56 protein-coding genes and 1 pseudogene (1 of these 57 cut by a window edge) are annotated in these 55475 nt (G+C 65.1%); 30 read left to right on the top strand and 27 right to left on the bottom strand.

What is annotated here, in order from left to right; all coding sequences use genetic code 11:
• Positions 1–239 precede the first annotated feature (239 nt).
• Positions 240–584, bottom strand: a complete 345-nt coding sequence (locus P2T57_RS18125; RefSeq protein ID WP_276302148.1) for a hypothetical protein — start codon at positions 582–584, stop codon at positions 240–242.
• Positions 585–896: 312 nt separating this feature from the next.
• On the opposite strand from P2T57_RS18125, the gene P2T57_RS18120 reads away from it, so the two are divergent.
• The gene (locus tag P2T57_RS18120) at positions 897–1505 is read left to right on the top strand and encodes a GNAT family N-acetyltransferase (protein ID WP_276302147.1); all 609 of its coding nucleotides are present in this window, start codon (positions 897–899) and stop codon (positions 1503–1505) included.
• Between the two features lie 82 nt (positions 1506–1587).
• Here P2T57_RS18120 and P2T57_RS18115 read toward each other — a convergent pair whose 3' ends face one another.
• Positions 1588–2286, bottom strand: coding sequence for a metal-dependent hydrolase (locus P2T57_RS18115; protein ID WP_276302146.1), 699 nt, complete (start codon positions 2284–2286; stop codon positions 1588–1590).
• A gap of 121 nt (positions 2287–2407) precedes the next feature.
• Between P2T57_RS18115 and P2T57_RS18110 the strand changes: the two genes are divergently transcribed.
• The gene (locus tag P2T57_RS18110; RefSeq protein WP_276302145.1) at positions 2408–3091 is read left to right on the top strand and encodes a cyclase family protein; all 684 of its coding nucleotides are present in this window, start codon (positions 2408–2410) and stop codon (positions 3089–3091) included.
• Positions 3092–3106: 15 nt separating this feature from the next.
• On the opposite strand, the gene P2T57_RS18105 is transcribed toward P2T57_RS18110, so the two are convergent.
• Both P2T57_RS18105 and P2T57_RS18100 read right to left on the bottom strand, forming a co-directional pair.
• Positions 3107–3337 (bottom strand): recombinase zinc ribbon domain-containing protein, encoded by a 231-nt coding sequence (locus tag P2T57_RS18105; RefSeq protein ID WP_276302144.1) that lies wholly within the window; start codon positions 3335–3337, stop codon positions 3107–3109.
• A 192-nt stretch (positions 3338–3529) separates the two neighbouring features.
• On the bottom strand, positions 3530–4447 hold the full coding sequence (locus tag P2T57_RS18100; RefSeq protein ID WP_276302143.1) for an ArsR/SmtB family transcription factor: 918 nt from the start codon (positions 4445–4447) through the stop codon (positions 3530–3532).
• A 122-nt stretch (positions 4448–4569) separates the two neighbouring features.
• On the opposite strand from P2T57_RS18100, the gene P2T57_RS18095 reads away from it, so the two are divergent.
• Positions 4570–4713, top strand: coding sequence for a hypothetical protein (locus P2T57_RS18095; RefSeq protein ID WP_276302142.1), 144 nt, complete (start codon positions 4570–4572; stop codon positions 4711–4713).
• A 52-nt stretch (positions 4714–4765) separates the two neighbouring features.
• On the opposite strand, the gene P2T57_RS18090 is transcribed toward P2T57_RS18095, so the two are convergent.
• Positions 4766–6016, bottom strand: a complete 1251-nt coding sequence (locus P2T57_RS18090; RefSeq protein ID WP_276302141.1) for a hypothetical protein — start codon at positions 6014–6016, stop codon at positions 4766–4768.
• A gap of 165 nt (positions 6017–6181) precedes the next feature.
• On the opposite strand from P2T57_RS18090, the gene P2T57_RS18085 reads away from it, so the two are divergent.
• Complete coding sequence (locus P2T57_RS18085; protein ID WP_276302140.1) at positions 6182–6577, top strand: CopG family ribbon-helix-helix protein; 396 nt, start codon at positions 6182–6184, stop codon at positions 6575–6577.
• Between the two features lie 13 nt (positions 6578–6590).
• On the opposite strand, the gene P2T57_RS18080 is transcribed toward P2T57_RS18085, so the two are convergent.
• From P2T57_RS18080 to P2T57_RS18060, 5 genes are read right to left on the bottom strand one after another with little or no spacing between them, the layout of a single operon-like run.
• Positions 6591–6899 (bottom strand): hypothetical protein, encoded by a 309-nt coding sequence (locus P2T57_RS18080; protein ID WP_276302139.1) that lies wholly within the window; start codon positions 6897–6899, stop codon positions 6591–6593.
• A gap of 60 nt (positions 6900–6959) precedes the next feature.
• Positions 6960–8444: a DUF7519 family protein gene (locus P2T57_RS18075; protein ID WP_276302138.1), complete on the bottom strand. Its 1485-nt coding sequence runs from the start codon at positions 8442–8444 to the stop codon at positions 6960–6962.
• Positions 8441–9973 carry a DUF58 domain-containing protein gene (locus tag P2T57_RS18070; RefSeq protein ID WP_276302524.1) on the bottom strand — a complete coding sequence of 511 codons (1533 nt, stop codon included), beginning with the start codon at positions 9971–9973 and terminating at the stop codon, positions 8441–8443. Before P2T57_RS18070 ends, P2T57_RS18075 begins: the two co-directional genes overlap by 4 nt.
• Complete coding sequence (locus P2T57_RS18065) at positions 9970–10764, bottom strand: DUF7269 family protein (protein WP_276302523.1); 795 nt, start codon at positions 10762–10764, stop codon at positions 9970–9972. Before P2T57_RS18065 ends, P2T57_RS18070 begins: the two co-directional genes overlap by 4 nt.
• A complete protein-coding gene (locus P2T57_RS18060; RefSeq protein WP_276302522.1) occupies positions 10761–11858 on the bottom strand; it encodes a DUF4129 domain-containing protein in 1098 nt (365 codons plus the stop codon). Before P2T57_RS18060 ends, P2T57_RS18065 begins: the two co-directional genes overlap by 4 nt.
• Positions 11859–11927: 69 nt before the next feature.
• Between P2T57_RS18060 and P2T57_RS18055 the strand changes: the two genes are divergently transcribed.
• Positions 11928–13031, top strand: coding sequence for a M48 family metallopeptidase (locus P2T57_RS18055; RefSeq protein WP_276302521.1), 1104 nt, complete (start codon positions 11928–11930; stop codon positions 13029–13031).
• Between the two features lie 662 nt (positions 13032–13693).
• Here the strand turns inward: P2T57_RS18055 and P2T57_RS18050 are convergent.
• Positions 13694–14242, bottom strand: a pseudogene (locus tag P2T57_RS18050) (halocyanin domain-containing protein); the annotation flags it as partial.
• Position 14243: 1 nt separating this feature from the next.
• A complete protein-coding gene (locus tag P2T57_RS18045; protein WP_276302520.1) occupies positions 14244–15383 on the bottom strand; it encodes a multicopper oxidase domain-containing protein in 1140 nt (379 codons plus the stop codon).
• A 196-nt stretch (positions 15384–15579) separates the two neighbouring features.
• Between P2T57_RS18045 and P2T57_RS18040 the strand changes: the two genes are divergently transcribed.
• From P2T57_RS18040 to P2T57_RS18020, 5 genes are all read left to right on the top strand, one after another.
• Positions 15580–15957, top strand: coding sequence for a transcriptional regulator (locus tag P2T57_RS18040; RefSeq protein WP_276302519.1), 378 nt, complete (start codon positions 15580–15582; stop codon positions 15955–15957).
• Positions 15958–15961: 4 nt separating this feature from the next.
• Entirely contained in the window at positions 15962–16249 is a 288-nt protein-coding gene (locus tag P2T57_RS18035) for a DUF7521 family protein (RefSeq protein WP_276302518.1), read from the top strand.
• A 224-nt stretch (positions 16250–16473) separates the two neighbouring features.
• The gene (locus tag P2T57_RS18030; RefSeq protein WP_276302517.1) at positions 16474–18249 is read left to right on the top strand and encodes an ABC transporter substrate-binding protein; all 1776 of its coding nucleotides are present in this window, start codon (positions 16474–16476) and stop codon (positions 18247–18249) included.
• A gap of 301 nt (positions 18250–18550) precedes the next feature.
• On the top strand, positions 18551–19336 hold the full coding sequence (locus P2T57_RS18025) for a helix-turn-helix transcriptional regulator (protein WP_276302516.1): 786 nt from the start codon (positions 18551–18553) through the stop codon (positions 19334–19336).
• Positions 19333–19827, top strand: a complete 495-nt coding sequence (locus P2T57_RS18020) for an immunoglobulin-like domain-containing protein (RefSeq protein WP_276302515.1) — start codon at positions 19333–19335, stop codon at positions 19825–19827. Before P2T57_RS18025 ends, P2T57_RS18020 begins: the two co-directional genes overlap by 4 nt.
• An 85-nt stretch (positions 19828–19912) precedes the next feature.
• Here P2T57_RS18020 and P2T57_RS18015 read toward each other — a convergent pair whose 3' ends face one another.
• The gene (locus P2T57_RS18015) at positions 19913–20665 is read right to left on the bottom strand and encodes a DUF7504 family protein (RefSeq protein ID WP_276302514.1); all 753 of its coding nucleotides are present in this window, start codon (positions 20663–20665) and stop codon (positions 19913–19915) included.
• A 440-nt stretch (positions 20666–21105) separates the two neighbouring features.
• Between P2T57_RS18015 and P2T57_RS18010 the strand changes: the two genes are divergently transcribed.
• Positions 21106–21243, top strand: a complete 138-nt coding sequence (locus tag P2T57_RS18010; RefSeq protein WP_276302513.1) for a DUF7503 family protein — start codon at positions 21106–21108, stop codon at positions 21241–21243.
• Here P2T57_RS18010 and P2T57_RS18005 read toward each other — a convergent pair.
• Positions 21240–23477 (bottom strand): CHAT domain-containing protein, encoded by a 2238-nt coding sequence (locus tag P2T57_RS18005; RefSeq protein WP_276302512.1) that lies wholly within the window; start codon positions 23475–23477, stop codon positions 21240–21242. The two genes, P2T57_RS18010 and P2T57_RS18005, sit on opposite strands and share 4 nt — an antisense overlap.
• Positions 23478–23598: 121 nt before the next feature.
• Entirely contained in the window at positions 23599–25380 is a 1782-nt protein-coding gene (locus P2T57_RS18000) for an alkaline phosphatase D family protein (protein WP_276302511.1), read from the bottom strand.
• Positions 25381–25620: 240 nt separating this feature from the next.
• Here P2T57_RS18000 and P2T57_RS17995 point away from each other — a divergent pair, with 240 nt between their 5' ends.
• The 3 genes from P2T57_RS17995 (at position 25621) to P2T57_RS17985 (ending at position 27610) form a co-directional block, all read left to right on the top strand.
• Positions 25621–26067 (top strand): universal stress protein, encoded by a 447-nt coding sequence (locus P2T57_RS17995; protein ID WP_276302510.1) that lies wholly within the window; start codon positions 25621–25623, stop codon positions 26065–26067.
• A gap of 84 nt (positions 26068–26151) precedes the next feature.
• On the top strand, positions 26152–26520 hold the full coding sequence (locus P2T57_RS17990) for a hypothetical protein (protein WP_276302509.1): 369 nt from the start codon (positions 26152–26154) through the stop codon (positions 26518–26520).
• A gap of 55 nt (positions 26521–26575) precedes the next feature.
• Positions 26576–27610, top strand: coding sequence for an enolase-like domain-containing protein (locus P2T57_RS17985; protein ID WP_276302508.1), 1035 nt, complete (start codon positions 26576–26578; stop codon positions 27608–27610).
• Here the strand turns inward: P2T57_RS17985 and P2T57_RS17980 are convergent, their stop codons facing one another.
• The gene (locus P2T57_RS17980; RefSeq protein WP_276302507.1) at positions 27611–29119 is read right to left on the bottom strand and encodes a PAS domain S-box protein; all 1509 of its coding nucleotides are present in this window, start codon (positions 29117–29119) and stop codon (positions 27611–27613) included.
• Between the two features lie 620 nt (positions 29120–29739).
• Positions 29740–29925, bottom strand: coding sequence for a hypothetical protein (locus P2T57_RS17970; protein WP_276302535.1), 186 nt, complete (start codon positions 29923–29925; stop codon positions 29740–29742).
• Between the two features lie 536 nt (positions 29926–30461).
• On the opposite strand from P2T57_RS17970, the gene P2T57_RS17965 reads away from it, so the two are divergent.
• On the top strand, positions 30462–31940 hold the full coding sequence (locus P2T57_RS17965) for an AMP phosphorylase (protein ID WP_276302530.1): 1479 nt from the start codon (positions 30462–30464) through the stop codon (positions 31938–31940).
• Here the strand turns inward: P2T57_RS17965 and P2T57_RS17960 are convergent, their stop codons facing one another.
• Complete coding sequence (locus P2T57_RS17960) at positions 31941–32111, bottom strand: hypothetical protein (protein ID WP_276302506.1); 171 nt, start codon at positions 32109–32111, stop codon at positions 31941–31943.
• A 99-nt stretch (positions 32112–32210) separates the two neighbouring features.
• On the opposite strand from P2T57_RS17960, the gene P2T57_RS17955 reads away from it, so the two are divergent.
• The 5 genes from P2T57_RS17955 to P2T57_RS17935 all read left to right on the top strand — a co-directional run bounded on the left by P2T57_RS17955 (position 32211) and on the right by P2T57_RS17935 (position 35225).
• Positions 32211–32795: a DUF1684 domain-containing protein gene (locus tag P2T57_RS17955; protein ID WP_276302505.1), complete on the top strand. Its 585-nt coding sequence runs from the start codon at positions 32211–32213 to the stop codon at positions 32793–32795.
• 38 nt (positions 32796–32833) lie between these two features.
• Entirely contained in the window at positions 32834–33346 is a 513-nt protein-coding gene (locus tag P2T57_RS17950) for a gamma carbonic anhydrase family protein (RefSeq protein WP_276302504.1), read from the top strand.
• A gap of 72 nt (positions 33347–33418) precedes the next feature.
• Positions 33419–33745 (top strand): HalOD1 output domain-containing protein, encoded by a 327-nt coding sequence (locus tag P2T57_RS17945; RefSeq protein ID WP_276302503.1) that lies wholly within the window; start codon positions 33419–33421, stop codon positions 33743–33745.
• 118 nt (positions 33746–33863) lie between these two features.
• Positions 33864–34388 carry a D-lyxose/D-mannose family sugar isomerase gene (locus P2T57_RS17940; protein WP_276302529.1) on the top strand — a complete coding sequence of 175 codons (525 nt, stop codon included), beginning with the start codon at positions 33864–33866 and terminating at the stop codon, positions 34386–34388.
• A gap of 45 nt (positions 34389–34433) precedes the next feature.
• Complete coding sequence (locus P2T57_RS17935) at positions 34434–35225, top strand: NAD(P)/FAD-dependent oxidoreductase (RefSeq protein ID WP_276302502.1); 792 nt, start codon at positions 34434–34436, stop codon at positions 35223–35225.
• A gap of 23 nt (positions 35226–35248) precedes the next feature.
• Here P2T57_RS17935 and P2T57_RS17930 read toward each other — a convergent pair whose 3' ends face one another.
• Entirely contained in the window at positions 35249–35950 is a 702-nt protein-coding gene (locus P2T57_RS17930; RefSeq protein WP_276302501.1) for a hypothetical protein, read from the bottom strand.
• Between the two features lie 200 nt (positions 35951–36150).
• Between P2T57_RS17930 and P2T57_RS17925 the strand changes: the two genes are divergently transcribed.
• The 4 genes from P2T57_RS17925 (at position 36151) to P2T57_RS17910 (ending at position 39615) form a co-directional block, all read left to right on the top strand.
• Complete coding sequence (locus P2T57_RS17925; RefSeq protein WP_276302500.1) at positions 36151–36282, top strand: hypothetical protein; 132 nt, start codon at positions 36151–36153, stop codon at positions 36280–36282.
• Between the two features lie 76 nt (positions 36283–36358).
• Positions 36359–36916, top strand: a complete 558-nt coding sequence (locus P2T57_RS17920) for a metal-dependent hydrolase (protein WP_276302499.1) — start codon at positions 36359–36361, stop codon at positions 36914–36916.
• A gap of 177 nt (positions 36917–37093) precedes the next feature.
• Entirely contained in the window at positions 37094–39022 is a 1929-nt protein-coding gene (locus P2T57_RS17915; protein ID WP_276302498.1) for a DUF7282 domain-containing protein, read from the top strand.
• Between the two features lie 107 nt (positions 39023–39129).
• Positions 39130–39615 (top strand): hypothetical protein, encoded by a 486-nt coding sequence (locus P2T57_RS17910; RefSeq protein WP_276302497.1) that lies wholly within the window; start codon positions 39130–39132, stop codon positions 39613–39615.
• A gap of 269 nt (positions 39616–39884) precedes the next feature.
• On the opposite strand, the gene P2T57_RS17905 is transcribed toward P2T57_RS17910, so the two are convergent.
• From P2T57_RS17905 to P2T57_RS17895, 3 genes are all read right to left on the bottom strand, one after another.
• Positions 39885–41099 (bottom strand): ABC transporter permease, encoded by a 1215-nt coding sequence (locus P2T57_RS17905; RefSeq protein WP_276302496.1) that lies wholly within the window; start codon positions 41097–41099, stop codon positions 39885–39887.
• A gap of 64 nt (positions 41100–41163) precedes the next feature.
• A complete protein-coding gene (locus tag P2T57_RS17900) occupies positions 41164–42402 on the bottom strand; it encodes an ABC transporter permease (RefSeq protein WP_276302495.1) in 1239 nt (412 codons plus the stop codon).
• Between the two features lie 58 nt (positions 42403–42460).
• Entirely contained in the window at positions 42461–43219 is a 759-nt protein-coding gene (locus tag P2T57_RS17895; protein WP_276302494.1) for an ABC transporter ATP-binding protein, read from the bottom strand.
• A gap of 334 nt (positions 43220–43553) precedes the next feature.
• Between P2T57_RS17895 and P2T57_RS17890 the strand changes: the two genes are divergently transcribed.
• Positions 43554–43769, top strand: a complete 216-nt coding sequence (locus tag P2T57_RS17890; protein ID WP_276302493.1) for a hypothetical protein — start codon at positions 43554–43556, stop codon at positions 43767–43769.
• 91 nt (positions 43770–43860) lie between these two features.
• Here the strand turns inward: P2T57_RS17890 and P2T57_RS17885 are convergent, their stop codons facing one another.
• Complete coding sequence (locus P2T57_RS17885) at positions 43861–44172, bottom strand: HalOD1 output domain-containing protein (protein ID WP_276302492.1); 312 nt, start codon at positions 44170–44172, stop codon at positions 43861–43863.
• 326 nt (positions 44173–44498) lie between these two features.
• Between P2T57_RS17885 and P2T57_RS17880 the strand changes: the two genes are divergently transcribed.
• The gene (locus P2T57_RS17880) at positions 44499–46181 is read left to right on the top strand and encodes an alpha-amylase family protein (RefSeq protein WP_276302491.1); all 1683 of its coding nucleotides are present in this window, start codon (positions 44499–44501) and stop codon (positions 46179–46181) included.
• Positions 46182–46193: 12 nt separating this feature from the next.
• On the opposite strand, the gene P2T57_RS17875 is transcribed toward P2T57_RS17880, so the two are convergent.
• From P2T57_RS17875 to P2T57_RS17865, 3 genes are all read right to left on the bottom strand, one after another.
• Positions 46194–47861 carry an outer membrane protein assembly factor BamB family protein gene (locus P2T57_RS17875; protein WP_276302490.1) on the bottom strand — a complete coding sequence of 556 codons (1668 nt, stop codon included), beginning with the start codon at positions 47859–47861 and terminating at the stop codon, positions 46194–46196.
• Between the two features lie 245 nt (positions 47862–48106).
• Complete coding sequence (locus P2T57_RS17870) at positions 48107–48496, bottom strand: DUF4112 domain-containing protein (protein WP_276302489.1); 390 nt, start codon at positions 48494–48496, stop codon at positions 48107–48109.
• A 52-nt stretch (positions 48497–48548) separates the two neighbouring features.
• Positions 48549–49946, bottom strand: a complete 1398-nt coding sequence (locus tag P2T57_RS17865; protein WP_276302488.1) for a hypothetical protein — start codon at positions 49944–49946, stop codon at positions 48549–48551.
• Between the two features lie 370 nt (positions 49947–50316).
• Between P2T57_RS17865 and P2T57_RS17860 the strand changes: the two genes are divergently transcribed.
• Positions 50317–51459, top strand: coding sequence for a glycosyltransferase family 4 protein (locus P2T57_RS17860; protein ID WP_276302487.1), 1143 nt, complete (start codon positions 50317–50319; stop codon positions 51457–51459).
• 49 nt (positions 51460–51508) lie between these two features.
• Here the strand turns inward: P2T57_RS17860 and P2T57_RS17855 are convergent, their stop codons facing one another.
• Positions 51509–52861, bottom strand: a complete 1353-nt coding sequence (locus P2T57_RS17855; protein WP_276302486.1) for a hypothetical protein — start codon at positions 52859–52861, stop codon at positions 51509–51511.
• 388 nt (positions 52862–53249) lie between these two features.
• Between P2T57_RS17855 and P2T57_RS17850 the strand changes: the two genes are divergently transcribed.
• The 3 genes in view from P2T57_RS17850 to P2T57_RS17840 are tightly spaced (at most 1 nt apart) and all read left to right on the top strand, a layout consistent with a single transcriptional unit that may run on beyond the window.
• Complete coding sequence (locus P2T57_RS17850; protein ID WP_276302485.1) at positions 53250–54287, top strand: Gfo/Idh/MocA family protein; 1038 nt, start codon at positions 53250–53252, stop codon at positions 54285–54287.
• A gap of 1 nt (position 54288) precedes the next feature.
• The gene (locus P2T57_RS17845) at positions 54289–55206 is read left to right on the top strand and encodes an NAD-dependent epimerase/dehydratase family protein (protein WP_276302484.1); all 918 of its coding nucleotides are present in this window, start codon (positions 54289–54291) and stop codon (positions 55204–55206) included.
• A protein-coding gene (locus P2T57_RS17840; RefSeq protein ID WP_276302483.1) for an oligosaccharide flippase family protein crosses the window boundary here: on the top strand, positions 55203–55475 show its beginning. 1143 nt of this gene lie beyond the right edge of the window; only the first 273 of its 1416 coding nucleotides appear in the window; the start codon lies at positions 55203–55205; its stop codon lies beyond the right edge, outside the window. Before P2T57_RS17845 ends, P2T57_RS17840 begins: the two co-directional genes overlap by 4 nt.

Below are 55475 nucleotides of genomic sequence, written 5' to 3'. Positions count from 1 at the left end.
TGTTCTATTGGCCGAGAGAATTGTAAATGTTTGTCTGGAGGAGTGCGGACCGCTCGCAGGGCCTCACTCTACCCGGATGTCCATGTCACACACCGGACAGGAGTGGCTTCCGCCGCTGGCGTCGAGGTCCGATTTTTGGCCGGTCCACCTGCAATCGGGGCAGAGGACGGTCTCGTCGCTCATGTCCGGGTGTCGTCAGGTCAGCCACAAAAGAGTGGGGGAGACGCGCCGACCGCCGCTCAGTTCCCGCCGTCGAGTTCGTCGCGGTAGTCCGGGTGGACCCACGAGTACTCGACTTCGTGAAGGCCCTCGCGCACGTCCTCGTTGCGGGCCAGCGTCTCGGCCTCGTCGCGTCGGACGCCCTCCTCGTCGAAGGGCATCGCCGAGACGAAGACGCCTTCGTAGTGGTAGACCACGCGCTCGCCGCCCGTTTCGAGTCCCACCAGCCCGTAGGCCCCGTTCGACCGGCGCACGACGTGAGCGGCCTTCATGTACACCGCGTGGCCGCCCTGCTGGCGGGCGATGGCCTCGCAGAGTTGGTCGAAGACCGCGGTATTCCCGTTCGGCGCGACTGAACTGGCCATGTCCGACGAGACGCGGGCGACTACTAAAGGGGTGAGCCAACCGGAGTGAAAGTGAAAGTGGTCCGCCATGCGCGTCGAAAGCCGATTTTCCGACATCTCCGGAACGGAGTTGCTCGAACCCCTAGATTGATATGTATCGAGTAGTAGGTAGGTACGCGGGGCTGACCCACCGTCAGTATCTGCGGGCTGGTACCCCGAAACCACTACCCCAAACTGGATTTCTCCTCCGAATCGGACCGCACCGAGGCCACGCCCGCAGGCGATTCTGTCGCAGGCCGAAGCACACATGCTTCCCGAGGACGTAGTTCGTTCGTGTTCCCCAGCGAAGTCGAGACCGAACGACTCCGCTTCGTCCGCCTCTGCCGGGAGACGGTCCCGACGATGCGCCTCTACCGGTACATGCGCGCCGGGGCACCCCACATGAGCGAGGTCAGCGAGTACGTCATGTGGGACCCCCACGAGACGCCCAAGGAGACCCACGACTACCTCGCCGACGTAGAGGAGCAATGGGACGACTGCGGGCAGGCCACCTACGCGATTCTCCCCCGAGAGGAGTCCGGCGAAGACGACGAAGACGCCGAACTCGCGGGCACGACCAACCTCCATCTCGACTGGGAGCGCCGGTCGGCCGAACTGGGAATCTGGCTCCGCAAGCCCTTCTGGGGCCGTGGCTACTCCGGCGAGCGCGCAGAGGCCATGCTCGAACTCGCCTTCGACCGCCTCGACCTCGAACTCGTCGGGGCCTCTCATCAGGTCGGCAACCAGCGTTCCCGGCGGGCCATCGAGAAGTACGTCGAGCGATTCGGCGGGCAACACGACGGCGTTCTCCGCAATTTCGTCCCGAAAGGCGACGAGGTTCGGGACCTCCACCGCTACACCATCTCCCGCGAGCAGTACCGCGAGGCCACCGACGACGGATAGCCCGCCTGCTAGCGACCCCGACAGACTCTCCTGCGACCGAACCGCCCCAAGCCCCGTGGGTCGCCGGTGCGCTGATACTGGCTCAGTCCCCGCGCTCGGCCCGCGGCGCGGGGATGCTTGTCTCGCCACTCGCCTCGCTGTTCGCGTCAGCGTCCTCCTCGCATCTCACCTCACGGCTTCCCTCCCGGAACCGCTCGGGGAGGTGCGAGCGAATCCCGGCGGGGACGTGCGGAACGATGCGTTCCACCAGTCCAGCGAGGGGCTTGCGCAGGAGGGCGTACCCCGCCGACACCGCCAGCACGCCGGCGACGAAGGTCTGGGTCGGCCCGGTCCAGACCACGAACGCCGGGGCACCGAAGGCCGTGGCGACCAGCAGGTCCTCGGGCGCGCCGTCGTAGCGAACCCAGCGTTTCGGGGCGACCCACCGACCGCGGTAGTGGTCGTAGACCGCGCGGTCCGATTGGGCCTCCCACGGCCGGAGTTCGAGGCCCCCGCCGAACACGTCCATCAGCGAGTGGGCCGCCGCGCCGGCGAGGAACACCGCGAATCCGACTGTCTCGGCGAGTGGCACTGCGACCGCGAGGCCGACCGCCAAGACCGCCGCAACCGCGTAGTAAACTGGGTAGTGGAGCGTCCGGCGGTGGCCCGCGTAGAGGTCTAAGTCGGGGAACACGCTCCCGGCGACCCCCGCTACGAGCGCGACGGGGGCGAACTCCGGCGCGACCCCCATCGTCGCGGTAGCGAGGACAACACCGAACAGGGCGTGGGTTGTCGCCATCATGGAGTGGGGCGTAAGTCTCGGGGCGATAAATGCGTATCGTGTTGCTTCGTGTCACACAGAAAGCTCGGAAAGTTGACCGGCGGACGAAAGACCCTCGGCGGCCTGCCCCGAAGGCCGACCCATGCCAACCCGCGACCTCTCCCAATCGCTCGACGCCGACGCGACGGTGTATCCCGGCGACCCGGAAGTTGAGTTCTCCCCCTCGGCGACCCACGACGACGACGGCTATCGCGTGACCCGACTTCGACTCGGAACCCACGCCGGGACCCACATCGACGCGCCGAGTCACACCGAACCCGACGGGAAGAATCTGGACGAGTTCCGAATCGAGGAGTTCACCTTCGACACCCGAATCGTGGACTGCTCGGCGCTCGGGGCGCGAGAACCCATCGGCATCGGGGCGGTTCCGACCCGCGACGAGATTGGCGACGCGGAACTGCTGATTTTTCGAACCGACTGGGACGCCCACTGGGGCACCGACCGGTACTTCGACCACCCGTATCTGACCGCGGACGCCGCGAAGGAGTGCGCCGAGCGCGGACTGCACGTCGGCCTCGACGCGCTGAGTCCCGACCCGTCGCCGAGCGAGGCCGGGAGCGAGAACGAGAACAAAGAGAGCGAGACCGAAATGGAACAAGAGCCTGCTGGCGTGCCCGCCCACCGCGAACTCCTCGGCCGCGGGCGATTCGTCGTCGAAAACCTGACCGGACTGGCCGACCTGCCCGAGCGGTTCGAACTCCGAGCGTATCCACTCCCACTGGCCGGGGCCGATGGGTCGCCCGTCAGGGCAGTCGCGGTCTGGTAAGTCCCAGTCCGGTCGTCAGTGCGTCGATGGAAGCACGTCTTTCACCGGATAGAGGTCCTCGTGTATCCCCTCGGCGTCGCAGTCCTCGTTCGGACATCGATAGTACCACCCGTCGTCGGTGGCCTCGGAGGCCTGAAATCGCTCCCCGCATCGCCCACAGAACAGGAGCGAGTCGAAGTCGTCTGCGCCGCGCGAAAGGTCTACGTCGTTAGCGTCGGTCTCCCGACTCTCAAGCAGTTGTTCCATACAGTATTATTCCGTGGCATAATATAAAAGACCCACCGTTTTTCTACGTGTTCGGGAAAGGTCTCGGAAAATTTAGCCCGTGAGGGTTGGAATCGAAAGACGGCGCGGGGGAATCGACCGACGGAAGCGCGACAGGGGCAAAAAGGTACGGGAGGGAGACGACCGGGAACGGAGACAGAACAACGCGAGGACTCACCGATTGTGCAGGTACCTCACGACACCGAACCCGAGGAGAACCACCAGACCCCCGGCGAAGAACAGAACGCCCGGCGGTAGGCCACCGGCCAGTGCGTCCCCGGCCGCCGAACTGCCGGACTCGACTACGGTAGTGGTGGCCTCGGCGGCCCTGTCCCCGGCGCTCTGGGTCGTCTCGGCGAGCGTCCCGGCCGACTCCGTGACCGTGGTTCGGGCCTCCTCGGCGGTCGTGGCAGACTCGGTGGTCCGGGCGGCGTCGGCGGTCGTTTCGGCGCTCGCCGCGGTTTCGGTAGTCGTTTCTGCGGTGGGCGTCGAACCGCCCGCGCCGTTCGGGCCGGGCGCGCTGAGGTTTTGGTTCTGGGATTCGGTCGTCGCAACGTCCGCGCCGCTACCGCCGCCAGCGCCGCCACCGCTGTCAGCGCCGCTACCGCCGCCCTGAAACTCCACGTCGGTCGCCGGTCCGCCGACAGCGTTCGGACCGCCGAACAGGCGCTGGACGACGAGACTCGACAGGCCCAAGATGCCGAGCGCGCCCAGCAGTTTCGAGAGGGCAGATTCCAGACCCGGCGCGTCGTCGTCGCCGCCGGCAAACACGACCAGCGGTTTCGCCGAGGGGGCGTAGACTTTCATCTCGCGGCCCTTCTCGGAGTAGACCGTATCGGCGACTTCCACGAGGTCGGCGTCGGCGAGGCGTTCGAGGTGATACCGGACGTTCTGGATGGAGGTGTCGGCCTCCTCGGCGAGGACGGAGGGCGTCGCGGGGTCGTCGTAGAGTACTGCGAGCAGGTCGCGGGCGGTCTCGGACTGGAGGGCGGAGAGGAGGTCGTCGGCGTCGTCGCTATCGACGCCGATGACGCGGGGTTCGCCTCCGTCGCCCGCCGAGGGGTCGGGACTGGAGGGCAGGAGGTCGGCCATATCGGCTTGTTGCGGTCAACCGGGTTATAATTTTGTCCCTGTCGAGTCGGTCGGATTAGCGGGAGCGTCCGCGGAAAGCGACCGCCCCAAACTACAAGCCGAAAGTTGTGGTAAATCGTGGCATGGCAAAGTGTCCGCACTGCGAGTCCGACGTGACCGACTGGGCCGAGCGACTGGAGCAAGCAGACCGCGCGAGTACCCCGAAAGTCTGGACCTGCCCCGAGTGCGATTCGGTGCTGGGCATCTCCGACTGGGGGTCCCAGTAGCGTTTACGTTTCCGTTTTCGTTTGCGTTTACGTTTTGCTGGTGTCGGTCTCCTTACTCCTCTTTGATGTTCCATCCGCGCCACCGCGAGATGGCTCCCTGCCGGTCGATGGCGTACGCGCCGAAGGGGAGGCCGGGGTCGATGTCGTAGGTGATACTGGCGGTGTCGTAGTCGCCGCCGACTTGCGAGACGCCGTGGACCGAATCGCCCTGCGCTATCCACCAGACGATGCGGTCGAGTCGGCTGTCGGGGTCGGTCGCTGACACCTCGAACTCGACTCTCTCGGTGGTCTGGCGGGAGGTTCGGAGGATGTTGGCCCTCGGATTCCGGCGCTCGACTATCGGCGCGCGATTTCCGCCGGGGCCGACCTCGACGGTCCATTCGACCACGCCGAGCGGGTCGTCGCCCTCTCTGGACGACTCGTTCTCGCGGTAGACCTCCGAGCGGACCCGGTAGGTGCCCGTCGAGTCGAACCGGTGGGTGAACGTCGTGCGACTGGCCGAGTTGAGACCGCCGTAGAACAGGTCCGGGCCGGGTCGCCACTCGCCGTCCACGTACCACTCCGACCGGATGTACTCGCCGGGGTAGTCGCTGGTCTCGGTCTCGAACAGGACCGTGGTGTCCGGTTGGGCCGTGACGTTCGCCTTCGGACTCCCGCGCGAGACGGTCTGGGAGGGTCGGGACTGGGTGACTTGGCTCCCGTTCAGCGAGACGATTGCGGGGCCGGCGAGCGCGAACGCGGTGACGCTCCCCTCGAAGGCGAACTCGTCGGCTCCTCGGTCCGGGCCGACGTGGCCGACTGCCCGGTCGTTTCCCACCGTATCGCCGCTGTCGAGTTGCCGGAGGTTGCTCTCCACCGCGAATTCGTAGGCCGCGACACCGCCGCCCTCGCTCCGGATTGCGAGTCTGTTCGCGCCGGAGTTGGCGTCGAAGTCGCCGGCGGTGAGCGACCCTGCGGGGCGCGGGAAGGACGACGACGAGACTGTCGTTCCGTTCCGGTAGAGCGTCGCCGGACCCGCGAGGACGAGGCCGGTGATTTCCCCGGAGTAGTCGAACGTGTCGGTGCCGCGCTCCGGGCCGACGTTGCCAACGGCGTGCGGGCCGCTGACGGTATCGCCGCTATCTCGCTGTTTCAGGTCGCCGCTGACCGTGAACTCGTAGACGCCGAACCCGCCGCCGTCGCTCTCGATTCGGAGGGTGTTCGAGCGGTCGGTCTCTGCGGTGGCTGAGTGGCCGGCGAGCGGTGCGACGCCGCCGGCGACGCTCCATTGTAGGAACCGCCGTCGTGAGTTCTCTCGCTCCATGCCGTGGTCTACGGGAAGCGAAAGCAAAGTTATAGCCCGCGTATCGTCAGTATCTGGGGCTTAACGTCGGGTCGGACGGCGATTCGACGGTGGCCCGGTCTCGGGACGACTGCCTCGGGCCTCGAACCCGAAATATCCATCCCCGGTCGGGACCAACCCGAAGCCATGCGAACCAGCCTCAACGTTCCCGAGGAGGTCCTCTCGGCGTTCGACGAGACGTGGCAGGCCGAGGGCCTCGACTCTCGTTCGCGGGCCATCAGGGAGGCCATGCGCGAGTACGTCGAGTCCCACGCCGAACTCGAATCGGCCGAAGGCGAGGTGATGGCCGTGCTGGCCTACGACTACGAACACGACCCGGTGATTCGGGACCTCCACTCGGTCCAACACGAGTTCGGCGACGTGATTACCGCGACCAATCACGTCCACAAGGGCGAGTGGTGCATGGAAACCGCCTTCTGCGAGGGACCGGCCGAAGAGGTCCGGGGTCTGGTCTACCGCCTCCGGGACTTCGACGCGGTGGCGCGGGTGAAGGTGATGGTCCTCGGGGCGGACAGAGAATAACGGCGTCGCGGTCTCACTCCTTGCTCTCGGCGGTCAACCGAAAGCCGTAGTACATGACGAACAGCGCGGCCACCGCGGCGACTCCTCGGAGGAGGTACACCACCGACTGGGGGTAGGTGACGCCGAACTGGGGTTGAAGCGCCTTCACGACGCTTCCGGTGACCACGACGAGAATGGCGAGTGCCAACCGACGACCGACGTTCGTCATCTGGATACACCAGTATCGGAGGGTGTACGCCAACTTGAAACCCGCGACTCCGAGACCGCCGAAATCTTCAATTACCTCGCTTCGCGCGACGACGCCCAGTCGCTTGCCCGTCACGCCAATCCATCTAATTGTCTACCATCCCTCTCTAATCGGAAACAAAACGAGAATACGTCTCTACTCATCACGCTCGAACAGGACCGCGAAGCACAGCACCGCGACCAGCAGGAGCGCGACGGCGAGTCTCGCCCGCCACGCTGGGACCGAGAACTCGACCCGACCCATGACGAACGCCGTCGCGCCCGCCAGCGCGACCCCGCCAGCGCCGACCAGCAGACTCCCGACGGCGTGGGCAGACTCGCCGGTCCGGGTCTCGGCCTCGCGCCCGATTTGAACCCCGAGGCCCACCGCGTTGGTCCCGAGGTCGTGGACCACGAGCGCGCCCGCAACGCCCGCCAGCGCGGCGAGCGCGGACCCGCCGGCCTCGGCGACGACGAGCGAAGCCACGAACAGCGCCACGCCGGCGATAGCGAACCCGGTGGCCGACTCCGTGGCGACCCACGGCGCGACCACCGTGGCCAGCGCGCGCCGGACGGCGGCGACGGTGAACAGCGCTGTGGCCACCGCACCGGCGACCACACCGGCCAGTCCCACGTTGCCGACCGTGTTGGCGACTCCGGACCCCGCCGAGGACACCACGGTTTCGGACCCGGCCCAGACGCCGAGGACGAGGGCGACCCCGAGCGTCACGAGACCACCGGCCGAGAGCGCCACCGCCCGCGGCGGGTCGCTCCCGGCCCAACTCACGAACAGGGCTTGCAGGCCCCGAGCGAGCAGGACGCCGAGCAGTCCCAGAATGCCGACCGAAAGCGGGACGTGCAGGACGCCGGTGGTCAACAGGAGTTCGACCGTTCTCCCCAGCACCGACAGCAGGTCGAGGAACACGGCGAACCACCGCGGTCCCCACGAACTCAGCGCCAGCGCGACCTGCGCCGCGAACGCGGCCCAGTAGGCCCGCGGGGCGTCCTCGAATCGGAAGTCGAACCGGGCCAGCGTCGCCCCGCGAACGTCCCGATTTTCGGGGAGCCACCGGTCGAGTATCGGCACCGCGAGGCGCATCAACTCGGCGAGGACGAAGATTTCGACCTGCAGGACCACCAGCAGGGCGAGCGCACTGGCCGACAGCAGGCCCGAGACGCCGGCACCCGCCAGTCGCCCCATCGCGCCGACCATCCCGAGGTGGACGGCGACTGCGACGACCGCCCCGACCGTGAGGAGGGTCGCCGACCGCCAGACGGCTTCAACCGCCGGTTGCTCGACTCGCGCGTCGAACGAGACGATGGCGTTGATTCCTGCCCCCGCCGCTGAGATTCCGACCAACAGCGCGACCGCTTCGCCCCCGACCACCGCCACGCCGGCGAATATCGACGCGCCGACGACGACGCCGACGCTTCCGACCGCCCGCCGGGCGTTGGCCTCGGACTGCATTGCCCTGACGCCGAGCGCAGAAATCACCGCTCCCGCGAGTCCGCCGAGCGTGGGCCAGAGGGCACCCTCGGCGACCCCGAGCGCGATGCCGACCAGCGCGGTCACGACGAGCGCGACGGTTCCGCCGAAACTGGTCGCTCCTCGTTCGGGACCACCGGAGTCGCGTCCGTTCATCCCGACCACCTCGCGGTCGCCTTCGAGATGGCGACCCGTATCGGGTCGTCGGGCGACCAGTCGGCCACCCGAATCTCACCGGTCCGGACCTCGGCGAGTCGCCGGGCGCGCTCGATTCGCTCGACGCCGCCGCCGGGCGTGTCGGTCCCCGTCACGTCTGGACTCACGACCGTCACGGCGTGGCCGTAGGCCCGGAATCGCTTTGCGACCTCGACGGCGTAGTCGTCGGCCATCGGCGAGAGGAACACGACTTGGGCCGAGTCAGGCATCCGCTTGCGGAGGGTGTCGAAGCGGGATTCGTTCGCCCGATTTTGCCGACTGTCGTCGAAGATGCCCGCGGTCGGCGTTCGCTCGCGGGCGCTGGCGTCGAGTTCGGCCCGGAATCGGGCGACCTGCTCGTCGCCGCCGCCGGGCGCGAGGTAGGTCTCTGCCGGGCCGAAGACGGCCAGTCCCACCCTGTCGTTGCGCCGGACGAAGGCCTCGGCGAGTCGCTCGGCGGCGTACTCGCTCAACTCCACCGCGTCGGGTTCGCCCGCCCGCTGGGCGACTCTGGCGGGGGTTCGGGCGTCCACGACCACCATCACGGTCGCCGACCGGTTCTCGCGGAACTCCACGGTGGTCAACTCGCCGACCTTGGCGTATCGCTTCCAGTCGATTCGACTCATCGGGTCGGCCGACTGGTACTCGCGGGTGGCGTAGAACTCGACGCCCTCGCCGCCCGAGTCGGTCGTGATGTGGCCGGGGTGCGACGAGGTGTCTGCCGGGAGGGGCACGTCGTCGGCTCTGGTCTCGCAGGTGATTCGACCCTCGGCCTCGCGCTCGAACCGGCGTTCGGCGCTCCCGCTGACGTTCCGGGCCACCAGACTGGTCGGTCCGAACTCGTGGGTCCCGCGCTGTGCCCGGACCGAGTAGGAGAAGGCGGCCTCCTCGCCCGCCCGGAGACTGGTGCAATGGCGGGGTGAGCCTTCCACGACGCCGAGTCGCTCCGGCACGCCGTCAACGACTCTGAGGTCCGCGATTGGCTCCTCGCCGTCGTTTCGGACGATGACGGTCACTTCGACTTCCCTGCTCGGCAGGGGCGACCGCTCGGAAATCTCGCGCTCGACCGACACCGAGAACGCGGGCGGCCGGGTGCCGTACTGGTAGGCCGCGTAGGCGAATCCGACGACGCCCGCGAGGAATATCGTCGTGTTCTTGGTCAGGATGCCGCCAGCGCCCGCCAGCAGGGCGACGGTCGTGCCGGGGTTCCACCGCGGGCCGGTCCTGATTACGGCCGGTTCGTCGTCCGCGTTCGATTCCCCATCGTCGTCCGCGTCCGCCTCGTCGTCGTCCGAATCCGGGTCGTCGGATTCGGCTCTCTCGCCGTCACTCGACCCGGCCCTGCCGCGGTCCAGCATCTTCCGGACGGTACTCTGCCCGTCGCTTCGACTCCGAGTGTCTCTCCTCGCGCTGGTCACGCGGAAGGCCCCGAAGTAGACGACGCCGAGGACGCCGACCATCAGCGCGATGGCGACGACTCGCTCGTTCATCGCTGAGACACCTCTGGATTGCTTTTAGAATTAAAATTATATGTATCGGAACTGTCCACGTCTACCTCGCCCCGCTCGCGGATTTCCTCGCGTTCGGGAGGTTCGCCACGCTCGCGGGCCTCGATTGCGTCGAGCGCGTGGGTCGCCCACCGCTCGAACCGCTCGCCGCTGGCCCAGTCGCGGATGCGGGTCCGGAGCGGCGCGAGGTGTCGCCCGCCGAGGAGCGCCGCCGCCCGCGGGTCGTCGGTCCACGTCCCGTCCGAGATTCGCCGAGCGGCGGTCTCCTCGCTCACGTTCTCGTCGGCAGAGACGACCGCGATTGCGACCTCGCGGATTCGCTTGCGGGCTTTCCGTCGCCGGGCCGGGAGGTCGGCGGACTCGCCGGGGTCCAACTCGAACACCGAGTCGATTTCCTCGCCGGTCGTCCGGTACTCGTCGTAGTAGGCCTTCTCCGGGGGTCGGGCGGGCGTCCATCGGTCGGACGCCGACCGGCCTCGTCGGTCCTGCGCTCGTCCTCGCTCGCGCCGGTTCTTCTCGACCGCCGCGTCGGTCGCGGTCTGGCGCAGGGCCTGCGCGCCCAGCAGGCCCGCGACGACGCCGAACAGCACGATAGCAATCGGCGAGGCGACGATTCTCGAAATCGGCCGGAAGACGCCGGCCGGGAACAGCCACGGCAGGAGGGCCACGCCGAGCGCGAGCGCCAGTGACGCCCCGCCGATACCCCAGAGGCTCCGTGGCTGGCGAAGTTTGGCGGTGGCGCGGCCGGCGAGTCTCGCGGTCCGGCGAATCATTTCTCGTCCCTCCAGAAGTCCCGGAGTCGGTCGAGCGCCGACCGGGCCGAGTCGGTCCGGTCGTCACGGGGCAGGTCGCCGTATCTGACCTCCCGGAAGGCGTCGGTGAGTCGCCGGACGGCCTCGTCGGGGTAGCCCTTCTTGGCCGCCGTTCGGGCGACTTCGCCGGGCGTCCGGGCGTCCCGGTTCCTGACCGGCACCCGGTCGCGCATCGTCTCCCACGCCTCCTCGACAGAGGGCGGACCGGTCTCGTCGGGTTCGGCGGTGTCTCCGCTCGGGCCGCTTCGCCCGGAATCGTTCTCGTTTCCTCCTCGGCCGAGACTCGGCACGCTGACACTGCCGAGACTGGAGAGAATGCCTGCTCCGGCACCCAGTCCGGCCAGCGCGCGGGGAATCGCGGCGAACGTGACTGCCAACCCCTGCGCGCCGACCCGGAGGGCTTGGCCGGTTCCGCGGGCGAGGCCGACGACGAGCGTCCCGGCGCTTCGGCCGACCTCACCCGTCAGGGCGGCGGCGTCATCCAGCAGTCGGGGAATCGACGCCGAGAGACCGACGACGAAGGCCATCGTCCGGGTCGGAATCGCGCCGACGAGTTCGCCGATGGGGGTCCCGCCGACGACGAGCGTGAACGGGAGCGCCCCGGCTGTGGCGCTACTCACCGCGAGCGCGCCGGTCCCGAATCCGACGAGGACGACCAGACCAACGAGACCGAGCGCGGTGAGTACGATAGGGGCGAACAGTCCTCGGAGAACGTCACCGACGCTCGAGGCGGCCTCGGTCGTGGTCTCGCGCGCTGTCGTCGTCGTCGCCTCGTCCGTCGCGGTCGTTTCGGTCGGGGCGGAGTCTTCGTCACTCCCCGAAGCCGTCGCGCTCATCGAACTCTCGTTGGTCGAGGTCTGGGGGTTCTGTTTGGAGGTGCTACCGGAGTCGTCGGGGCCGGTGTCGCCACTCACGGGGGCGTCCGGGCCGTCGCCACTGACGCCGACGCCAGCGGGTTGGCTCCCGAAACCGCTGGCGGGCAGGAGGGTTGCGGCGAAGGCGACGGCGAAGACGCAGAGGGCGGCGAGGGCGGCGCGGCGGCGTTCGTGTGCCACGAACGAGACGAAAACTTTCAGTCAAATATATCTTCCCTCTCCTGCATAGCACTACCCACTTCGCCCTCCATGCCACCCACTCGCTCCTCGGACGACCGCCGGCCCGACGACTCGGAACTCACCCGCCGAATCGCCGCGGTCCTCGCGCTGGTCCTCGTTGCCGACGCGGCGTTCGTCGCGGTCCTCGCGTATCTGTTCAGACCGTGGGTCGTCGCACTGGTCGGCGGGGCCGGCGATTCGGCCGGCGTCGCGGGCGCAGTCGGGTGGTTGGCGCTCGTCGCGCTCTCCACGCTCGCGCTCGCGTGGGTACAACTTAAATATACGCGCCGAGAGCTTCTGGGGGCGGCGGACGCCCGGTCGGTCTCCGAGACCGAGTACCCGGACCTCCACCGTCGCCTGCGCAGACTCGCCCAGACCGCCGAGATGACGCCGCCGGACCTCGCCGTCGCCGAGACCGAGACGGCCAACTGCTTCACGGTCGGCGACCTGCGCAGGGGGACCGTGGTGGTCTCGACCGGCCTCCTCGACGCGCTCTCGGCGTCGGAACTCGACGCCGTGCTTGCCCACGAACTCGCGCACCTCCGGAACCGGGACGCCGTGGTCATGACGCTGGCGACCTTCCTCCCGGCGCTGGCGAACGACGACTACTCGCTGGTCCGGGACTCGTCCGGTCCTGCTCGGACGCTCGCGCTCGGTCTCGCGGCGGTCGTTGGCTACGCCGCCAGCACCGCGCTGGTTGCTGTGCCGGCGTTCAGCGCCGCGTCGTTCGTGGCCTTCGGCGGGTTCGCCGCGTTCACGGTCCTGTTCGGCGGGGTCGCACTCGGCCTGCTGGCGCTCCCGGTCGTGGTCCTGAGCGGGGTCCTCTCGCGCTCTCGGGAGTTCTCTGCGGACCGCGCCGGGGCACTGCTGGCCGGGGACCCGTCTGCGATGGCGAGCGCCTTGGAGAAACTGGACGCCGAGGCCGCCGGAAGACCGACCGAGGACGTGCGAGCGAGCGGGATTCGGGAACTCTGCTTCCTGCCCCACGGCCTCGTTCGCGCCGACGCCGAGGAGGACGCAGGCGACGACCCCCTCGCCGGTCTCCCCCTCGACGTGGCGACCCACCCGCCGACCGAGGAGCGAATCGCCCGACTGCGCGACTTGGCGGCCGAGGGGCGAGACGGGTATCGGTAGGCCGAAACCGCCGAAATCGGTCGATTTCAGGAGGTTGGTTCTAGTTGATTTGCCACCCCGGCGTGCGCTGGCAGACCCTCGTGGTCTGCCATATCGCGCGAGGGATGAGTAGCGCAGGCCGGAGTCCTTGTGAGCGAAGCGAACGAGGGCACGGAAGACGTGATTTGTCTTCCGGCGGCCGAGGCTTGCGAGACGCTCGCGTCTCGCTGATCTGCGAACGTCGTTCGCAGACAACGCAATCGGTTGGGGAGGCTGTGGCCCGCGGTAGCGGGGCGGTGCGGTGCTGTGTGGTTGCGTGAGACGGCTATGCTCAAGCCTGAAGCTAGCTTCTCGCCGCCTTCGAGTCCGTTCTGCACTGTCACTTAACTTCCAACGCAGAATCCCCCAGCATCCGACACAGCATCGCCACTCACCCTCCGACGGAGAAAATACCACCACGACCCAGACGCAGGAACCAACTCAACAATTCTTAGACAAACAATAACAATTCCTTCCCACAACTACTCAGTCTCAAAACGATAGAAAACGACCGAGAAAGACCCTACCCGTGCAAATCCAACCCGAACTTACCGACTCGGGCCGTCGGGGTCGCGCTTGAACAGCACCCACGCGAACGCGATGGGCGAGAGGAGACCCAGCAGGATGCTCCCGCCGATAGCGTACTCGCTGGCTCCGAGGTCGTACCCCGAGGAGCCGACCTCTGTGTCGCCGACCACGACTGCGCCCTTCATGCCCATCGCCTTGTGGGGCGAGCAGGCGTACTTGTGGACGCCCTTCTCCTCGAAGGTCTGGGAGAAGGTGTGGCCCTCGTCGCTGACCATCTCTGACTCGAAGTCGCCGCTCTCGCTCACGACGTTGTGACTGCCGCCCTTGCCGGTCCACTTCCAGACCACCTTCGTACCGGGGTCCACCCGGACCGCGGCCGGACCGAAGGCGAACGCGCCGTTGTTGCCCTGCGCGCCGACTTCGATTGTGACCTCGGACTCGCCGGTCTTGTCCGCTACGCCGTCGTAGTTCGAGACGCCCTCGAACCAACTGCTGAGGTCGCTCCCGCCCTCGGAGGCCGTCGCCGACCCGGACAGTCCGGCCACAGCGGCGGTCGCTGTCCCGCCAGCTTTCAGTACGTCGCGTCGGGTGGCCGCTCGGTCCGTCGTCTCTCGCCCCGTCGCCTCGCCGTGCGTGCGTCCCGTCGTCGTATCGTCGTTCGTCATATTAGCCTTCGTATCCAGCGTATTTCATCAGTTTCTTGAAGATGTCGGTATCCATCGCCTCCTCGTAGACGACGCCGCCGAGCATCCCGCCGGGATAGCTCCGGCCGTTCATGACGTGGTTGACCTTGTGGCAGTGCATCAGGTAGATGCCGGGGTCGGCGTCGGCCTCGAACTCGAGCGTGTGGCGCTCGGCGGGCGCGAGGTTGGTCACGTCCTCGTCGTGGCGGGCGGCCTCCGGGATGACCCCACCGTCCTTCTCGACCTTCTGGAAGCGGTGGTTGTGGATGTGCATCGGGTGGGACATGTAGCCCGCGTTGACCATGTGAAGCCGGACCGTCTCGCCCTGCTTGACGATGATGGGCGACCCGTCCTCGGGGTGGAGGGTCCGGGGCGCGGATTTGCCGTTGATGGTGAACACGTCGGCGTTGCGCTTTCGGGGGTTGTAGCTCGCGCTCTGGCCCGCCATCATCTTGGGGAGCGACGAGTCCCAGTCCTTCAGCGTCATGAAGTACTCGCGGTCGGCGGGTTCGTACCCCTTCGGGTCAACTCGGAAGATGCCGAACATGCCCATCTCCATGTGCCGGGGCGTCTGGTAGTGGCAGTGATAGATGTGGGTGCCGGGGACGTTGGCGGGAATCTGGTAGGTGTGCTTCTCACCGGGTTGGACCGTGATGCCCGTGGTCGTCGGCACGCCGTCGTTCTCCCACGTCTTGCTGACGCCGTGGAAGTGGAGCGTGTGGGGGTGCTTGCTGTCGGTGTTGTCCAGCGTGACCTCCATGTCCTCGCCCTCCGTCGTCCGGAGGATGGGACCGGGGACGCTCGGGTCGCGGTCGTCGGCTTGGAAGGCCCAGACCTGCGGGAGTTCGACGGGACCGCCCATCGTGTCGAGCGGGTGGACCTCGTGGCGAGCGGGCGTGGACTTGAGCGTGACTTTTCCACCCTGTTCGTTGACGTTCACGATTTCCGGCGGACTGGTCGTCGGGAGAGAGTTTTGGGACTGCATAGCTTGTTGCTGGGTTGCGCGTCGGTCGTTATTGCTCGGGGCAGTACAGCCAGCGGCGGCGGCCAGACCGCCGGCACCGGTCGCTTTCAGGAAGTCGCGTCGAGAGGGTCCATCTCCGGGGGCTCCAATCTGGCTCATTGTTACACTTCCAACTTAGCAGGGCTACTTAAAGAGCGCAGACGGTGATTCCCACTAGATGGGACGCCCTCGAACGTGTTCGGTGTGGTAGAGGTACCCAAACTCGGTGTCGGCAAGTCGAACGCCCGACCGACTTCGGGCACGCCCGACCCCGGAGTCGAACGAGTTATGTATCGCCTTTCGAAACGTCCGGTAGATGGTTCGAGACCCGGTGAGTGTCGAGGACGACCCCGACTTGCAGGTGCTTCTCGATGCGCTGGACGACCCCGACTGCCGGGCCATCGTCACGAACTTAGACGAACCCATGACCGCGAGCGAAATCTCGGACGCGACCGACATCCCGCTCTCGACGGTCTACCGGAAACTCGACGCGCTGACCGACGCCTCGCTCCTCTCGGAACTCACCGAGGTCCGGAGCGACGGCCACCACACCACGCGCTACGACCTCGATTTCGACGAGGTGTCGCTATCGCTGACCGACGAGCAGGAATTCGACGTGGCCGTCTCGCGGCCCGCTCGCTCGGCCGAGGAGCGCCTCGCGGACATGTGGTCGGAAGTGCGAAAGGAGACATAACGCTATGAACGCAGATTTGGCCACCATCACGTCGCTCGTCGTCGCGCTCAAAACAGTCACGCTCCTGCTGGGCGGCCTCATCACCTTCTTCGCCTACAAGGCCTACCGCCGGACCGAATCGCCCGCGCTGGGGTCGCTCGCGCTTGGCTTCGGCGTCGTCACTCTCGGGGCGTTTCTGGCTGGCATCGCCGACCAGATACTCGCTATCGACCGCACGACGGTCCTCGTCATCGAGAGCCTCCTCACGGTTACGGGGTTCGGCGTCATCACCTACTCGCTGTACGTGGAGTGACGAGCGCGCGGGGATTCCCCGTTCCGCCGAGTGAGTGCCGAAATCGCTGGAATCTGGTCTGACAGTTCGTTCGTCGGAGTCTCGGGATTCGGTTCGTCCTCGAAGCGATTTCCATTTTGATATATCTGGGAAAACTCGCGCCAGTGCGCTCGGTTTTTCCAACTTCATCTTCGTGCATTAATAATAATTAACTACATATGGCATAGCGTGGTCCTTCTATTTGCATGTCCGAGAAATCCAACATGTCTCGACGGTCGTTCCTCAAGGCGACCGGCGGGACGGCATCGGCTGTTGCGCTCACGGGTACTGCTGTCGGTCAGGAGACCACTACTCAGGAAGACGGAGGTGGCGGCGGCACGTTCAATCTCATCAACGCCACGATGAGTACGCTCGACCCCATCAAGGCGACCGACACCGCCTCGGGGACCGTGATTCAGCAGATGTTCGACGCGCTGATGAACTATCCGGACGGGGAAATCGAGGTCCAGACCCAACTCGCGCAAGGCTTCGAGACCTCCGACGACTTCACGACCTACACGTTCAATCTCAAGCAGGGCGCGCAGTACCACGGCGACTTTGGCGAAGTCACGGCCCAAGACTTCGTGTACGCTTGGGAACGGCTCGCCGCGTCGGACGAGTCTCGTCGTGCGTACTTCATCCTCTCGTCCATCGGCGTCCAGCACGAGACCGACAGCGAGGGCAACTATCAGCCCGGAACGCTCGCTGTCGAGGCCGTAGACGATTACACGCTGGAGATGACGCTCGAAGAACCCTTCCACGCCACGCTCCCGATGCTGGCGTACACGGCGTTCGCGGCGCTTCCGGAGGGCATCGTCGGTGACATCGAGGGGTACGAGGGCGAGATTCCCTACTCGCAGTTTGCGACCTCGAACCCCATCGGTGCCGGACCGTTCCAGTTCGAGACGTGGCAGTCCAACGACGTTGCCGAGGTTTCCCGGTTCGATAACTACCACGGACAGACCGCGCAGGTCGATAGGGTCAACTGGCGCATCATCGAGGACGACAACGCCCGGTACACCTACGCGATGAATCGGAACGCGGACTACTTCCCGATTCCGACACCATTCTACGACCCCAACAAGGTCAGCGTCGAGGAGACCGACGACCTCGGTCGGCAGTTCGGGACCTACGGGCCGGTCCGGAACGGCGCGACGCTGAACTACCTCGCGGTGGCGACCATCAACGCCTTCTACCTCGGGTTTAACACGAATCGGGTCGAGAAACCCGCCCGGCAGGCCGCCGCCTACGCGATGAACCAGAATCAGGTCATCGAGCAAATCTTCAAGGGTCGCGGACAGGCCGCCTATCACTTCACGCCGCCGAACATCTACCCCGACGGCCCGGACGCCTACGACCAGCACGCCGAGCAGAACTACCCTTACGGGTACAACCAGACCCAGATTCAGCAGGCCCGGCAGGTGATGGAGGAGGCCGGATACGACCAGAACAACCGGTACGAGTTCACCCTGACCATCTACTCGGGGTCGGACACGTGGCAACAGACCGCACAACTCCTGCGCGACCAGTTGGCGAGCGCCCACATCGACATGACCATTGAGTCCGCGCCGTTCTCGACTCTCCTCCAGCGCGGTCGGGAAGGGAACCTACAGGCGTACTCGCTCGGGTGGATTATGGACTGGCCCGCGCCGGACAACTTCCTGCAACTGCTCAACCCGCCACAGACCGACACCTCGCAGGACGCCCCCATCTCCTACGTCAACTGGCTCGACACCGAGGCGTCCCAGCAAGCCCAGAGCGCGTGGGAGCAGATTCAGGACAACCCGGCACCGACGGACGAGGCCGAGGCGGCACGTAACGAGTCGTACATCCAAATCGAGGAGGCCAACTGGGAGGACGTGGTGTTCCTGCCGGTCTACCACCGGACCGACGAGCGGTTCTGGTACCAGAACGTCGATGTCGAGCGCTTCGGCGGTGCAGGAACCAGTCGCCAGATGTACAACACGACCGACTTAGAGTAGCGTCGTCGCTCGCCGACGAGGAGGTCTCTGTCGGTCGATTTTTTGGTTGAGCGGGGACGGGGAAGGCAGAGCGAGCAAACGGGGAGGGTGTCTCCCCGTGGTAACGACAATGGATTATGGCCGGTGTCAGAGGCACACAGCGGCTGGTCCACGGAACCAGCACGGCGAATTTCACAGTCGGCTCCCTTTATCTCACCTACTGACTAACTCTTTCAACTGCTGAATAAAAATATAAAAAAGTTTCTCTTATTTATCATCGAAGATGTGTAGTTTCTTATGAAGACGGTGATTATGCAGGGGTATGCGCCCCGGTCCCGCCGACCTCCAAAAATGCCTCCGCAATCGAAGCCACTTCCTGAGACACTTGCAGACGCCCGGCCAGAAGTGCGAGTTGGTGCGCGAACTGGACGAATCGCGCTCGACCATCGACCGCGCGCTCCGCGAACTCGAACACGCCGGGTTCGTCGCGCGCGACGACGAGGGCTACCGGACGACCCTCGCGGGCAAACTTGCGCTGGCCGAACACGAACGCCACGCCGCCCGCCTCGACGGCCTCGCGTCTGTCGGGGGGCACCTCACCGCGCTGGCCGCCGACGAACCGCTCGACGCCGCGCTGTTCGAGGCCGCCGACGTGTCGCTCCCGACCCGGCAGTCGCCCCACGAACCGGTCGAATCGCTCGAAGCGGCGCTGGCCGACGCCGACCACGCCCGAGTGTTCGGGACCACCGTCATCCCCTCCTACGTCGATATGTACCACGAGAAAATCGCCGACGAGGGGATGACCGCCGACCTCGTTCTCTCCGAGCGAGTCGTCGAGTGGTTGCTCTCCCGGCGCGAGGACGCTCTCCAAGACGTGGCTTCGACCGAGGGCGTCACTGTCGCTCAGACCGACGTGACCCACTCGTTCAGCCTCGCCGTCCTCGAATCCGACGCCGAACCGTCGCCCGACCAGTCGGTCGCCGTGATGGTCTACGACGAGGGCACGCTCGCCGGGTTCGTCGGCAACGACACCCGCGAGGCCGTCGCGTGGGGCGAGGCGCTCCTCGACCGAATCGCGGCCGACGCGACGAGGTTGCACGTCGCATGAACCGACGCACGTATCTCTGTTCGGTCGTCGCGGGGGCCGGCGCGCTCGGCGGCACCATCGCTGTGGCCGACCGCCGGGAGGACCCCGCGCTCGCCTATCGGGAGAACGCGCGTGTCGTCACCGAGCGCGAAGACCTTCGACTCCGCCTCCGGCAGGACACCGTGCGCCTCGGCGATACGGTCGCCTTCGAGGTGACGAACACCGGCGACTCGACGGTCGTCCTCGGGTGCCGGAACCCGTGGGCGCTCCAGCGCCGCGCCGACGGGCAGTGGCGACACGTCGCGTGGACCGAAGACCGCTACTACCAACTGTGCGCGACGGAACTCCCGCCGGGCGAGTCCAGCGTGACAGCAGTCGAGTTGTCCGAGACCGGCCTCGAAACGCAGGCGGGCGAGGTTCGCGGTGACCTCCGACCCGGACGCTATCAGTTCCTGCTGGTCGGGACCTCGCCCTCGCTGGCGACCGAGTTCCGGGTCCTCGACGCCGGGTAGCGGCCGCTTTTCGACGCGAACGTCGAGGAGAGAAGCAGACCAATCCGCGGTCGGGGAACCGCGGAGGCGATTGGGATTCGACCGACTACAGCGGGGTCCACTCGGTCACGAGTTCCCGGTCGGGGACGTGCCACCGCTGTTGGGCGTCGTGGTCGTGTTCCACGGGGTCCACCGCCCGGAGTTCGATGACGGCGTCCACGTCCGGGAGGAAGGACTCGACGACTTCGCTGTCGTACTCCTCGGCGAGGACGTAGTGGGCCATCCCGTTGTAGTGGCGGACGTGCCCGCCGACTCTCCGGAGGCACCGACGCACGGCGTCCTCGCCGTAGTGGTCCACCAGCGGGCCGAGCGAATCCACGCCGACGCGAAGGTCGGCGGGTCGCAGGTCGCTGGCCTCGGTCGCTACGTCGCCGATGGCGTCCACGAGGCCCGCCTGAAGCCCCTGTAACTCGGGGTCGGCGATGCGGGTCTCCCGAATCCCGCCGAGGTCGCCGGATACGTCGGTGGCCTCGGCCGCCACCGACCGAGGAGCGCCCGCGTGGTTGAGAATCCGCGCGGTCTCGCTCAGCGGGCGGGGCGTCTCGTCGGGGTTGGGCAGGCGCTCGGCGATGCTGTCGGACGTGGCGTCGGTGGCGGCCACGACCCGGTGGCGAATCGACTCGGCGTCGCCCAACAGGTTACTGCTCGCGCGCGTGAACAGCTCGCGCGGCGCGTCCCCGACGACCAGCAGACTGCACCCGGTCGCCTTCAACTCGTTCAGGAGACTGAGGAAGGCTGTGAAGTCGTCTGGCGGTACGTCGTCGTCTGGTCCCCGAACGACGGATTGGTCTGTCGTCATAGCGTGTTCCTACCACACATGTTCCATCCTTTTGCTTATAAATTTTCCCTATCAGGCGGTTACTTTCAGATAATCTGATTATGAATTGTGGACTACTACTCCGGTTTCGTCGCCGTACCGCCGTTTGAGAAGGTGTCTAGCCGGTATTCCCAAGTAGAAAGCTCACTCGACACACGGTAAACAATCAAAAATAATTCCTAAACAAACGTAATTATTTACTTTCTCGAAACAATCGGTGGAACTATCTCTGTGGAGGTGATTCTCAAACTCGGATGCCCCTTTGCTATTCTGCGTTCCATACCCATGCCCGACAAGAATAAGTTTCTACAAATTATTACTCAAAATACATCTCAGTTCCTTTCTCGGACTTTCTCTCTGCTTTTTTCTCTAGGTAATATTTAGAAAATTAGATAGTAACTGATATATTATACATGTATGTGATGGCACACACGGAAAACGTCACGGAATGGCTTTCGGAACACCCGCGGATGATGGGCGCGCTCTGGATGGTAATGCTTCTGCTGGCAGAATCGGGGAGTGCAGTTGCCGGAACCGGCGGAATGAAGATGGGTCCCTAAATACTGGACCACGTATTTGTCCAAGCTAGTTCTCCATCAACAATTAGCGGTTCGGAAACGCTGTTAAAGTGGTTCTGAATATTTTCGACCGTCATTTTTGTCTTTGCACCTTTACCCACAGCTATGTGTTTTCCTTCAAGCTCTGGAACGTAGCTTTGAAAAATAGAACCGATACCGTATCCCCAAATTGGGTACACTACTGATTCTACACATATTTCATCGTTATCTAAATCCTCACTCTCTTGGGTTATATGGTACATACTCGGCAGTCCCGTCTCACACTGCGTGAGCGTCACGCCGGGGTCGCCGACCACGACGTACTCCCGGCCGAGCGAGGTGTGTTCCCGAACGATGGTCATCGCGTGGCCGATGGTGAACCCGTGGAAAAAGAGACGGGCCAGCGTCTCGCCGACTTCGACCGCTCCGGCGTTCCACAAATCCGCGAGACTCACGACTGCGGCCTTCGCCCCCGACTTCACCAGTTCGATGCCTTGGTCGTGGGACCGACACCCGTTGAGGAGAATCGTCTCCGCGCCGGTGGCCTCGATTTGCTCGGCGTCAACGATGCCGTCCGAACACTTGAATCCGTGGCCGTCGATGTGACCGATGAAGTGGAACATGTCGCTGTCCTCGGCCAGCAGGTCCCGGAGTTCGTCGGTCGAAACGTCGAACTCGCAGGTGACGCTGGCCCGCAGGTCCTCGCGGTCGGCGTAGATTTCGGCCGCCGCGTCCCACTCCTCGCGCATCTCCTCGTCGTTGCAGACCACCGTGATTTCGACCGCGCCGTCCTCCGACGCGGCGGTGTCGTGTTCGAAGGCCTCCTTCAGGAGCTTGGTCCCCTCGACCGGCGTGCGGTCGCCTATCCACGCCCGTTCCAGCGCGTCGGACTCCGGCAGGGGCATGTAGCCGCCTTCGCCGGGGACGCCGCGGGCCGACTCCGGGTCCGGACTCGCGGGGTCCTCGTCGCCGTCGCGTTCCGATGTGGGGTGACTGACTTCGCCGCTCCGGCGAGGCGAGCGCATTCCCGCCGACCGGAGAAAGTCACCCGACTCGCCGGTCGCGGGCGTCGCGTCGCTGGTCGCCTTCCCGTCGTCGGGCGAGCGTCCCGCCGGACTCCGAACGAACTCCGCCAGCGCCTCGCTGGTCTGCTGTTGGGCCTCGGTCGGCGACCACTCGTCGTCGCAGGCGGTCTTGACCCTGACCAGCGAGAGGTCGTTGACGACGTAGGGCAGGAGTTCGGCCGCGTCGGGACCCGGATTCGCCTCGACGTGGGTGACTCGGTGCCACGGCGACTCGATGGCTTCGACGGCCTCGTCTGGCACCGCGAGGTAGTCTGCGAGTCGGTCGGCGATGGACGAGTCGTACAGCGCCGCGAAATCGAGGTCGGTGCGGGCCTCCAGCACCTCGCGCTCGTGGAGGTCGTCGGGGTACAGCCCTTCGGTTCTGGTCACGCAGTCCAGCAGGAAGACGCGCTTGAGGACCTCCTCGACCGACTCGCCGACCTCGCTCACGTCGCTTCCCAGATACTCCGAGACGCCGGATTCGGCGGTCAAGGTGGCCGTCCCGCTCGGAACGACCTCGGCACCCAGATAGTACGCCAGCGGCGCGACGGTGTAGACGTACCCGTACTCCGGCGGGACGGCGATTCGAATCCCGGTGTCGGGCGTCTCCAACCCCTCGGGAATGTCCAACTCGTCGCCGTGGTCGATTCGCGGCGGATGGCCCCGGAGCGTGGGCCACGCCCGCTCCGGCGATGTCGTCTTCAGTGCCGAGGAGAACGCCGACACCGCCTGCATCACCTTCGCGGGGTCGTCGGGGACCGTAATCGTCGCCGCGGGGGAACTGTGGTACGACCGCGCGCCGACCGTGACCTCGGCCTCGCGGCCGAACTCGATTTCGGCGGTTTCGCCGGTCGCGTCGATGGACAACTCTCCCGAAACCGAGAGATAGACCTTGATGGGCGAGTGGAGTTCGAGCAGATACTCGCCTTCTCCGAACTCCCGAGTGGTCGGCGGGTCGATGGACGCTTGGTGGTCGCCCTCGGCGGTCCGCACGTCTATCGGAATCACGTGCGGTAGCACCACCCGGTCCGTCCGAATCCGACAGGCCGTGGCCACCGGAAAGGTGAACTCCTCGGGGTCGGCCGCGGTCGGACTCACCGACGAGTCCGTCGCCAGCGCGAAGTGCCGGGTCTCGATGGGGTCTACGATGTCGAGGCCCGACTCGTCGGACAACGGACGGAACTTCGGATGTGTGGACATAATTTGCCATCTCCCGGACGTGTACTGAAGGGACTCAGGCGGAACGTAAAAATCCTCGGCACGTTTCACGTCGCTCCGGGTCCGTTCGACCGGTTCACTCCTCGCGCTGGTCCGACCGCTCCAACTCCGCCGACCCCGCCGGGACCCGATACCGCCGCAGGAGTCGTTTGGGTGGGTCCTCGGCGTCGGTGGTCCGGTCCACGGCGTAGGCCGAGTAGACGACCTCCTCGCGGTTCATCTCGACGGTGGCGTAGCCCCAGTGACTGCTGTCGAACCACTCGACGTGCGGGTTCTCGGCCTGCAGAGCCGCAGAGACAGTCTCTCTCGCGGAGTCCGGGATTTCGTTCATCGTCATGAGGTTGTCGCTACTGACCGCGGGAGCCATGAACTCGACGCCCGCTCGGGTGTCGGACCGGTCGGTCGCTCGTCCCGACTCGCCGTCCTCGCCCGCGGTCAACTCGTACTCGGTCAGGAGGTAGCCCGCGAGATAACTGTGCATGTCACCGGTCAGCGCGACGAGGTTCTCGACGCCCGCCTCCGAGAGGTCTGACAGGACGCGCTGTCGCTCGGCCCGGTAGCCGTCCCACGCGTCGGAGTTGATTTGCATCTCTCCGCCCTCCACGAACCGGAAGGCGGCCGCCAGCACCTCGTTGCCCCAGAGCTTCCACCGGGCGTCGGAGTCCGTCATTCCGCCCACGAGCCATTCGCGCTGGGTCTCCCCGAGCATCGTCCGACCCGGATTCTCGGCGGCGAACTCGGCCGACACCGCGGTCCCGCTCTCGGTGCCTCGCGGCGGGGGCGACCGATAGAGGCGCTCGTCGGTCACGAACAGGTCTGCGAGGTCACCGAACGCGAACGACCGGTAGAGCCTGAAATTCTCCTGAATGGCGTCGGGCGCGAGACCCCGGTTCTCACTCGCTGGCTCGTACTTCGCCCGGACCGGGACGTACTCGGTGTAGGCCCGGATGCCATCGACGTACAACTGGCGCATGAATTCGGGGTCGCTCCCGCGAGGGTGGTACTCGGTTTCGGGGGCGTCGGTCTCGTAGTTCCACCACCTGTCGCTGACGATTTCGTGGTCGTCCCACGTGTGAATCAGGGTGTGGGTCCGGAGCGCGCGCCGGAGGTTCTCGTCCGAGCGATAGGTCCGGTAGAGGTGCCGAAAGTCGTCCAGTCCCCACGCTTTCTGCTTGCCGCTCGGCAGGTCGATGGACCGGTCCCCGATGCCGTCGCCGGCGTACTCGTAGATGAAATCGCCGAGGTGGAGGAGAAAGTCGGCCTCGTCGTCGGCGATATGGCCGAACGCGCCGAAGTAGCCGTGGAGGTAGTTGTTGCACGACGCCACCGCCAGACGGAGCGAGTCGGGACTCGCGCCGGGTTTCGGCAGGGTGCGACACCGCCCGAGGGCGCTTTTGCTCCCGTCGTAGCGAAACCGGTAGTAGTACCGACTATCGGGGTCGAGTTCGCCGTCCACGTCCACGGTCACGGTGAAGTCCCGGTCCGGGCCGAATGCTTCGGCGGGAACGGTGCCCTGAAACGCGACGTTCTCGAACTCCTCGTCCTTGGCCACTTCGACCCCCAGCGGCGTCTCGCCGTCGTAAGCGTCGGGGGCGACACGGGTCCAGAGGAGGACGCCCTCGGGAGTGGGACCCCCGCTAGCGACCGACTGGGGGAACGCCGACGCGGACTGTCCTCGGTCGGCTTCGAAGACGGCGGGGTCGCCGGGTGCGTCGGGCGCGAGTCGCTCGGCGGCGGCCTCCTCGGCGGAGAGCGCCGACAGCGCGCCGCCCAGCGTGGCCGCGCCGGTGGCCTCGATTACGTCGCGGCGAGTCGGATGTCGTTCTGGCACGAGTTCGGCCACGCTGTGAACGTCCATAAATCAGCGGGGCGAACGACGCCCGATGTCGCCCGGTTCAACACGCTCTCGTTCGCTCTCGAATACATATGTATTCTGTAAGCAATCGCCTACATTTCTTAGAAAAATATATTTGTTTCTTTGTAGCTCGGGGACTCGACGAGTCCGCGTGGCAGAATCGGACGTTCGGGCGGCGCGGCGGTTGCTAATACCTGATGAACAACCGGTTTATTTATCACCGTCACTCGTTATTAGCGAGACATGGAACGCGCACTTGCAGTCGTGGACGCCGAGGAGTCCACCAAGTCGCTCGTCCGCGAAGCGGGCGAACTCTCTGCGGCGGTCGACGCCGAATTGGTCCTCCTCCACGTCACGACTAACGACGAGTACGAGGACACCCGACAGACCATGGAGGACATCCCGAGCAGTGCGGTCGGGTACTCCGCTGAGAAGGCCCGCGAAGGTGCCGAGAACTTCTCTGCCGACATCGGGCGCGAGGTGCTGGAGGGCATCGACGTGAACTACGAGGCGGTCGGTGCGCTCGGCGACGAGCAGACCGAAATCTTGGACACCGCCGAGGAGTACGACTGTGACCACCTGTTCATCGCTGGCGAGAAGCGTTCGCCCACCGGCAAGGCGCTGTTCGGCGACCTCACGCAGTCGATTATTCTGAACTTCGACGGTCCCGTGACCGTCGTGACCGAGTAGACGGGCTTTTTGCGGTTTTTGGGTCGGCCTCGGTGTTCTCGGAGGTATTCTGCCAGCAGTTCTCGCGACTCGACGTGATTTTTGGTGAGGGGAGAACGCCAGCGACTCCTCGACCTGAACAGCGACAGACTCTACGACCTGAACGGCGACAGACTCTACGACCTGAACGGCGACAGCAACACTACTATTGCCGAAGCCCATGAGAACCGCCCCGCACCGCTACCGCGAACCTCGTCCCTCCCCAACCTCCTGCGGTCTCTGCGAACCACGTTCGCAGATCAGCGAGACGCGGCGCGTCTCGCCAGCCTCGGGGTTCGCGTTCGCTCACACCCTGCGGTCCTCGTCCTTCGCGCGCGTTGCTCGCGCGCGCCGGAAACCATTATAATATACGTCGCTACCACGATAATATACGTCGCTACCACGATGTGGTACTGCTCGCCGAAGACTCCCTGAAGATAGCGATTTCCCGAGGCCAACAACTTTCCCGCCAGCGGCCGTCTCTGCGCGCATGAGTCTCTACCAGCGAGTTGCGGAGTTGTCGCTGACCGTCGAATCCGTCGCGTTCGAGCGCCGAGAGCGCGAGACGAGCAAATTCACCCGCGCGACCACCGTGGTCTCGCTGTCCGGCGCGGGCGAAACCGGGCGGGGCGAGGACGTGACCTACGACGCCGAACACCACCCCATCCCCGACGAGTTCGACCTCTCGGGCGAGTACACCCTCGACGCCTTCGCCGACGAACTCGCGGGCCTCGACCTGTTCCCGGACGCGGAGGCGGCCGACGACGTAGACCCCCACTTTCGCCACTATCGCCGGTGGGCGTTCGAGAGCGCCGCGCTGGACCTCGCGCTCCGGCAGGCCGACACTCACCTCGGCGCAGAACTCGGCCGGGAGTACGACCCCGTGCGATTCGTCGCCAGTCCCGTCCTCGGCGACCCGCCGAGCGCCGACCCCATCCGGGAGTGGCACGACCGGAATCCCGACCTCGAATTCAAACTCGACGCCGACGAGGACTGGTCTTCTGACCTCCTCGCGGACCTCGCCGATTCGGGCGTGCGAGTGGTCGATTTCAAGGCCCACTACGAGGACGCCGAAGTCGCCGGGAGCGCCGACCCGGACCTCTACCGCGAAGTGGCCGAGGCCTTCCCGGAGGCAATCTTGGAGGACCCGGCGTGGACCGACGACACCGCCGACGCGCTCGATTCCGCCCGGAGTCGCGTCTCGTGGGACTACCCGATAACCGGCGTCGAGAGCGTGCGAGACCTGCCTTTCGAACCGGACTGGCTGAACATCAAGCCCTCCCGATTCGGGTCACTCGAAGCCCTGCTCGACACCATCGACTACTGCGAGGAGAACCGAATTTCGATGTATGGCGGCGGCCAGTTCGAACTCGACGTGGGGCGCAGGCACCTCCATCTGGTCGCCTCGCTGTTCTACCCCGACTCGCCCAACGACGTGGCTCCCAGCGACTACAACGACCCCGAACCGCCCGAAAATCTCCCGACCAGTCCGCTCGAAATCGGCGACGTTCGGGGCTTCAGATAGTCACGTCGTGGAAATCTCGAAGCGCGCGCCGCCCGACTCGCTCTCGGTCGCCGTCACCGTCCACCCGTGGGCGTCCACGATGCTACTCACGATGGAGAGGCCGAGTCCCGACCCGTCGTCGGCAGTCGTGTGGCCGTGTTCGAAAATCTTGTCGCGCTCGTCTTCGGGGATGCCCGGCCCGTCGTCCTCGACGTAGAACCCGTCCCGGTTGGCCCGGTGGGAGGCCGGCGCGTCGTCGTCGGCGTCACCGAGGGTGCCGACTCGGACCGTCACGCCCTCGCCGGCGTGTTCCACCGCGTTGCGGAATAGATTCTCGAACAGTTCCTGCAGTCGGCCGTCGTCGGCCTTGACTTCGCCGAGGTCGTCGCCGACTTCGAGGCCGGCGTTCCCCGTCGAAACGGTGGACCACGCTCGCTTGACGACCGCCTGAAGGTCCACGAGTTCGGTGTCGCTCACGTCTTGGCCCTGCCGGGCGAGTTTGAGCAGGTCGTCGATGAGCGACTCCATTCGGTCGAGCGCCCCGCCAGTCTTCTCGAAGTGGCGCTGTTCGCCGGTCTCGCGGGCGAGTTCGAGGTGGCCCTGCGCGACGTTGAGGGGGTTGCGCAGGTCGTGGCTGACCACGCTGGCGAACTCCTTGAGGCGCTCGTTCTGGCGCTCTACCTTCTGCTTTCGCTTGCGGCGCTCGGTCACGTCGCGGGCCGACCCGAGGTGGGCGCGCTCGCCGTTGTACGAAATCACTTGGACGCTGAGTTCGACGTACCGGACCTCGCCGTCGCGGGTCCGGATGCGGAGTTCGTAGTGCGGAGCGTCGTCGGCGTCGTCGTCTTCTGCGATTTGCTCGACGTGTTCGCGGTCGTCCTCGTGAACCACGCCCCAGACCGACATGCCCAGCAGTTCGTCCCGACTGTACCCCGTGAGTTCGGCCACCCGGTCGTTGACGAACTGAAACGTCTCGTCGCTGTGGATGAAGATGGCGTCGTGGCTCCCCTCCACCAAGGTCCGATACTTCTCCTCGCTCTCGCGGAGCGCCGACTGGGAGTCGATGCGGGAGATGACCTCGGTGACGTGGCTCATCAGCAGTTCCGCGAGTTCGAGGTCGTCCTCGTCGAAGGCCTCGGGTTCGCGCGACCCGGCCTGAAAGACGCCGTAGTCGCTCAGGGGCACGCTCAGAATCGAGCGATACTCCATGTTCACCGGTTCGGCCTCGCTCATCGTCCGCACGTCCGGGATGACGAACGACTCGCCCTTCTGGAAGGTCCGGCCAGCGAGGCCCTTGTCGGCTTCGAGGGCGTCGTAGCCGTCGTTGGGCATCTCGGTCGAGGTGGCCTTGGGGACGAGATAGCCGTTCTCCTCCACGTCGATACCGCAGATGTCGAACTCCAGAATGCCTTCCGCGGCGTCCACGCCGAGACGGTACACTTCGTCTTTGGTGTGGCAGGCCTCCATCTCGGAGGCGATTTCGTGTAGCTCTTCTATCTTCCGCTTTTCTTCGCGTAACTGTTCACTCATGCTCGTGTTCAGTGCTGTCTCCGACGTTCTGGCCTGCTGTGGATGCCCCGCCGGGCATCCCGAGGGTCCCGGCGCGCTTCGGTCCGCGTTCGTCTGATTGGTGGTCGATTCCGGTAGAAATATTTTCCCAATTGCCGCGGGCGAAACCTCGCCCGCGATACCGGAACGTATCGGTCTCTCCGCCCCGGCGCGGCCGCTCGCGCGGGCCGTCGTCTCGGCGTGACTCCTCACGCAGGGCGTCCTCCGGAAGAACGCCCGTTCTGTGGGGCAAATTCTGACGGCGAGACCGGTTAATCCAATCCATGCGACTGTCTCTCAGTCGTGGTATCGTACTCCGTGGTTAAAAAGCGACGGTATTCGGTACCATTCGCGTTACCTTTCGTAGACGCCCGCCGGGGTTCGGGCGTACAGGTACTCATGCGCCGGTCACGTCGTCTGCGACCGCCCGAATCGTCTCGTACTCGGCGTCGGCGACGAACCGAACGTCCGACAGCGATTCCGGGTCGAAGTCAGCTATCTCGTCGCAGATGCGTCGTGCGCCCTCCCGGAGGCCGACCCCGGTGACGCCCCACCGAGCGCGGGAATCACGAGCGAGGACGCGCCCCGACGCTGGGACTCCGCTACCGACGGCGCAGGCGGTGCCAGACCACCGCGAGGAGCGACTCGTCGCCGTCTCCTCGGCCCATCCGCACGTCGTCGGTGTACCGGGTGTCGGGAGTCAGGTCCTCGGGCGAGCGGTCGTATGGCGGCGTCTCGCAGAAGCTTTCGATGCGCTCCTTGTCGTCGTCGGTTATTCCGGAACTCATCGCGTCGATACGAGGACGTAGACGGTCTTAGACGCGCCTGATTCTTGCCCGCAGTCGGACCCAATTAACCGGGATTTAGCTCCGTAACGGGACGTGGGAAACGGTTGGTCGGCCGACCATCCACCGGGAGAGACCGCGAGTGAGGATTACTTATACGGCGTCGGACACGTCGCTCGTGGGTTCCGAACCGCTCGCGCCGCGGATTTTACCGCGGTAATCGCTCGATTCGTTTCGGGTTCCGAAGACGCCGAGCGCGCCCGAACTACCGGGTCGGGCGCGCGACGCCCCGTCGAACCCGCTCGGCGCGGAACTTTCGGGTTCCCAACTGGAGCGGACTACTTGTCGGGCCTCGTCGGAATCGGGGCCGCGGACGAAGGAATCTTATATATTTCTATAAGATATAGAAAGATTTCTTTAGAAACGAATAGTATGGCTCTAGCTCCCGCGACCGAACGAGTCGCGTCTTGGCCACCCGGTCGGCGTCGAATGCTGTGACCGTCTCCCACGGTTATGGTCCTCGGCGTCGAACCACCGACATGGAACTGGTCGCCAGCGAAATCGACATCGGGACCCACCTGCCGACGGTCCTGCTCAACGGCGCGGACGCCGACGAGTTGGGCGTCCATCCGCTCGACCGGGTGCAGATTACGACCGACGGGACGACGGTCATCGGCATCGTGGAAGTGACCGACGAGTTGGTCGCGCCCAGTAACCTCGGGGTGACGCGTCGACTCGGCCACGTCGAGGGGCCGGTGGAGGTCACGGCCGCGCCCAAACCCCGGTCGGTCCGGTACGTCCGGAAGAAACTCGACGACCGCGAACTGGCGGCCGACGAGATTCGGGCCATCGTCCGGGACGTCGAGGCCGACCGACTCAACGACGTGGAACTGTCGGCCTACGTCTCCGGCGTCTACTCGAACGGCATGTCGGACGCCGAGACGACGCATCTGACCGAAGCGATGGCCGAGGTCGGCCAGCGCCTCTCGTGGTCCGACGCGGTGGTCGCCGACAAACATTCTATCGGCGGCGTGGCGGGCAACCGCGTCTCGCCGATTCTGGTGCCCGTCGTCGCCGCGGCGGGTGTCAAAATCCCTAAGACCTCCTCGCGGGCCGTGACCTCGCCCGCCGGAACCGCCGACACGATGGAAGTGTTCTGCGACGTGGAGTTCTCCATCTCCGAACTCCGCGACGTGGTGGCCGAGACCAACGGGTGTCTGGTCTGGGGCGGCGCGGTGGACCTCTCGCCCGTGGACGACAAAATCATCCGCGCGGAGAATCCCCTCTCGCTCGACCCGCCCGGCCAACTCATCGCGTCGGTCCTCTCGAAGAAGTACAGCGCGGGTTCGACCCACGTCATCATCGACGTGCCCTACGGCGACGGCGCGAAGGTGGACGGTCACAACGAGGCCCGCGAACTCGGCGACGACTTCGAGCGCGTCGGCGACCACCTCGGGATGGCAGTCGCGCCCGCCGTCTCGCCCGGCCACGAACCCATCGGTCGGGGCATCGGCCCGGTCTTGGAGGCCCGCGACGTGCTGGCGGTCCTCGGCGGCGGCGGTCCCGACGACCTGCGACTCAAGAGCGAGCGCCTCGCTCGCCTCCTGCTGGACGCCTGCGGCGTGGACGCCGACGCCGGAGCAATCATCGATTCTGGCCGGGCCGAAGCGAAATTCCGCGACATCGTGTCCGCGCAGGGCGGCGACCCGGACGTGACGCCCGCGGACCTCGAACCGGGCGAGGAGCGCGCCACCGTCACTGCCGGCCGGGCGGGCGTCGTGACTCACATCGACAACCGGGTGGTGAGCGAACTCGGTCGCAGAGCGGGCGCACCGAAAGACTCCCGCGCTGGCCTCACGCTCGCCTGCCACGTCGGCGACGAAATCGCCGCGGGAGACGAACTGTTCACCGTCTACGCCGAGACGCCGGGCAAACTGGACGACGCGCTCGCACTCGCCGACCGCGCAGAGCCTGTCCGCGTCAGAAGCCGCGAGGAGGCCATGGTCGAACGAGTCTAGCTACCAGAGCATCTGGCCGTCGTCGGTGATGTTGCCGACGTACAGCAAGTGGGCGAACGGGACGAACGCGATGAACTCGTCGTTCTCGTCGTAGAGTTCCACGCCGCTGTCGCCGACCTCGTAGTCCTCGCACTCTATCTGCTCGCCGTCGGAGATTTGGGCTTTGTACATCCGTGAACTATTCCCAACGCCGACGGGCAAATGATTGTCGGCGCACGCGCTCCGATTCCGGACCAAAGACTCGTCTCGGTCCACGGCGTAACTCCTCGCATGAGTACCGACTGGCGAGAGACCGTCCGACGACAGCGCGCCGAGAAGGACGACTACTTCGGCGACCACCCCCGGTCGCCCATCCCCGACGACGAGCGCGACGAGTTCGAGGGCCTGAACTACTACCCCATCGACGAGGACTACCGGTTCGCCCTGTCGCTCCGCGAACACGAGGACAAAGAGAGGGTCACCGTCTCGACCAGCACCGAGGGCGAACAGGAGTACGTCCGGTGGGGCGAGTTCCGCTTCGAGGCCGATGGCGAGGACGTAACCCTCCAAGCCTACAAGTCCGACCCCGACGAGGACCGCCTCTGGGTTCCCTTCCGGGACGAGACCAGTGGCGACGAAACCTACGGCGCGGGTCGGTATCTGGACCTCGAACCCGCGGACCACCGCATCGCCCCCGACGAATCGGACGATGGCGAGAGAGACGACGAGGGGGAGGACGACGCCGAGTGGATTCTCGACTTCAATCAGGCCTACAACCCGACCTGCGCCTACTCCGACCGGTACGAATGCCCGCTTCCGCCGATGGAGAATTGGCTGGACGTGGCCATCGAGGCAGGCGAGAAGACGTATCACTGACCGCGAACTTTTTGGGAACTGCTACCGTCTGGCACGCTATGGGTGGGAGCTACGATTTCGAAGGCACCGAACCCGCGGTCCACGACGAGGCCCGCGTCAGCAGAGAGGCCACGCTGGTCGGCGATGTAACCGTCGCGGCCGACGCCAGCGTCTGGCCCGGCGCGGTCCTCCGGGGCGACGTGGCACCGGTCCGAATCGGCGAACAGTCCCACGTCGGCGACAACGCGGTCCTCCACGGCGCGACGGTCGGCGACCGGGTGATGGTGGGCCATGGCGCAATCTTGAACGATGCCGCGGTTGGCCACGGCGCGCTCGTCGGGTTCAACGCGACGGTGAATACCGACGTGACGGTCGGCGAGGACTCCATCGTGGCGGCGGGGACCGTGATTCCCGACGAGTACGAGATTCCGCCCGAGTCGTTCGCTCGCGGGGTTCCGGCCCGCGTGACGCCGCTCTCGGACACCGAGGTGGACGCTCGGGAGACGTTCGAGGAGTTCTCGTCGGGCGCGTATACCGACCTCGCGGGCCGACACGGCGAGTTGTTCGAGTAGGGTCAATTTTCGGCCGGCCGTCTCCGGAAACTCGGGATGAAATTTTCAACGCTCGGCGTCTGTGTTTCCCCCATGCCGGACGGGAAGGAAGCCAGCGACGAACCGCGCGAAGTGGGCCGCAAGATACGGCATCGCAAAGTGACGCCGGAAGTCGAGGAGGCCAAACGGAACCTGCTACGACTCATTGCGAACTTAGAGAACTGCGAGGTGACCGAACTGCCGCCGCTGTACGACCACGTGGACCATCTCATCGAACACCTGTTCTCCAGTCCGCCGCCGGCCGAGGCGCAGGTCGAAATCCAGTTCTCGTATCACGGCTACCGCATCGAGTTGGACCAGAGCGGCAACGTCTCGTTCATGAAACTCGCCGGGTCGCCCGTAGACTCTCTCGGCGAGTAGTCCGGGCGACTCGTCTCGCCGCCAAACCGTTTTGCCTCGCGGGGGCGAACTGCCGGGCATGACCAGCGACGAGGACGCCGAAACCGAACGCGAGCAGGCCAGAGCGCGTGCCGCCGAGATGCTGTCCGACGCCGGCGTGGTCCTCACGGCGGCCGAGCGCGACGGAATCGAAGTCGTGGACTACGGTCTCGGCAATCTCGAAGCGGTCGGGACCGAAATCGTGGTCTACGTCAACGACGACCGCTACTGCGCGAAGGAACTGGTGCTGTTCGGCGACCAGACCTGCCCGGAGCATCGCCACCCGCCCTTCGAGGACCACGCTGGCGTCGAGTCGTACCCCGGCAAGCGCGAGACCTTCCGGTGTCGCGCGGGCGAGGTGTATCTGTACGTCGAGGCCGACGATTCGGAGGAGACGCCCCGCGAGGAGTGGGCGGTCCAACCCCCGATGCGCGACGAGTACTACACCGCCGGGAAGGAAATCCACCTCGAACCCGGCGAGCAGTACACCATCCCGCCCGACACCCGCCACTGGTTCAAAGCGGGCGAGGCGGGCGCGGTCATCTCGGAGTTCTCGTCACCGAGTTACGACGAGAAGGACGTGTTCACCGACCCGAAAATCGATCGGATTGCCGGGAGCTATTGAGGAATTCGCTCGGCTTTTATCCCCGTCGCGCCCACAGTCGGGTGTATGACCGACGAATCCGATTCCAGCGAGTCAGGTTTCAGCGCGTCCGGTTCCGGGGCATCCGGTTCTGTGGAATGCGAGGTCCTCGTCGTCGGCGGCGGCATCGCCGGTCTCTCGGCGGCGGTGTTCACCGCGCGAGCGGGCCTCGACACGCTCGTCGCCGACAGCGGCGACTCCATCGTGCGCCGGAACGCCCATCTGGAGAACTACCCCGGATTCCCCGCGGGGGTCAACGCTCGACTGCTCCTCGATTTGATGGGCGAGCAGGCCGACCGCGCGGGGTGCGAGCGCAGAGACGCCGAAATCGAGCGCGTCGAAGTGGCCGAAGGCGGGTTCACCGCCGAGACGGCCGACGGCGACCGCCTCTACTCGGACTACGTTATCGCCGCGACCAAGAACACGGTGGACTACTTGGACGCCATCGACGGCGTGGGCGTCATCGACCGCGGCAAGTCGTTCGTGGACACCGACGAGCGCGGCCGGACCGGCGTGGACGGTCTCTACGCCGCGGGCCGACTCGCCGAGAAACCGTATCAGGCCGTCATCAACGCGGGCCACGGGGCAGAGGTCGCCGTGACGCTCCTCGAAGACGACGACCGGCCCTTCTACCACGACTGGGTTGTGCCGGAAGGCTACTTCACCGACCGGGGGCGCGAGGTCCCGCCGGGGTGCGAGGAGATAGCCGACGACGAGCGCCAGCGCCGCGAGGACGAGTCGCTCGAAATCATGCAGGAGTTCTTCGCCGAGCGCCACCCCGACGAGCAGGTGACGCATCCGAGCGTTCGAGACGAGTGAGGGCGTGGCCTCGGAGTTGGGTGTCAGGCCGCGGTGACGCGACGCACGCACATATCGACCACCCACAACACCCCGAACACGCAAGCGGTAATCACGAAGTGGTTGCCGACCACGCCGAGGACGAACCCGATGGAGTACGCCGTGTTTCCGAGTTCGAGCGTCTGAAAGACGCCCTCGGGCCACTGCATCGCGTGCCACCCGGCGAGTCCGACGAGGCCCAGATGCGGTGCGTGTCGAACCCCGCCTGCGGCAATCCCCGGCCCCTCGAACTCGGTGAAGATGTCGGCCCGGAAGATGAACGGGACGTAGACGAACACCAGCGCGTAGACGAAACTCGACCCGAGGACGCTCTCGGCCCCCGTGGCGTACTCGCCGACGATGACCAGTACCACCGAGACGACCAGCGTGACGAACGAGTACATGAAGACGGCGTAGCCGAACACCAGCAGGTACTCGCCGTGCTTTCGGGCGCGTTCGGTGCATCGGTAGGAGTTGCGGACCGCCACCGACGACGTGAGCAGAAACAGGAGCAAAATCGCCCCCACTGCGCCCGTGCCGGCCTCGCCCGACGACCGCTGGAACTTCATCAGGTAGACCGACAGCGCGCCGAAGATGCCGATGACGGTGAACAACTGGTGGTTCGATTCGAGGAACTCCTCTATCGACGGCGGGCGCTCGTTGTCGCCGTCGTGCAACTGCCCCGCGAGTTTCCCCCAACGACCCATGGGTAGTGGCGTCCGAGCGGGTTTTGATAAAGCCAGCGCAACGGGGACCCGACAGGTCGCGTGGCGGACGTATCGACTCGGCAATTTTTATCTATGTTTGAAGTATAAATATGTGGTCTAAAAACAGTATATCGTTTCTTTACGCCCCTTGCCTTCGGGGATACGCTCAAGTCGCGCGGCGTCGTGTCTGCGTACCGGCGATGGCGCTCCTCGTGGACATCGCGTGTCCGGACTGCGGTCGGAAGCGGTCGGTCCGCAAACAGGGTCTCGGCCGGTACTACTGCGAGAACTGCGGCCGGGAGTTCACGCAGGCCGACGTGATGCCCGAGTAGCGAGCGCGTGGCTGGCGGTCGGACACTCGGTTCCTGCGCCCGAAGGCCTAACCCGACGCGCTCCGAAAGAGTATCCATGTGGCCTTGGGGGCATCTCGCGGTCGGCTACCTGCTCTACTCGGCGTTCGTCCACCTACGGGACCGCCGCGCGCCGGACGGGTTCACAGCCATCGCGCTGGCGTTCGGCACCCAGTTCCCGGATTTGGTGGACAAACCGCTGGCGTGGTCGCTCGGGGTCCTCCCGAACGGCCGGTCACTGACGCACTCGCTTCTCACCGCCGTCCTCGTCGTCGCCGTCGTCGGACTGGTCGCGCGCCGCCGAGGAGACGGCCCGATTGGGACCGCGTTCGCCATCGGCTACCTTTCGCATCTCGGTGGCGACGCGCTGTATCCCGCGCTCTCGGGGGACCTTTATGCGCTGAGCTTTCTGGCGTACCCGCTGGCCCCGCCGATAGAGTACGAGACAGCGCCGAGTTTCTCCGCGCACCTCCAACACCTGTCGCTGAACTCGCTGTTGACCTTCGAGTTCGCGCTCGGTCTCGGCGTCTTCGCGCTCTGGGTGGTTGACGGCGCACCGGGCCTCGGCGTCGTCAGCGCGATTCCCAAGTGGTTCGACCGAAAGTTCTCGGCCTGAACCGGTCGAACCCGGCCACAGCGAGGCCTCGCCCGGTCCCGCCCCGCCCCGAAACGGTCTCGGAACTCCCCTGCAAGGCTGAGACCCTCGGTATCGGCCGCCAGCGGATTTATACCAATCGTAGTGGATTGTTCGATGGGGGAGAGAAAGTAAATGAGTCGAAAAAGCGCACTTTTAGTGGCTATACTACTCGTCACGACGACGTTCGGGGGAGCGGCCTCCTCGCTCGCGGCGACTGAGACCGACGCCGAACCGGTCCAGTCACCGCCCGCAGAGGTGGTCCGACAGACACAGACGAACAACACCACGGTCACGTTCGAGAACCAGACGACGGACGGAACCACGGTCACGATTTCGCAGGTGAACCTGACCGACGGCGGATTCGTCGTCATCCACGACCAAGAACTGCTGAACGGGTCGGTCCTCGACAGCGTGGTCGGGGTCTCGGAGTACCTCGAACCGGGCGTCAGCGAGGACGTCACGGTGACCCTCGAGGAGCCGATTAGCGAGTCCCAGCGGCTCCTCGCGCTCGCCTACCGCGACACGAACGACAACCAGACGTTCGACTTCGTGGACTCCCAAGGCCAAGACGACGGTCCCTACACCAGCGACAATCAGGTCGTCGCGGCTGACGCCTTCGTGACCGTCGAGGAGGGAGCAGAGACGACGACCACGGAAGCGACGACCACCGAAACGACGACAGAGACGACAACGACGACGCCAATCGAGACGACGACCGAAACCACGGCGATAGAGACGACGACGGAAGCACCGACCGAAACGACGACAGAGACGACCACAACCGAAACGACGACGGAGACCACCACGACGGAAACTACCACAACCGAAACGACCACGACCGAACTTCCGACCACGACTGAGACCACGACCGAGGAGATTCCGACGACTACGGCGACACCGACCGAGACGACGACCACGGCGGAACCGACTGAAACCACGACCACCGAAACGACCACGACCGAGACGCCAACCGAGACCACGACAGCGACGACTACGACAACGGAGACACCGACTGAGACGACGACGACCACCGAGACGACTACGACGGTGGAAACGACGACCACGACACCGGAGACGACCACGACGGAAGCGCCGACTGAGACCACGACGACCCGAGAGCCTGTCGCACAAGAGACGCTCACCTTCCGCATCGACAACGTTCACGTCAACCAACTCTCGTTCGTCGTCGGCGACTCGGCCGACCCCGACCGGACAGTTACCGTCGAGAACGTCTCCATCAGCGACCGTACCGTTCGTATCGACCTCACCGAACTCCTGAGCGGCGAGTCGCTGTCGGCGAGTCTGGGCGAGGCCAACGCGAGCCAGTCGGTCTCCTCGGACCTCCAGACGGTCCAATTCGTCCTCCGTGACGTGTCCATCCAGAACGTCACGTTCGTCGTGACCGCACCCGAGGGAATCCAGTCGCAGTTAGCTGACGTGCCGGACCTGCCGGCAGAGACGACGACCACGGAAGAACCGACCGACACGACGACCACGGCGGAACCGACCGACACGACGACCACGGCGGAACCGACCGACACGACGACCACGGCGGAACCGACCGACACGACGACCACGGCGGAACCGACTGAGACCACGACGGAAACGACGACTGAGACGACTACGACGACGGCCGCACCGACCGAAACGACGACTACCGAAACGGCGACTAAAACCACGACCGCGGCACCGACCGAGACCACCACGGAGGCACCTGCGGAGACGACTACGACCACGGCACCGTCGCTTCAGGTCTCGTCGCTGAACGCGCCCGGTACGATAGTGCTGAACGAGGGCACGCTTGTCGTGAACTCGCAGGTTCGCAACCCGAGCGAACAGGTCGTGACCGATACGGTCCAACTCCGACTCAACGGGACCGTCGTCGCCACTCAGCGCGTGAAGGTTGACCCCAGTGAGACCGCACAGGTCCAGTTCCGCGTGGACCGAACCGACCTCGGACTCGAACCGGGCGAGGCCTTCCTCGGCGTGCTGACCAGCGACTTCGGCAAGACCATCACGGTCACGGTCAGAGAGGCACCGCCCGAGGACGGCCAAGAGGACGACACCACGACCGCGGAAGGGTAGTCCTCCTCGGGTCTCTCGGCTCACGAGCCGATATTGTTCAAATTTTCCTCTATTTTAAATATAGACCGAAAGCTTCATACTCAGTGGTCGAAGGATTCTGAGTACGCATGGCACGCGAGCAGACGCAAGCAGACCGGCAAGAGGCATCACTACTCGACCGGCGGTCCTACCTGAAGATGGCGGGCAGTGCCGCCGCGGCGGTCGCTGTCGGGTCCGGAACTGGTACGGCGGCAGACCCCGCCAGCGGGTTCGGCGAAGGTGGCTACGGACAGGTAGCTTACGGTGGTAGAACCGCGGGGTCAGCGCCGACCGTCGAGCGGTTCTCCGTCTCCAAGAGCGAGCAACTGGGCGATAGCCGAATGTTCTCCGTCCGGTGGGCCGTCGCCGACGCCGACGGGGACCTCGACGTGGTAGAGGTCGTCGTTAGCGACGGGTCCGCCGACGTGAACTTCTCGGTCGAGGACGTGACCGGCGCGTCGGCCTCCGGGTGGGAACTTTTCCAGTTCCCGGTCGGGACGCTCCTCGACGTGACCCTCCGCGCCACGGACGCGGACGACAGGGTGGTCAAGCGGTCCGAGACGATTACGCTCTGAGCGGAGGTCCGCAGTAGCGAGACGCAGTGGTCGCTCTCCGGGTCGAGAGTAGCGCTCACCCACGTCAGGAGTAGACGCGCCCCGGTGACGACTGCGCTACGTCGAACTTCCTATAAAGACATCTCCTTGTTTGGTAAGACTGTATTGAGGCACATTAAACATATCTAAATATTGCTATCTCGCTCGCTTCACTCTCGCAGAGGCAACGGGAAAGTTGCATCACTGAGAAAATTGGCACCGGAGAATGAGTCTCACCAGAAGGAGAAGTGTCACCGAGAGAGCGCGTCGATGCCGACCGTCCGGAGGGTCCGCCACCCGGCGACTGCGGCCGCCAGCGTCCCGATGACCAGCGCGATTGCGCCGCCGAGGACGAGGACCGACCCCGGTGCCTGCACCAGTCCCTCGAAGCCGACGATTTCGGCGGCGACCCAGTTCAGGCCGACCACGAACGGCGGCGTGACCGCGACGCCGAGGAGTCCTCCGACTGCGCCCAACAAGACCCCCTGCGCGGCCACCATCCCGACGAGCGTCTTCGACGAGACCCCGAGCGCGGTCAGCGCCGCGAGTTCCTCCTTCTGCTGGAAGACGACGATGGAGAGGACGTTGAGCGTGAGCGCGAACCCCGCGACCACCGCGAGGACCACCAGCGCGCCGCCGACCGCGATGACGACCGCGTTGTGCTGGAGAATCGAGCGCATCTGCTCCTGATTCGTCCGGACGTTGTAGTCGGGGTAGGCCCGCTGTAGTTCCTGCTCCATCGCGGACTTGTCCACGCCGTCGTTCAGCGACACCGTGATGAACGTGGCCTTGTCGGTCCCGGTGGTGCCCGTGACCTCCTGTAGTTCGCTCAGGTGGGTCGTCACGGTCGGTGCGCCCAGAAAGCTGGAGAACGTCGGGGAGATGCCGACGACCGTGAACTCGTGTTCTCTGGCGCTCTCGACCGACCCGCCGACGTGGAGCGTGTCGCCGACGCCCACGTCGTACATCTCGGCAGTCCGGGAGTCGATGATGACCGTGTTGGTCATCGGCCCCTCGTAGGTGCCGTTGGCGTAGTGAACGTCGGGTTGCTCGAAGCCGGGACCCTCCGTGATGCTGACGAACGGGCCGCCGCCGGGGACGCCGACTCCGACCAGCGTCTGCATCCCGCCGGAGCCATTTCCGACGTAGACGGCCCTGAACGCGAGTGGCACCGCGGCTTTGACCTCCTCGCGCGATTCGATGTCGGCCGAGACGTTGTGCGCGCCGAGGATAGAGGTGCCGAACCCGCCGGGACCCTGCGAGAGCGACCCGCCCGTGACCCAGAGGTCCCGGCCCGAGGCGTCGAACTTCTGCTGGCCGGTCTCGAAAACCCCGTAGCCGAGACTGGCCAGCAGGGTGGTCGAGAGGACCGCCACCGCGATGCCGACCACCGCGAGGACGGTCCGGGCGCGGTCGTGGCGGAGTTGCGCGCCCGCCACGGACAGCGCGACCCGAAGTCGGCTCATCGGTTCACCTCCTCGGCGGCCCGGTTCCGGGCCGCCGCGATGAGGCGACTTCGGAGAAGTCTGCTCATCGAATCACCTCCGCGACGCCCTCGGTACGGCGCTCCATCGCCAGCAGGTAGGGCACGACCAGTAGCCCGATGAACGCCGAGACGCCCAACCCGTAGACCACCAGCAGGGGGTGGAAGTTGGCGATGGGAACCGGCGCGATGGCCCGCGTGGCGGCGTAGTTCGTGACAATCGTCGTGCCGTAGGCCAGCACGATGCCGAGCGCGCCGCCGACGAGAGTGAGCGCGAGGGCTTGGACGACGAGGAGAACTGCTCTCGCTCGCCGGGAGAATCCGATTGCGGTCAGGGTGGCCAACTGCTCGCTGTCGGCTTCGACCTGCAACCCCTGCGTGGTGGCGACGAACAGCGCGCCGACCACGATGGCGATGAGGAGGGCCGCCAGTCCCATCGCCAGCGGGAGGTCCGAGTCCACCGAGTTCTGGGCCGTGAACCCGGAGCGAGTCACCGCGCTCGCCCCGGTGAATTTGTTTTCGAGTTCGGACTCCAGACCGCCGGCGTTCGACTGGACCAGAATCTGGTCGGCTTGGTCGGCCGACTGCGCCCCCGAGATGGCTTGCAGTTCGCTCAGGTGGACCACCATCACGGGCATCCCCGAGAGGCCGGACTCGACGCTGGCGGGTTCGACCGCGGTGACTCGCAGGTCGCCCTTCCCCGACCCCGAAAGCGCGCCCTTCATCGTGAGCGTGGCGTTGGGTCCGACGCCCAGACTCTCGGCCGCGCCCTCCGAGAGGACGGCCTCGCCGGTCCACGTCCCGTCGTAGCTACCGTTAGCGAAATAGGGGTCGCCCGCGGTCAGCGGCGCTGTCGGAAGCCCGGCCACCCTGTCGAGTCGCGGGTCCGGGACGACGCCGACGCCGAGGAGGTACTCGCTTTTCTGGCCGGTGCCGACTTTCAGGACCTCGATTTGGACCGGGCTGGCGTACTCGATGCGCCGGTCGGCGGTCAGGTTCGCGCTTTTGGCGTGAACGTCGCCGAGTTGGGCCGACCCGGTGGAGACGACCATGGTGGACGCGCCACCCGACTGGGGGACGACCCAGTAGTCCACGGCGTCTCCTCGGACGGTTGTGCCCTGCACGAGGCCGAGTCCGGTCGCGGTCACGACCAGCATCAGCGCGACGGCGACGGCCACTCCGAGGACGCTCACCGCGGTCTGGCGCGGCGCGGTCCGGGTCGCCTTGGTCGCAGTTCGCCGGAGTGCGACCCCGACGAGACCGAGCCATCGGGTCAGGTTCGACACCGCGTTCCCTCCTTGGCGGGGACCCGACTCTCCTCGTTCACGAGGACCCGACTCACATTCACGACGACTTCACCTGCCCGTCTCGCAGGCGAATAACCCGGTCGGTCCGGTCGAGCGCCTGCTCGTCGTGGGACGCCAGCACCACCGCGCGGTCCTCGGCGAGGTCCCCGAGGAGGTCCAGAATCGTCGCGCCCGTGTCGGTGTCGAGTTCGCCGGTCGGTTCGTCGGCGAACACCACGAGGGGGTCGCCCGCCAAGGCCCGAGCGACCGCCACGCGCTGTTGCTCGCCGCCGGACATCTCGCCCGGTCGGTGAGTCTGTCGGTCGCCGAGTCCGACTCGTTCGAGGAGGTCCCCTGCCTCCTCCCTGCGCTCTTGCTTGCCCATGCCGCGCTCGACCAGCGGCAGGGCGACGTTGGCCCGCGCCGAGAGCGACGGCAGGAGGTGGAACCGCTGGAAGACGATGCCGACCTGCTCCAACCGCAGGCGGGTGAGTGCCTGCTTGGAGAGGCCAGAGACCTCCTCGCCCGCGAGCGTGACCGTCCCGTCGGTCGGCGTGTCGAGGCCCGCGAGCAGGTGAATGAGTGTGGACTTGCCGCTTCCGCTCGGGCCGGACAGGCCGACGAACTCGCCGCGCTCGATGGTCAGCGACACCTCGTCGAGCGCCGTGACGGTCGGCAGGTCGTCTCTGCCGTCGTCGCCGAACGACAGCCATCCGCCGTCACCGCCGCGTTCGTAGGTCCGCGTGACTCTCGAACACTCTACGACTGCCTCTCTCCGTCCCGATTCCTCCGTCGCTGTTCGTGTACTCGCGTCCATCAAGTCCCCCACCAGAACGGACGTGTAGAAGACGCGAACGCACTTATCGTTTCAGGCCGTACAGCAGACAGCGTGGTTAAATCAACCGGACGCTGAATTTCGCGTTGATTGTCGCTCGCCGTGAGACACACTCGCGTTCGTCTACAGGGATGCTCGTCGCAAAACGGCCAGAGTGTTTGAGACGTATACTGTTGGCTTAAAAATTGATTATTCATTCCTAAAAGTACAAAAATAATTGTGGGGTCGTCCTATTCTCTGCCAGCATTGTTCCGGTCGCTTACAACATCCCGAATAGCAATGTACGTTCATTACATATTTTTGCTGGGGCATCACCATGGACGTGATAACCGCCTTAGAGGCCGCGTCCGGCGACGGGGGATACTACCACCTGTTGAACGAGGATGCGACCGCGAGCGTCTGCGGTACCGTTCAGAAAGATACGCTGTTCGCGGGCCAAGCCCACGAAATACTGCCGAAGGCCGAGGCCGAGCAACAGGGTCTCGAACCCTGCGCGCGCTGTATCGACTACGCCGAGGAAACCGACACGTAGCGTCTCCCGACTGCGCCGTTCCGATTCTCCACTCTCCTGCCGTCGTCGCCCGGCGGGCCTCTCGACGCCGCGGTTCCGACGCCGAAGTCGCTCACCGCACCGACTCCCGAATGACGATGCGTCCGTGGCTCTTGACCGTGACCTCGTGGTCGTGATAGTCGAAGGTCACACAGCACTCCTCGGCTTTCTCCGTCATCGGTCGGAACAACTCGTCCAGCGCGTCCGGGTCGATGCTCGCGGCCTCGTACAGCGGGTCGAGGTCGGTCACGACGCCGCCGATGACCTCCACGAGCGCGAGCGGCACGGCCACGCTCGGTGGTTCCGACGGGTAGCCGTAGGTCGCACGGTACGTTCCGGTCACCGGGTCGGCCTCGACGATTTCGCGCTTCGGCTCGAAACTCATATCCGGGCTTTCGATAGACGGGTTCTTTAAAAAGGTAGACCGTCCTGAACGTCCCACCATCTCACGGAACGATTGCGATGTTCTTCGGAAGTCTTTCTCACTTCCCGGTAAAATTATCTCCTCGATAATCGCCATTCGATACTAGTAGCGGAGAATTTCATTGCGTCCGGTTGTCAGCCCCCGATAGCGTTCTCTCTCTGTCTCGTGTGGCTGATTTCACGTCTGCCGACTTGAACTCGCGTTCGACCGGCAACGTCCCTTCACTGGACCGTTTCGCCGTGTCAGTTTTCCCGCTACGTACCCACGAGTGACCAGAGGGGTGTGAAATGGGAACGAAAGACCGCTGGTACGAAAACGCGACGTTTTACGCCATCGACGTAGAGGCCTTCGCCGACGCGAACGGCGACGGCGTGGGCGATTTCGAGGGGTTGAGTGGACGACTCGACTACCTCGAAAGTTTAGGTATCGACTGCATCTGGCTCCTCCCGTTCTACCCGTCGCCTAACCGGGACAACGGCTACGACGTGACCGATTATTACGGGGTTGACGACCGCCACGGAACGCTGGGCGACTTCGTGGAGTTCGTCCGCGAGGCCGACCGGCGCGGTATTCGGGTCATTATCGACCTCGTGGCAAACCACACCTCCGACCAGCATCCGTGGTTTCAGTCCGCCAGAAGCGACCCGGAATCGCCCTACCGCGACTACTACGTCTGGCGCGAGGACCTGCCCGAGGAGCCAGACCCGTCCCGCGGCCCGGTGTTCCCCGGCGAGGAGGACACGGTGTGGAGTTACGACGAGAAAGCCGAGGCGTTCTACTACCACCGGTTTTACCACTACCAACCCGACCTGAATCTGGCCAACCCGGCGGTCCGCGAGGAGATTCGCAAAATCATGGGCTTCTGGCTCGAACTCGGCGTCTCGGGCTTCCGGGTGGACGCCGCGACCCTGATGATAGATCACAAGGGCGGACTAGAGTCCACGAAACTCGACGACCCTCACGGCGTCCTCCGGGACATGCGCCACTTCGTCGAGCGCCGGGGAGACGACGCCATCCTGTTCGCCGAGGCCGACGACGCGCCCGAACGCCTCGGCGACTACTTCGGGGGAAGCGTCGGCGGAAGGGATGCCGACGGGACGGAGGTATCCGCCCGCGAGGGCGACGAGATGAACGTCCTCTTGAACTTCCTGCTGGACGCCTACCTCGTGTTGGGCCTCGCCGAGGAGGACGCCGACCCCATCCGGGAGGTGCTGGACATCCTGCCCGAGATTCCCGAGGGCGGCCAGTGGGCCAACTTCCTCCGGAACTACGACGAACTCAACGTGGGCCGACTCCCGCAAGACGACCAGCAGAACGTCTTCGAGCGGTTCGCGCCAGACGAGACCATGCGAATCTACGGCCGGGGCATCCGCCGCCGACTCCCACCGATGCTGGGAGGCGACTCCGACCGCATCCGGATGGCTTACAGCCTGCTGTTTTCGCTCCCCGGCACGCCCCTGTTCGTCTACGGCGACGAAATCGGGATGGGCGACGACCTCGAGTTACCCGGCAGAGAGGCGGTCCGGACGCCGATGCAGTGGTCCGACGAGAAGAACGGCGGGTTCTCGACGGCCGACCCCGAGGACTTGGTGCGCCCGATGGTCTCCGGTGGCGAGTACGGTTACGAGTCGGTCAACGTCGCCGACCAGCGCGGCGACCCCGACTCGCTCCTCCAGTGGTTCTCGCGGTTGAACCGCCTCCGGGGCGAGTGTCCCGAAATCGGCCACGGCGACTGCGAGGTCCTCGATGTTGACGACCATGCGGTCTTCGCCCACCGGATGGCGAGCGACCACGGGACTGTCGTCGCGGTCCACAACCTCGGCGACGACCCCGCCGAGGCCACCCTCGAACTGGACGACCCGGTGCGACTGTTCGGGGACGCGACGTTCGAGGAGACCGACGACGATAGCTGGCGGTTCGAGTTAGGGCGGTACGGCTACTGCTGGGTGCGCGAGGAGAACGGGGCGTAGCGACCCCCGCGGTTATCGCGTCACCGTGAACGATTTCGTCCGGGTGTCGGTCCGACCGCCGTCGCTGTGAACCCGGAGCGTGACCGACTTCTCGCCGGGCGTCTCGTAGGCCGCCGTCGCGCCCATTCCTGTCGCGTCGGTGGTGCCGTCGCCGGTCAGGTCCCACTCGTACTCGCCGACGGGGCCGACCGACCGCTCCGCGAAGAACCCGATTTCTCTGCCGACCCGGAAGGTGTGGGGCGGACCGTCGTCGCGCCGGTCCATCCGGCGCATCCGGAATCCGGCGGTCACCCCTCCCCGACTGCTCTGGCCGCCCCGACTGCTCTGACCGTCTCGACTGTTCTGACCGTCTCGACTGTTCTGACCGCCATCGCCCAGAGCGTAGAGTCGCCCCTCGACCCAGAGGTAGAGCGTTCCGTCCGCGACGACGCAGTTTCTGGGGCGTCCTCGCTGGCCGAAGTTGTACTGACAGCGGTGGGTTCCCGTCTCCGGGTCGAGGACGTGGACGGCCCTATCCCCGGCGGTGAAGTAGACCGCCTCGTCGGTCACGGCGGGCGAACTGGCCGACTGTCGAGCGAACCCCGGATACCGGTAGTTCGGACGCCGGTGGGACCACTCGTCGGCCCCCGTCTCGGCGTCGAAGGCGCGTATCCCGCCTTCGACCGGCGCGTACAGCGTCCCGTCGGCGACCGCGAGTCTGCCATCGACCTCGTGGTCGAAGACCCTCTGCCACCGTCCTCGCCCGGTCTCGGCGTCGATAGCCCCGACGAGCCATCGCTTCGGGTCCGCAGTTATCGCTCCGAAGTGTACCCGCCCGTCGGTGACCGTCGGCGACCCGGTTGTCACTGCGAGGCGGCGGTCCGCCGGAGTGTACGACCAGCGACGACGCCCGTCGCTCGCGTCGAACGCGACCACGCCGGCCGAGGACTCGTCGTCTGCCGTGGACTCCTCGGCGTCCACTCGATAGCCGCCGGCGTAGACCACGCCGTCGGCGACGGCGCAGGACGACACGATGGGGGCGAACTCGCGCCACCACCGCTCGGTTCCGGTTTGGGCATCGACCGCGAAAATCCCCTCTCCGTCGCGGGAGGTGTGGGTGCCGTAGACGACGCCATCGACCAGCGCGACCGGGTGGAACCCCCGCTTTCCCGGACCGTAGCGCCACTCGATTCGCCCCGTGGCCGCATCGACGCCGTACAACTTGCCGTAGTGGTTCCCGACGACGACGATGCCGTCCTCCACGGCCGGTTGCCAGAGGCGGTACTCCGGAATCGCCGTCTCCCACCGACGTTCGTTCGCGGACACGTCGATTGCTCGCAGGGCTTGGCCGTTCTGGTCGCCCGGCGAGTTCGTGCCGCTCGCGTAGACGACGCCGCCCGCCATCGACACCCCCGCGCTGAAATCGTCGTCCTCGGACCGCCAGTCGATTCGGAGGCGGTCGCTCGGTCCGGCAGACCCGGCCTGATAGTTGGTGTTCCGGGCGTCGAGGCCCGGTAGCGGCCAGTCTGCCGACGAGGAGTCGGTTCCAGCGGTCGAGTCGTCGTCCGCGGCGGCCGACCCGAGTGGCGATTCGCGGAGGGAAGACCAGAGGCCCGAGGCGACTGCGGCCGTCCCGACGCGGAGCAGTCTTCGCCGCCGGGCGCTGACGGAGAAGTCTACCTTCGAAGCGGGGAAATCCATAGCTGACGGCTCCTCGAATCGGTGCGTTCGAGTTTTGTTATTGGTAGAATAACAGGCTTAGGCGGCGGAAAACTCGCGCCGCTGGACGGCGGTCGGAGTCACGGTCACGGTCGAGCGTCGGTGCCAGCGTTCGGTGTCGGCTACGTGCGGTTCTATAGAAACATTCTATTGTTTTAGGGACATAAAATTATTTCTTAGAAAAATGAATATCTATGTTTGGGGTACTTAGCGCACCGCTTCGGTCCCTATACCGAGTCGCTGAACTCGTCTTCCAGCAGGGCGACGTTGCGCTCGTTGGCCTTCCAAACCGCGTCGATGAGGGTCCCGAGGACCGGAATCGAACCGATAACCGTGTCCACGCCGATGTTGAACAGCATCTTCAGCACGGTGTCCCGAGAGGCCCCCATCCGTGCCCCCTCGGCGACGATGTAGAGCGAGATGGCCGCCGAAACGGCGTCACCGCCCACGGGCAGAATACCGAGGATTGGGTCCAGCCCGATTTTGTAGTTGATGCCCGGAATCTCTATCGCCTCGTCGAGGAGGTCGGCGACGACTCGCACGCGCTCCATCCCCGGCGGTTCGTCCTCGACCGATACCTCGATGGGTTGTCCTTCTTCGTCGGGTCCGAGTTCCATGGGGCCAGATTGGTCGCGCGAGGGGAAAGCGTTGGTGGCCTCGTCGGTCGAACTATCCGACTCCGGTTCCGGCGCTTCCGAGCGCCCGGAGACCGCTGGTGTTCGTCCCTGAATGCACCACGTCGATGTCCTTGGCTGGTCCCCAGTAGAAGGAGGGTTTCAGCGGTTGATTCGGACTCGTCAGTTTGACGATGTTCTCGTTCGGCGGTTCTTGGCCGAGGTACGGTCCCATCATCTTTCTGCCCGGTCTGTGGCCGTTCCAGACGTCGTAGGCGACTTCGTAGACGTACTCCGGCGTGTTGAACGAGGTTTCGGTATCGACTTGCCGGACCTGTCCAATCGAGACCGGCATCTCCCCTTCGAGTCGCATGAGGGCCGGCGGCGTGGCGACCAGTCTGGTCGGTTCCCAGTTGCAGGTGTTGATGATGGGTTTGCCGTCGCGCTCCTGCCGGAGAATCTGCCCGCTTGACCCGCCGAGGTTCAGGTTCTCGAACACCTGCGTCCCGCCCCGCGTTCGGATAACCGTCGAGTTTCGGCCGCTGGTACTCGCCTTGGGATAGGCCGCGATGGTTGCGAAGTACTGGGCCGGACCGTAATAGGAGTTGAACTCGAACAGCGCACCGTGGTTCCCGGCGTCGCTTCCGTAGACGGTGAGCATCTGGTGGAAGGTTTCGAACGGCCCGACGTTGCGCTCGACGCGGTACACCGAGTTGTTCCACCCCCAGAGGACGAGGTGGCCGACGGTGAGTCGCTCGGTATCGCCGTTCACGTGGTGGATTGCGACGCCGGTACTCTTCTTGCCGGCGGGACCGTTGAGTGCGAATCCGTCCATCTCGAACTGCCGAACGTGGTCACTGCCGTTCCGCTCGGCGTCGAAGACCACGCCGTCGGTTTCGGTGTTCGTGATTCTGATTTTGGACGTTTCCGCACCCAGTCCGATGATTCCGCACCCTGACTTCGCGTAAATCGGTCCCTTCTCGCGTATTTTGGTCGGCGGGAGCATGACGCGGCCACCGCCCTGCTCGTGTACCATGTTCATCGCCTGCTGGACCGGACGCTTCGATTTGGTCGGGTCGATGGCGTCCGACGGGGAGAGGCCAGACGCGACGGGTACGACGAGGTTGTCGCTCTGGGCCGTGTACGGCGCGTGGAGGGCCGAATTCACGACGTCGCTCTCGGTGAGTGATTTCACGTCGCCGTCGCTGACGCCGGTCCACTCGCCGTTCGCACCTAGCAAGATACCGTCGCGGTCGGTCAGACCGACGTCGAAGTCGCCCGGCCGAGGATGCTTCTCCCGGAGTCGCTGTGCGTCCGGTTCGGCGTATATCTCGCCGATACTCCCGGTCGAATCGCTCCGCGAGTCGGCCTCGCTGTCGAGCGGGTGCGGACTCCCTTGTACGAGTGCCAGTACTCCAGCGAGATACTCGCGCTTGCTCAGTTTCGGCGTCATCGGCGGCCTCCGCTCGTTCGGCGTCGTTTGAGCATCGAACCGAGTCGGTTACGCCAGAAAATAACTGGCGGGCCTTTCCCTTCGAAATACGGGGTTATCGGCGGTCTTTTGACGGATGTCTCCATCGGGGACAGTTCGGCGTTTCATCGCTTCAACCTGTCGGCTATTCTCACCGACCGGCCGATACCCGAGAAAAACCGATAGCCGCGCTGGTCCGCGAACGAGCCCCAGCTACAATCGACTGGCGAATTGTTCTCTCGAAACACGAACTCGCCCGTAGCTTTATTGACGTTGCAATCGACCAACTGCTGGATAGGAATCCGGACTCGGCGGGGAGTCCTCCGGCGTCCGATTCGTATCGGAGAAGGGTATGAACGTACTGCATCTGCTACCACACACGCCACGAGTCGCCGGATACGAGTCAGAAGCGACCTTCTTCGAGACGGCGGAGTACTACGACCGGTACTGCACATCTCTCGCGGAGCGAGGCCACGAGGTGGAGTTAGCCTACTTCTCCCGACTGGAGGACCCGCCGACGGGGGACGGCTACCGAATCACGCCGCTCGTCGTGGACGGCGGGAACGAGTTCGGCAAGGAAATCTCGGTCGAGTCGGTTCGATACCTCCGCAATCACGACGCCGACGTGCTTCACATCCACGGCTACCATCAACTCAACGTACTGACCCTGTTGCCCTCGTTGGTCACGGACAAAAAGGTCGTGTTCCACAACCACTCCATCGGCTACGACACGTCGGAACTCCGGACGCGACTCTGGTATCGATTCCTGTCCCGGTCGGTCCTCCGAATCGCCGACCACGTTATCTCGGTCAACAGCGACGAGCTAGAGAAGTTGACTCGATACGGGATGTCGGACGAGAAAGTCTCCTACGTCCCGAACGGCGTGGACAGCAGACTATTCACGCCGATGGAACAGAGCGTGGCCCGGCGGGCGCTTGGTCTCCCGCAGGACGAAAAGATGGTGCTGTTCGTCGGCCGTCTGGAACGTGTGAAGGGCGTTCGGACCCTGCTAAAGAGTTTCGCGGCGGTACGTGACGCCCATCCCAACGCGCGACTCTCTCTCGTCTACGGCGGCAAAGACTCCGACGAGTACGAACGATTGACTGCCATCGCCGCGGACCACGGCATCGAGGACGCCATCGAGTGGGTCGGCCGGGTCGAGCGCGAGCGACTCCCGCTGTACTACAACGCGGCCGACGTCTGTGCCTTTCCGTCCTACGAGGAGGGGTGTTCGATGGTCACGCTGGAGGCCATGAGTTGCGGCCGGGCCATCATCGGGACGACGGGCCATCAGAGCGGCCAGCCGCTCGTCCACGGCGAGAACGCGCTCGTAGCGTCTCCGGGTTCGGTCGCGGACTTCGAGTCGTACATCGACAGGCTCCTCATTCGGGACGACCTCCGGCGGGAAATCGCCCGGAACGCCCGCGACGAGGTTCTGCACGGTTTCATGTGGGACGCGGTGGCCGAGGAAATCGACGTGATATATCGAGAGTGAGACCGTTTCGAAAAAGAAAACGACTGTTCGGTGGAGTTCGGGAGTCGAACTATCCCATCGGAGTACCGGCGTCGCCCAGCGCCCGCAGTCCGCCCGTGGAACGCTTGGAGTGGTTCACGTCTACGTTGTCCGGTGACCCGTAGTAGAATGATGGTCGGGACGAGTCGGCGGGTGCGGTCAGGTTGAGAACGTTGGCCCGAATCTCACCGCGGTTGTCGGCGATGCCGATGCGCTTGCGGCACGGCGGGGTGCCCTGCATGCTCTCGTAGCCGACCTCGTAGACGTACTCGGTCGCGGCGTTCTTGACGCGAACCTTGTCCACGATACAGGCTTGGTCGCCTTCGGCGAGGACGATGTGGCTGGGGGCCGAAACCTGTTCGATGGCCTCGTAGTTGATGTAGTCGCAGTTGACCTGCGCGTCCCACGTCTGGCGGAGGACGCGGCCGGCCGACCCGCCGATGTTGAAGTGGTCAATGTGGTGGGTGCCGCCCTTGAAGCAGGCGATGTTGGAGTTCGACCCGCTGAATCGAGACGTCGGGTAGACGGCCATCGTGCCCCACGTGTTGGCGGGACCGTACCACGCCTGCCAGTCGATGAGTGCCTCCGAGGAGTCGCTTCCGAGGTGGCCCGCGTCGCACATGTAGACGATGAAGTTGTCGTGGCGACACTCGAAGGGGCCGGTGCTGTTGTTCCGGTCGACCTTATAGATGGAGTTGGCCCACCCGGTGAACGCGATGCGGTCCATGTGGACTTGATGGGTGTCGCCCTGCACGTGGTGGATTGCGATGCCCGTCCTCGACGAGAGACCCGGACCGGAGAGACGGAACCCGCCGAGGTTCATGTGTTCGACCTTGTTGCCGCCGTTGGCGTTAGCGTCGAAGACGATACCGTCGGCGCTGTTGTCGCCGATGTGGATGGCCGACGAGAAGATGCTGGTCCCTCGAAGGTTGACGCTCGACTTCATCCGGATGTTGCCGGGCGACTGGACCGTGGTCGGTGGGAGCAGGACTGTGCCGCCCCCGGCGCTATCGACCAGATTGATAGCGTCCTGAATCGGCGTATCGGTGCTACCGGGGTCGATGGCGTCGCCGGGGGTCAGGCCGGACGCCATCGGGACGACCCTGCCCGCCAGTCGCTCGGCGCTGGCGGACCCACTGGAACTGCCACCGCTGTCCGACCCGATAGTGCCGAGCAGATTCCACTTCGACCCGTTTCCGAGGTAGACGCGACCGGTGTCGGTCGCAAGGAACTTCGCCCCGTCCCGCGGTTGGTAGTTCCCTCGGTTCGAATCGCTGTCCCGAATCTCCACGTCGGTATCTAGCTTCTGGAAATTCTCGTTGATAGGAACGTGCCAGTCCTGCACACCCTTCTTGGGCGTCGTGAAATCGTGATTCTTCGTCATTTTAACACTCTCCTCCGGCTTCGAATACTTGGTAGTTAGGAACTGATTCCGCGAAATACGTCGAGAACTGCGAGCTCGCTCGTCCGGTAACCGGCCTAATATACTGCCCGTCTTCGAGGCGTCGTCCTCCTTTCGGGCGTCCATCGCGTACCATGCGATTTCAATGCTACTCTTGCATATTAAGAACCTTTCGATGGCGGCCGGCTGACTTTGATTCTATTTCGATAAAAGCTATTTCGAGATGGTATCCTCGGATTACACTCGACATAAAACAATTATCTCTCGCTGAAGTCCAGATTTAGTTACGATGGCTAAGGTCTTTTGGAGGGTCCTCGGTAGCGCGAACGGGCGGGTAGTTTTAAGATTCGTAGCACCGTTTGACCTCCAGATGGGACTAACCGTGGGGATAATCGGTGGGGGAGCGGTCGCAACGGGGTATCACATCCCGGCGTTCGAGGCACATCCGGAGACGCGAATCGCGGCAGTCGCCGACTTGGACGAGGAGCGCCGCGAACACGTCGCGGACGAACACGGGATACCGGCGACGTATTCGGACGCCGAGACGTTGTTGGCGAACGAGTCGCCGGACTTGGTGAGCATCTGCACGCCGCCCAACGCCCATCGCGGTCCCTTCCTCCACGCGGTCCGGAACGACTGTCACGTCTTCTGTGAGAAGCCGCTAGCGACGAGTCCCGAAGCGGCACGGGAGATGGCTCGGGCGGCCGACGAAGCGGGGGTGAAGACGCAGGTCGGCTATCTCCACCGGTACTACGCGAACTACCAACGCGCCGCCAAAATGGTGGACTCGGGTCTCCTCGGCCGACTCGTGGAGGCCAACACGACCCACCACGCGCCCCCACCGAACAAGCAGTGGTACTTCCGGCCGGACGCCGGGGGTGTCGTCCGTGATTTGCTCCCACACGTAATCGACTTCGGGACGGCGGTTTTCGGCGAGCGACCCGAACTCCGAAACTGTCGGATGCGCTATCTCTCCCAAGACGACGTAGCGGACGCCGCGACGGTCCAACTCGACTTCGACGGCGCAACGATGACCGCTTCGGTCGGATGGACCCAATCGAACGCCGGATTTCTCTCGCGGACGGTACTGGTCGGCACGCAGGGGTGGCTCTCGGTTGACCCCGACGAACTTACGGGCCAGATTAACGGTCGGCGCGTCAAGTTCCACCGCGGCCGACCGCCGCTCCTCGACCTTCGCCTCGTCGAAATCTTTCCCGCCGTGGAAGACGATGCCCATGAGACTCGCATCCACGATTTCGTGGACCGAGTTCGGGACGGCCGACCACCGAGGACACCGGTTGAGCAGGGTGTCGCCATCACAGAGATAATAGAAGCGTGTCACGAGATGGCAGACGGCGAGGCCAAACACGCGCCGGAACTGGCCCACGCTACAGGCGAGGAGCGATAGCATGAGTGTCCTCGTCACAGGCGCGACCGGTTTCGTCGGACTGAATCTGTGCGCCGCGCTTGCCGACGACGGCGAGGAGGTCACGGGTCTCGTCCGCCAGTCGTCACCAGTCGAGCGACTGCCCTCCGACATCGCTGTCGCCCGCGGCGACATCACGAACCCGGCGTCGCTGGACGACCCGATGGCCGAGGCCGATTCGGTGGTCCACCTCGCTGGCGCGGTGTACGACTCGTCCGACATGGACGCGGTGAACGTCGAGGGGACCGAGAACGTGATACGGAAGGCCGGCGAACACGGCGTCGGGCGTGTCGTCTTCACGAGTACCCTGACGGTACATCCGGATCTGTCCGGAGACCTCGACTCGGCCTACGAGCGGACGAAGGCCGAAGCGACGACCCGAATCGAGGACGCCGATTTCGCGTCCACCGTCCTCTACCCGACGTACATCTGGGGGCCGATGGACTTTCGACTCACTCGGTACGAACACGTCCGGCCGGTCGTCTCGAACGCGGTTCTGGCCCCGCCGCTCTACACCCACGACGAGTACAACATCGTCCACGTCGGCGACGTCGTTGATTCGATACGGAGCGCACTCGACGGGTCGGCGAAGCAACACCAGTTGGTCGCCGGCGCGAACGTCGAGGCCCCGGAACTCCTCCGGACGATTGCCGCGGCGACCGATAGCGACTGTCGGGTCGTAGACGTTCCCCGAACGCTGACGAAGTACAGCATCGGTCCCGTCCTCGACTTGCTCCACGAGAAGAACGTCATCCCCGTGGACAGTCGTCCGCTTCTAGAACGTGCAGATTACGGTACCGTTCCCGACGAGATGGCGTACACCGCCCCGGTCGAACAGCGGTCGTGGAAGCGAGCAGTCGCAGATACCTGTCGCTGGTATCGAACCGCTGGCCTGATATGAACCTGACCGGAACGAGTGTAAAGTTGTTCGTGGCGAGGACCAGCAACGCCCTGCTGGGGTTTCTCGCCATCATCTACTTCGCTCGGGAACTCTCCCCGGCCGTGATGGGGACGTTCTTCCTGTTCGAGGCCACGAACGCGACGTTGGCCATCGTCGCCGACTTCGGCCTCTCCGGTGCAGTCGAGAAACGCATCAGCGAAGGCGACGACCCCGGACAGATGGTCGGGGCGGCGCTCGCCCTCAAAGCGTCGTTCTTCGTCGTTATCGCG

This window comes from Halorussus lipolyticus, assembly GCF_029338375.1.
Taxonomy (GTDB): domain Archaea; phylum Halobacteriota; class Halobacteria; order Halobacteriales; family Haladaptataceae; genus Halorussus; species Halorussus lipolyticus.
This window is presented reverse-complemented; position numbering and strand designations above follow the sequence as displayed.

Coding starts and splice junctions, on each gene's coding strand:
- P2T57_RS18090 (WP_276302141.1), bottom strand. CDS start 6,016: ATGGAGCGAGAGAACTCACGACGGCGGTTCCTACAATGGAGCGTCGCC.
- P2T57_RS17895 (WP_276302494.1), bottom strand. CDS start 43,219: ATGGACGCGAGTACACGAACAGCGACGGAGGAATCGGGACGGAGAGAG.
- P2T57_RS18125 (WP_276302148.1), bottom strand. CDS start 584: ATGGCCAGTTCAGTCGCGCCGAACGGGAATACCGCGGTCTTCGACCAA.
- P2T57_RS18065 (WP_276302523.1), bottom strand. CDS start 10,764: ATGATTCGCCGGACCGCGAGACTCGCCGGCCGCGCCACCGCCAAACTT.
- P2T57_RS18000 (WP_276302511.1), bottom strand. CDS start 25,380: ATGGACGTTCACAGCGTGGCCGAACTCGTGCCAGAACGACATCCGACT.
- P2T57_RS18105 (WP_276302144.1), bottom strand. CDS start 3,337: ATGGAACAACTGCTTGAGAGTCGGGAGACCGACGCTAACGACGTAGAC.
- P2T57_RS17850 (WP_276302485.1), top strand. CDS start 53,250: ATGGGACTAACCGTGGGGATAATCGGTGGGGGAGCGGTCGCAACGGGG.
- P2T57_RS18085 (WP_276302140.1), top strand. CDS start 6,182: ATGCGAACCAGCCTCAACGTTCCCGAGGAGGTCCTCTCGGCGTTCGAC.
- P2T57_RS18095 (WP_276302142.1), top strand. CDS start 4,570: ATGGCAAAGTGTCCGCACTGCGAGTCCGACGTGACCGACTGGGCCGAG.
- P2T57_RS17925 (WP_276302500.1), top strand. CDS start 36,151: ATGGCGCTCCTCGTGGACATCGCGTGTCCGGACTGCGGTCGGAAGCGG.
- P2T57_RS17960 (WP_276302506.1), bottom strand. CDS start 32,111: ATGTACAAAGCCCAAATCTCCGACGGCGAGCAGATAGAGTGCGAGGAC.
- P2T57_RS17920 (WP_276302499.1), top strand. CDS start 36,359: ATGTGGCCTTGGGGGCATCTCGCGGTCGGCTACCTGCTCTACTCGGCG.
- P2T57_RS17945 (WP_276302503.1), top strand. CDS start 33,419: ATGCCGGACGGGAAGGAAGCCAGCGACGAACCGCGCGAAGTGGGCCGC.
- P2T57_RS17885 (WP_276302492.1), bottom strand. CDS start 44,172: ATGAGTTTCGAGCCGAAGCGCGAAATCGTCGAGGCCGACCCGGTGACC.
- P2T57_RS18040 (WP_276302519.1), top strand. CDS start 15,580: ATGGTTCGAGACCCGGTGAGTGTCGAGGACGACCCCGACTTGCAGGTG.
- P2T57_RS18045 (WP_276302520.1), bottom strand. CDS start 15,383: ATGAGCCAGATTGGAGCCCCCGGAGATGGACCCTCTCGACGCGACTTC.
- P2T57_RS18035 (WP_276302518.1), top strand. CDS start 15,962: ATGAACGCAGATTTGGCCACCATCACGTCGCTCGTCGTCGCGCTCAAA.
- P2T57_RS18030 (WP_276302517.1), top strand. CDS start 16,474: ATGTCCGAGAAATCCAACATGTCTCGACGGTCGTTCCTCAAGGCGACC.
- P2T57_RS18075 (WP_276302138.1), bottom strand. CDS start 8,444: ATGAACGGACGCGACTCCGGTGGTCCCGAACGAGGAGCGACCAGTTTC.
- P2T57_RS18025 (WP_276302516.1), top strand. CDS start 18,551: ATGCGCCCCGGTCCCGCCGACCTCCAAAAATGCCTCCGCAATCGAAGC.
- P2T57_RS17855 (WP_276302486.1), bottom strand. CDS start 52,861: ATGACGAAGAATCACGATTTCACGACGCCCAAGAAGGGTGTGCAGGAC.
- P2T57_RS17875 (WP_276302490.1), bottom strand. CDS start 47,861: ATGGATTTCCCCGCTTCGAAGGTAGACTTCTCCGTCAGCGCCCGGCGG.
- P2T57_RS17930 (WP_276302501.1), bottom strand. CDS start 35,950: ATGGGTCGTTGGGGGAAACTCGCGGGGCAGTTGCACGACGGCGACAAC.
- P2T57_RS17965 (WP_276302530.1), top strand. CDS start 30,462: ATGGAACTGGTCGCCAGCGAAATCGACATCGGGACCCACCTGCCGACG.
- P2T57_RS18010 (WP_276302513.1), top strand. CDS start 21,106: ATGGCACACACGGAAAACGTCACGGAATGGCTTTCGGAACACCCGCGG.
- P2T57_RS17870 (WP_276302489.1), bottom strand. CDS start 48,496: ATGGAACTCGGACCCGACGAAGAAGGACAACCCATCGAGGTATCGGTC.
- P2T57_RS17950 (WP_276302504.1), top strand. CDS start 32,834: ATGGGTGGGAGCTACGATTTCGAAGGCACCGAACCCGCGGTCCACGAC.
- P2T57_RS18110 (WP_276302145.1), top strand. CDS start 2,408: ATGCCAACCCGCGACCTCTCCCAATCGCTCGACGCCGACGCGACGGTG.
- P2T57_RS17955 (WP_276302505.1), top strand. CDS start 32,211: ATGAGTACCGACTGGCGAGAGACCGTCCGACGACAGCGCGCCGAGAAG.
- P2T57_RS17880 (WP_276302491.1), top strand. CDS start 44,499: ATGGGAACGAAAGACCGCTGGTACGAAAACGCGACGTTTTACGCCATC.
- P2T57_RS17995 (WP_276302510.1), top strand. CDS start 25,621: ATGGAACGCGCACTTGCAGTCGTGGACGCCGAGGAGTCCACCAAGTCG.
- P2T57_RS18115 (WP_276302146.1), bottom strand. CDS start 2,286: ATGATGGCGACAACCCACGCCCTGTTCGGTGTTGTCCTCGCTACCGCG.
- P2T57_RS18055 (WP_276302521.1), top strand. CDS start 11,928: ATGCCACCCACTCGCTCCTCGGACGACCGCCGGCCCGACGACTCGGAA.
- P2T57_RS17980 (WP_276302507.1), bottom strand. CDS start 29,119: ATGAGTGAACAGTTACGCGAAGAAAAGCGGAAGATAGAAGAGCTACAC.
- P2T57_RS17970 (WP_276302535.1), bottom strand. CDS start 29,925: ATGAGTTCCGGAATAACCGACGACGACAAGGAGCGCATCGAAAGCTTC.
- P2T57_RS17890 (WP_276302493.1), top strand. CDS start 43,554: ATGGACGTGATAACCGCCTTAGAGGCCGCGTCCGGCGACGGGGGATAC.
- P2T57_RS17910 (WP_276302497.1), top strand. CDS start 39,130: ATGGCACGCGAGCAGACGCAAGCAGACCGGCAAGAGGCATCACTACTC.
- P2T57_RS18020 (WP_276302515.1), top strand. CDS start 19,333: ATGAACCGACGCACGTATCTCTGTTCGGTCGTCGCGGGGGCCGGCGCG.
- P2T57_RS17865 (WP_276302488.1), bottom strand. CDS start 49,946: ATGACGCCGAAACTGAGCAAGCGCGAGTATCTCGCTGGAGTACTGGCA.
- P2T57_RS17905 (WP_276302496.1), bottom strand. CDS start 41,099: ATGAGCCGACTTCGGGTCGCGCTGTCCGTGGCGGGCGCGCAACTCCGC.
- P2T57_RS17935 (WP_276302502.1), top strand. CDS start 34,434: ATGACCGACGAATCCGATTCCAGCGAGTCAGGTTTCAGCGCGTCCGGT.
- P2T57_RS17860 (WP_276302487.1), top strand. CDS start 50,317: ATGAACGTACTGCATCTGCTACCACACACGCCACGAGTCGCCGGATAC.
- P2T57_RS17845 (WP_276302484.1), top strand. CDS start 54,289: ATGAGTGTCCTCGTCACAGGCGCGACCGGTTTCGTCGGACTGAATCTG.
- P2T57_RS17985 (WP_276302508.1), top strand. CDS start 26,576: ATGAGTCTCTACCAGCGAGTTGCGGAGTTGTCGCTGACCGTCGAATCC.
- P2T57_RS18015 (WP_276302514.1), bottom strand. CDS start 20,665: ATGACGACAGACCAATCCGTCGTTCGGGGACCAGACGACGACGTACCG.
- P2T57_RS17940 (WP_276302529.1), top strand. CDS start 33,864: ATGCTGTCCGACGCCGGCGTGGTCCTCACGGCGGCCGAGCGCGACGGA.
- P2T57_RS18070 (WP_276302524.1), bottom strand. CDS start 9,973: ATGAACGAGCGAGTCGTCGCCATCGCGCTGATGGTCGGCGTCCTCGGC.
- P2T57_RS18100 (WP_276302143.1), bottom strand. CDS start 4,447: ATGGCCGACCTCCTGCCCTCCAGTCCCGACCCCTCGGCGGGCGACGGA.